Annotated in this window: 53 protein-coding genes; 18 read left to right on the plus strand and 35 right to left on the minus strand. The window is 43.1% G+C overall.

Translation table 11 applies throughout. The features are described from left to right. Positions 1 to 128 precede the first annotated feature (128 nt). On the minus strand, positions 129 to 1568 hold the full coding sequence (locus NH462_RS13795; RefSeq protein ID WP_253106082.1) for a chitinase: 1440 nt from the start codon (positions 1566 to 1568) through the stop codon (positions 129 to 131). Between the two features lie 206 nt (positions 1569 to 1774). Between NH462_RS13795 and NH462_RS13800 the strand changes: the two genes are divergently transcribed. Together NH462_RS13800 and NH462_RS13805 are read left to right on the plus strand one after the other, a co-directional pair. Beyond that, on the plus strand, positions 1775 to 2332 hold the full coding sequence (locus NH462_RS13800) for a GNAT family N-acetyltransferase (protein ID WP_253106083.1): 558 nt from the start codon (positions 1775 to 1777) through the stop codon (positions 2330 to 2332). Position 2333: 1 nt separating this feature from the next. Beyond that, a complete protein-coding gene (locus tag NH462_RS13805) occupies positions 2334 to 3668 on the plus strand; it encodes an FAD-dependent oxidoreductase (protein WP_253106250.1) in 1335 nt (444 codons plus the stop codon). Positions 3669 to 3709: 41 nt separating this feature from the next. On the opposite strand, the gene NH462_RS13810 is transcribed toward NH462_RS13805, so the two are convergent. The 10 genes from NH462_RS13810 to NH462_RS13855 all read right to left on the minus strand — a co-directional run bounded on the left by NH462_RS13810 (position 3710) and on the right by NH462_RS13855 (position 16477). Further along, positions 3710 to 4396, minus strand: a complete 687-nt coding sequence (locus NH462_RS13810; RefSeq protein ID WP_253106085.1) for a porin — start codon at positions 4394 to 4396, stop codon at positions 3710 to 3712. A 348-nt stretch (positions 4397 to 4744) separates the two neighbouring features. Beyond that, positions 4745 to 5431, minus strand: a complete 687-nt coding sequence (locus NH462_RS13815) for a porin family protein (RefSeq protein WP_253106088.1) — start codon at positions 5429 to 5431, stop codon at positions 4745 to 4747. Between the two features lie 245 nt (positions 5432 to 5676). After that, complete coding sequence (locus NH462_RS13820; RefSeq protein WP_238322863.1) at positions 5677 to 6372, minus strand: hypothetical protein; 696 nt, start codon at positions 6370 to 6372, stop codon at positions 5677 to 5679. A gap of 163 nt (positions 6373 to 6535) precedes the next feature. Further along, positions 6536 to 7519: an HD domain-containing phosphohydrolase gene (locus NH462_RS13825; protein ID WP_017217673.1), complete on the minus strand. Its 984-nt coding sequence runs from the start codon at positions 7517 to 7519 to the stop codon at positions 6536 to 6538. Further along, positions 7519 to 10797 carry an MHYT domain-containing protein gene (locus NH462_RS13830; protein ID WP_253106090.1) on the minus strand — a complete coding sequence of 1093 codons (3279 nt, stop codon included), beginning with the start codon at positions 10795 to 10797 and terminating at the stop codon, positions 7519 to 7521. Before NH462_RS13830 ends, NH462_RS13825 begins: the two co-directional genes overlap by 1 nt. 178 nt (positions 10798 to 10975) lie before the next feature. Then, positions 10976 to 12043 (minus strand): lipocalin-like domain-containing protein, encoded by a 1068-nt coding sequence (locus tag NH462_RS13835; protein WP_253106093.1) that lies wholly within the window; start codon positions 12041 to 12043, stop codon positions 10976 to 10978. After that, a complete protein-coding gene (locus tag NH462_RS13840; RefSeq protein ID WP_253106095.1) occupies positions 12033 to 14486 on the minus strand; it encodes an ABC transporter permease in 2454 nt (817 codons plus the stop codon). Before NH462_RS13840 ends, NH462_RS13835 begins: the two co-directional genes overlap by 11 nt. 4 nt (positions 14487 to 14490) lie before the next feature. Further along, a complete protein-coding gene (locus NH462_RS13845; protein ID WP_253106097.1) occupies positions 14491 to 15147 on the minus strand; it encodes an ABC transporter ATP-binding protein in 657 nt (218 codons plus the stop codon). A 108-nt stretch (positions 15148 to 15255) separates the two neighbouring features. Beyond that, the gene (locus NH462_RS13850; RefSeq protein WP_253106099.1) at positions 15256 to 15948 is read right to left on the minus strand and encodes an SDR family oxidoreductase; all 693 of its coding nucleotides are present in this window, start codon (positions 15946 to 15948) and stop codon (positions 15256 to 15258) included. Positions 15949 to 16090: 142 nt separating this feature from the next. After that, on the minus strand, positions 16091 to 16477 hold the full coding sequence (locus NH462_RS13855; RefSeq protein WP_239360301.1) for an STAS/SEC14 domain-containing protein: 387 nt from the start codon (positions 16475 to 16477) through the stop codon (positions 16091 to 16093). 170 nt (positions 16478 to 16647) lie between these two features. Here NH462_RS13855 and NH462_RS13860 point away from each other — a divergent pair, with 170 nt between their 5' ends. Then, complete coding sequence (locus NH462_RS13860; RefSeq protein WP_010370000.1) at positions 16648 to 17451, plus strand: putative porin; 804 nt, start codon at positions 16648 to 16650, stop codon at positions 17449 to 17451. 144 nt (positions 17452 to 17595) lie between these two features. Then, positions 17596 to 20847 (plus strand): S41 family peptidase, encoded by a 3252-nt coding sequence (locus NH462_RS13865; RefSeq protein WP_253106101.1) that lies wholly within the window; start codon positions 17596 to 17598, stop codon positions 20845 to 20847. Positions 20848 to 21081: 234 nt separating this feature from the next. Here the strand turns inward: NH462_RS13865 and NH462_RS13870 are convergent, their stop codons facing one another. Continuing rightward, the gene (locus tag NH462_RS13870) at positions 21082 to 22092 is read right to left on the minus strand and encodes an alpha/beta hydrolase (protein WP_248694127.1); all 1011 of its coding nucleotides are present in this window, start codon (positions 22090 to 22092) and stop codon (positions 21082 to 21084) included. 51 nt (positions 22093 to 22143) lie between these two features. On the opposite strand from NH462_RS13870, the gene NH462_RS13875 reads away from it, so the two are divergent. From NH462_RS13875 to NH462_RS13895, 5 genes are all read left to right on the plus strand, one after another. Further along, positions 22144 to 22731: a hypothetical protein gene (locus NH462_RS13875; protein ID WP_010370008.1), complete on the plus strand. Its 588-nt coding sequence runs from the start codon at positions 22144 to 22146 to the stop codon at positions 22729 to 22731. A gap of 190 nt (positions 22732 to 22921) precedes the next feature. Beyond that, complete coding sequence (locus NH462_RS13880; protein ID WP_010370011.1) at positions 22922 to 25240, plus strand: ferritin-like domain-containing protein; 2319 nt, start codon at positions 22922 to 22924, stop codon at positions 25238 to 25240. 13 nt (positions 25241 to 25253) lie between these two features. Then, the gene (locus NH462_RS13885) at positions 25254 to 26204 is read left to right on the plus strand and encodes a DUF692 domain-containing protein (protein WP_010370012.1); all 951 of its coding nucleotides are present in this window, start codon (positions 25254 to 25256) and stop codon (positions 26202 to 26204) included. After that, positions 26204 to 27079, plus strand: coding sequence for a DNA-binding domain-containing protein (locus NH462_RS13890; protein ID WP_253106103.1), 876 nt, complete (start codon positions 26204 to 26206; stop codon positions 27077 to 27079). The genes NH462_RS13885 and NH462_RS13890 overlap by 1 nt, the downstream gene beginning before the upstream one ends. 111 nt (positions 27080 to 27190) lie before the next feature. Beyond that, positions 27191 to 29137 carry a winged helix-turn-helix domain-containing protein gene (locus NH462_RS13895; protein WP_253106105.1) on the plus strand — a complete coding sequence of 649 codons (1947 nt, stop codon included), beginning with the start codon at positions 27191 to 27193 and terminating at the stop codon, positions 29135 to 29137. A gap of 51 nt (positions 29138 to 29188) precedes the next feature. On the opposite strand, the gene NH462_RS13900 is transcribed toward NH462_RS13895, so the two are convergent. From NH462_RS13900 to NH462_RS13915, 4 genes are all read right to left on the minus strand, one after another. After that, complete coding sequence (locus NH462_RS13900; protein WP_253106108.1) at positions 29189 to 30298, minus strand: alpha/beta hydrolase-fold protein; 1110 nt, start codon at positions 30296 to 30298, stop codon at positions 29189 to 29191. Positions 30299 to 30502: 204 nt separating this feature from the next. Then, complete coding sequence (locus NH462_RS13905; protein ID WP_010370025.1) at positions 30503 to 30904, minus strand: hypothetical protein; 402 nt, start codon at positions 30902 to 30904, stop codon at positions 30503 to 30505. A 182-nt stretch (positions 30905 to 31086) separates the two neighbouring features. Next, on the minus strand, positions 31087 to 32991 hold the full coding sequence (locus NH462_RS13910; RefSeq protein WP_253106110.1) for a S9 family peptidase: 1905 nt from the start codon (positions 32989 to 32991) through the stop codon (positions 31087 to 31089). Positions 32992 to 33109: 118 nt separating this feature from the next. After that, entirely contained in the window at positions 33110 to 33901 is a 792-nt protein-coding gene (locus NH462_RS13915) for an AraC family transcriptional regulator (RefSeq protein WP_253106112.1), read from the minus strand. Between the two features lie 98 nt (positions 33902 to 33999). Here NH462_RS13915 and NH462_RS13920 point away from each other — a divergent pair, with 98 nt between their 5' ends. Both NH462_RS13920 and NH462_RS13925 read left to right on the plus strand, forming a co-directional pair. Next, complete coding sequence (locus NH462_RS13920) at positions 34000 to 34716, plus strand: type 1 glutamine amidotransferase (RefSeq protein WP_253106114.1); 717 nt, start codon at positions 34000 to 34002, stop codon at positions 34714 to 34716. Positions 34717 to 35037: 321 nt separating this feature from the next. Beyond that, entirely contained in the window at positions 35038 to 35529 is a 492-nt protein-coding gene (locus NH462_RS13925; RefSeq protein WP_253106117.1) for a hypothetical protein, read from the plus strand. Positions 35530 to 35742: 213 nt separating this feature from the next. Here NH462_RS13925 and NH462_RS13930 read toward each other — a convergent pair whose 3' ends face one another. From NH462_RS13930 to NH462_RS13975, 10 genes are all read right to left on the minus strand, one after another. Further along, positions 35743 to 36909 carry a heparan-alpha-glucosaminide N-acetyltransferase domain-containing protein gene (locus NH462_RS13930; RefSeq protein WP_253106119.1) on the minus strand — a complete coding sequence of 389 codons (1167 nt, stop codon included), beginning with the start codon at positions 36907 to 36909 and terminating at the stop codon, positions 35743 to 35745. A gap of 115 nt (positions 36910 to 37024) precedes the next feature. Further along, positions 37025 to 39136 (minus strand): TonB-dependent siderophore receptor, encoded by a 2112-nt coding sequence (locus NH462_RS13935; RefSeq protein WP_253106121.1) that lies wholly within the window; start codon positions 39134 to 39136, stop codon positions 37025 to 37027. 498 nt (positions 39137 to 39634) lie between these two features. Then, on the minus strand, positions 39635 to 39889 hold the full coding sequence (locus NH462_RS13940) for a HipA domain-containing protein (protein ID WP_366033862.1): 255 nt from the start codon (positions 39887 to 39889) through the stop codon (positions 39635 to 39637). Further along, positions 39890 to 40132 (minus strand): helix-turn-helix transcriptional regulator, encoded by a 243-nt coding sequence (locus NH462_RS13945; protein WP_253106125.1) that lies wholly within the window; start codon positions 40130 to 40132, stop codon positions 39890 to 39892. A 373-nt stretch (positions 40133 to 40505) separates the two neighbouring features. Further along, positions 40506 to 40967 carry an NUDIX domain-containing protein gene (locus NH462_RS13950; protein ID WP_010370051.1) on the minus strand — a complete coding sequence of 154 codons (462 nt, stop codon included), beginning with the start codon at positions 40965 to 40967 and terminating at the stop codon, positions 40506 to 40508. 77 nt (positions 40968 to 41044) lie between these two features. After that, complete coding sequence (locus NH462_RS13955; RefSeq protein WP_253106127.1) at positions 41045 to 42112, minus strand: ChuX/HutX family heme-like substrate-binding protein; 1068 nt, start codon at positions 42110 to 42112, stop codon at positions 41045 to 41047. Between the two features lie 9 nt (positions 42113 to 42121). Continuing rightward, complete coding sequence (locus NH462_RS13960; protein WP_253106129.1) at positions 42122 to 44239, minus strand: TonB-dependent receptor; 2118 nt, start codon at positions 44237 to 44239, stop codon at positions 42122 to 42124. A gap of 164 nt (positions 44240 to 44403) precedes the next feature. Beyond that, entirely contained in the window at positions 44404 to 44811 is a 408-nt protein-coding gene (locus tag NH462_RS13965; protein ID WP_045963681.1) for a biopolymer transporter ExbD, read from the minus strand. Further along, entirely contained in the window at positions 44804 to 45307 is a 504-nt protein-coding gene (locus tag NH462_RS13970; protein WP_253106131.1) for a MotA/TolQ/ExbB proton channel family protein, read from the minus strand. The genes NH462_RS13965 and NH462_RS13970 overlap by 8 nt, the downstream gene beginning before the upstream one ends. Positions 45308 to 45321: 14 nt before the next feature. Then, the gene (locus NH462_RS13975) at positions 45322 to 46062 is read right to left on the minus strand and encodes an energy transducer TonB (RefSeq protein WP_253106134.1); all 741 of its coding nucleotides are present in this window, start codon (positions 46060 to 46062) and stop codon (positions 45322 to 45324) included. A 63-nt stretch (positions 46063 to 46125) separates the two neighbouring features. On the opposite strand from NH462_RS13975, the gene NH462_RS13980 reads away from it, so the two are divergent. The 3 genes from NH462_RS13980 to NH462_RS13990 are packed head-to-tail and all read left to right on the plus strand — an operon-like array spanning position 46126 to position 48906. Beyond that, positions 46126 to 47043 carry an ABC transporter substrate-binding protein gene (locus NH462_RS13980; RefSeq protein ID WP_253106136.1) on the plus strand — a complete coding sequence of 306 codons (918 nt, stop codon included), beginning with the start codon at positions 46126 to 46128 and terminating at the stop codon, positions 47041 to 47043. Beyond that, on the plus strand, positions 47043 to 48098 hold the full coding sequence (locus NH462_RS13985; RefSeq protein WP_253106137.1) for an iron ABC transporter permease: 1056 nt from the start codon (positions 47043 to 47045) through the stop codon (positions 48096 to 48098). Before NH462_RS13980 ends, NH462_RS13985 begins: the two co-directional genes overlap by 1 nt. A gap of 1 nt (position 48099) precedes the next feature. After that, on the plus strand, positions 48100 to 48906 hold the full coding sequence (locus NH462_RS13990; protein WP_253106139.1) for a heme ABC transporter ATP-binding protein: 807 nt from the start codon (positions 48100 to 48102) through the stop codon (positions 48904 to 48906). 107 nt (positions 48907 to 49013) lie between these two features. Here the strand turns inward: NH462_RS13990 and NH462_RS13995 are convergent, their stop codons facing one another. After that, positions 49014 to 50144 (minus strand): MFS transporter, encoded by a 1131-nt coding sequence (locus NH462_RS13995; RefSeq protein WP_253106141.1) that lies wholly within the window; start codon positions 50142 to 50144, stop codon positions 49014 to 49016. A 207-nt stretch (positions 50145 to 50351) separates the two neighbouring features. On the opposite strand from NH462_RS13995, the gene NH462_RS14000 reads away from it, so the two are divergent. Then, positions 50352 to 50540 carry a hypothetical protein gene (locus NH462_RS14000; protein WP_253106144.1) on the plus strand — a complete coding sequence of 63 codons (189 nt, stop codon included), beginning with the start codon at positions 50352 to 50354 and terminating at the stop codon, positions 50538 to 50540. Between the two features lie 123 nt (positions 50541 to 50663). Here NH462_RS14000 and NH462_RS14005 read toward each other — a convergent pair whose 3' ends face one another. The 5 genes from NH462_RS14005 to NH462_RS14025 all read right to left on the minus strand — a co-directional run bounded on the left by NH462_RS14005 (position 50664) and on the right by NH462_RS14025 (position 54146). Next, positions 50664 to 51323 carry a YoaK family protein gene (locus tag NH462_RS14005; RefSeq protein ID WP_130165794.1) on the minus strand — a complete coding sequence of 220 codons (660 nt, stop codon included), beginning with the start codon at positions 51321 to 51323 and terminating at the stop codon, positions 50664 to 50666. Further along, the gene (locus tag NH462_RS14010; RefSeq protein ID WP_253106146.1) at positions 51320 to 51736 is read right to left on the minus strand and encodes a VOC family protein; all 417 of its coding nucleotides are present in this window, start codon (positions 51734 to 51736) and stop codon (positions 51320 to 51322) included. The genes NH462_RS14005 and NH462_RS14010 overlap by 4 nt, the downstream gene beginning before the upstream one ends. Continuing rightward, positions 51733 to 52173: a DUF2214 family protein gene (locus NH462_RS14015; protein WP_253106149.1), complete on the minus strand. Its 441-nt coding sequence runs from the start codon at positions 52171 to 52173 to the stop codon at positions 51733 to 51735. Before NH462_RS14015 ends, NH462_RS14010 begins: the two co-directional genes overlap by 4 nt. 20 nt (positions 52174 to 52193) lie before the next feature. Beyond that, on the minus strand, positions 52194 to 52604 hold the full coding sequence (locus tag NH462_RS14020; protein ID WP_010370086.1) for an NUDIX hydrolase: 411 nt from the start codon (positions 52602 to 52604) through the stop codon (positions 52194 to 52196). A gap of 549 nt (positions 52605 to 53153) precedes the next feature. After that, positions 53154 to 54146 (minus strand): LLM class flavin-dependent oxidoreductase, encoded by a 993-nt coding sequence (locus NH462_RS14025; protein WP_253106151.1) that lies wholly within the window; start codon positions 54144 to 54146, stop codon positions 53154 to 53156. Between the two features lie 288 nt (positions 54147 to 54434). Here NH462_RS14025 and NH462_RS14030 point away from each other — a divergent pair, with 288 nt between their 5' ends. The 3 genes from NH462_RS14030 to NH462_RS14040 are packed head-to-tail and all read left to right on the plus strand — an operon-like array spanning position 54435 to position 55789. Next, the gene (locus NH462_RS14030; protein WP_010370094.1) at positions 54435 to 54899 is read left to right on the plus strand and encodes a hypothetical protein; all 465 of its coding nucleotides are present in this window, start codon (positions 54435 to 54437) and stop codon (positions 54897 to 54899) included. Positions 54900 to 54926: 27 nt separating this feature from the next. Further along, positions 54927 to 55250 carry a LysR family transcriptional regulator gene (locus tag NH462_RS14035; RefSeq protein WP_253106153.1) on the plus strand — a complete coding sequence of 108 codons (324 nt, stop codon included), beginning with the start codon at positions 54927 to 54929 and terminating at the stop codon, positions 55248 to 55250. Continuing rightward, positions 55244 to 55789, plus strand: a complete 546-nt coding sequence (locus NH462_RS14040; RefSeq protein ID WP_253106155.1) for a LysR substrate-binding domain-containing protein — start codon at positions 55244 to 55246, stop codon at positions 55787 to 55789. The genes NH462_RS14035 and NH462_RS14040 overlap by 7 nt, the downstream gene beginning before the upstream one ends. A 32-nt stretch (positions 55790 to 55821) precedes the next feature. On the opposite strand, the gene NH462_RS14045 is transcribed toward NH462_RS14040, so the two are convergent. The 3 genes from NH462_RS14045 to NH462_RS23035 all read right to left on the minus strand — a co-directional run bounded on the left by NH462_RS14045 (position 55822) and on the right by NH462_RS23035 (position 57634). Next, positions 55822 to 56307, minus strand: a complete 486-nt coding sequence (locus NH462_RS14045; protein WP_017217713.1) for a GNAT family N-acetyltransferase — start codon at positions 56305 to 56307, stop codon at positions 55822 to 55824. A gap of 140 nt (positions 56308 to 56447) precedes the next feature. Continuing rightward, positions 56448 to 57128, minus strand: a complete 681-nt coding sequence (locus NH462_RS14050; protein WP_253106157.1) for an RDD family protein — start codon at positions 57126 to 57128, stop codon at positions 56448 to 56450. 356 nt (positions 57129 to 57484) lie between these two features. Further along, a complete protein-coding gene (locus NH462_RS23035; protein WP_017217715.1) occupies positions 57485 to 57634 on the minus strand; it encodes a hypothetical protein in 150 nt (49 codons plus the stop codon). Positions 57635 to 57671: the final 37 nt, after the last annotated feature.

The raw sequence follows: 57671 nt of genomic DNA on the forward strand, positions 1-57671 counted from the left end.
AAATATTTTTTGCGATGTCGATACTGATTGTTGTAATCTGCATTTGGTCTTCTCCCATTTTGATTGTTTGCAATTCAATCATGGCACACCGATGCCGAGTGTGGGAGGAGACCATTACATCAGGTTATTTAATTAACCGCTAACCAAGGACCCGAGCCATCGGCAGTTGGGATATTTCCTTTGGTCCACCACTTGGCTTCGTAGATCACACCATTGTAGCTCGCTCTATCACCTTTTAAGTAAACCTTGTCGGCATCCCAAGCAGGTACACCATCAACAGGCGGTTCAGTCGGGTTGGTTGGTAAGTCATCAACGACACGAACTTCAGGCCAGCTTGCGTGTGATTGATAAAAGTTTGTCACGCATTTCTCGTAGTCTCCCGGCACAAGTGCGGAATAAGCTGTTTGATACCCCACGAGTTTGCACTCAAATGAATAACCTCCTGGGCGGTCTGCATAATAAGCCCAATCACCTTCCCAGTTGGTGTAAAGGACATCAGTCGCGCCGTCGAGGTTTAAGCTGCCGTATGGTGTTTGCTGCCAACAGGTATTTTCTTCATCAGCTTCAATGGTGATGTTGTAATAATGCGAGAGTCCTTCCCAATAACGAATGCGGTTAACGGGCTGACCTTTGTCTTTATTTTGCGCGCCGCATTCAATCCCCCCATTGATAATATTAATCGTGGTGCCAAAGCCATAACCAATCCCCGCCTCACTTTCACGCAATGATGGCGTCCAAGTTCTATCAATAACGTGTAACATTGCAGGTTTTGGCGCTTGCGGCGTTAAGAAAAACCAAATTGCAGACGCTAAATTTAGCCAAGAGTCTGCTACTAAACCTGGGTTGTTTAAAAGCACCGTTGCATCACCATTAAACATAACTTCACTAAATGCGCCATAGTTGAAGTGATATGAAAGCTGCTTAGCGCCTCGGCCAAAATATCCTTGCCCTGTCCCGCATGGCCAGCGGCGGTTCTGCCAGTCATTTTGTCCACACCCCGTAGTATAGCCAGCCTGCCCTTCTGACCAACCCATTTCACGCACATGAACCAATGCTTGTTGCCACTCTTCTAACCCAAGAGGATTATCAGAAGTGTTGTCTTTGGCAATATGCCCCCCCGTTTCTTGGGCAAAATGCGCAAATGCAGTCACGATTGAGCGTTTACAGATTGCGTCGGCGTCTCTGCCATCAGTATAGTCGCCACAAAATGCGGGAAACTTACCAATAGCACGCAAAAAGCGCGTATAGGTGTATTCAGGCGCCGCCATTTGCGTCAGAAATTGCCACTGAGTTTGACCAAATACCCGCTCAGCTCTTTTTACATTATCTGGATTACTGGCAAGCCCAGGCGCAATGGCCTCTACAACGGCATTATCTCTTGTTTCCAGTGCTTTTGACCAAATCGCATACATAGGGTTATTGGTCTTCGCGCTCTGGGCATTATCCAACTCTATTCGAGAAACAATATAACCATTGGGGTTTTGTGGATCGGGTTGCGGACTCATGCCCATCACTTGACTTGCAGTTATGGCAAGCGAAACTGCGGTCGCTAATTTTAGACTGTTCATACTTTTCCTTTACATGTTGTTGTTAATAGTGGAACCCACCAATTCAACAATTATTAACAAAATGACATCGCTGTCAAATTTTGTTCACTTTTTATTCTTACAACACATGTAATAACGTTTACTCAAATCGATGAACCTTAGCGTTTTTGGTACATAATCTAAAGTGGTATGCTAGAACCTCACCGTAAATAACAACAGAGCAGCCTATGAAAATTATTCCTTTACAACCAGAACATTTCGAGCGCGTTATCGCACTTGGTAATCTCGTTCATGGTGATAATTATCTTGATAACGCAGGCATTGAACAAATGCGCCAAAAAGGCTGTAAAGACGGTATAAATGCTTCCTTTGTTGCCCTAAACGATGAAGATGAGTTACTCGGCTTCAGAACGTCATATAGTGCCGGACAATGGCCTATAGATAAGTGGAGTTCACCGTCTTTGTGGCCGGTTGATCAAAATGATATGGCATATTTTAAATGTATCGCGGTGTCACCGAACGCACAGGGCCAAGGTATTGGACCCCAATTACTAAAGCACGCAATTACAGCATTAAAACAACAAGGCGCGAGAGCTGGCGTTGCTCATCTTTGGAAACAAAGCCCAGGTAACGGTGCCGTTAAATACTTCACCAAAGCCGGTGGCAAACTGATCAAAGTCCATGATGATAAGTGGCTAGATGACTGTATCTATCACAGCTATGTTTGTACTATTTGTGGTACAGAATGTCACTGCCAAGCAGCAGAAATGGTATTGGAGTTTTAAGATGTCAGGGTTTGATCCTCTCACTCAGCCACATTGCCAAGGCCAAGCTTTTGCCAATAGCTACTGGGCTGCAACCTGCCCTTTAGGTACCCCCAACCCTTCGCTAGATAAACCACTACAAGTAGATATCGCAGTGATCGGTGGCGGCTTTACGGGCTTACTTACCGCCTACCATTTAGCTACCACTCATCATCAAAGCGTTGCCCTATTTGAAGCCAATCAAGTAGGCTTTGGCGCGAGCGCGAGAAATGCGGGATTTGTGCTACCAAGTACGGGACGGCTTGGTTATGCGCAACTGGCCAAAAAATATGGTTTGGATGTCAGTAAATCCATATATCAAGAGTATAACAACGCCGTTGCTTTAGTGCGAGAACATATCGACGGCAATCACATTGATTGCAACGTGCAAGCATCTGGGTATTTGAAAGTTGCACACAATCAGCAAGCATTTTCGCTACTAAAAGCGCAGTCCGAATTTCTCACTGCAACCTTGGGTAGCAAGAGCCATCAGTTACTGTCTCGGCAACAACTGACCGAAACCTATATGCACAACCAGCAAGGGTTTGGCGCATTGCGATTTGACAACGCGTTTGGTGTTCACCCGTTGAAACTGTTACTAGGTTACAAGGCATTAGCTCAGCAAGCTGGTGTGCAACTTTATGAAAACAGTCTGGTCACCCGCCACCAGAACCAAAATGGCAACCACCAGCTCGAAGTGAACGGCCACAAAGTCTCAGCAAATAAGGTAGTGATCGCAGCGAATGCCTATGCTCAGCGACAGTTTTCACCGTTAACTCAAGGGCGTTACTTGCCTATTTTAAGTAGTATTATCGTGACTGAACCACTTAGCGATGAGCAACTCGCTGCCAATGGCTTAATCACAGAGCAAGTCGTCATGGATACCAGACGGCTTAAATACTACTATCGTCGCCTGCCTGACAACCGTATTTTGTTTGGTGGGCGAGGCGCGGTGTTTGGCCATGATCAGGACAATGCAAAATATCAATACAACTTGCGCTCAGCACTTAACGATTGCTTTCCTAAACTCGATGTTAAAGTTGATTACTTTTGGAGTGGTTATATTGCCGCCGCGCTTGATGATCTTCCCCATATCTACAGCGAAAACAATACCGGGTATGTACTTGGATATTGCGGCTCAGGTGTAGCGTTTAGTGCTCAGGCAAGTATTCGACTTGCTGAAAAATTAATGGGTCTTAAAGTCCCTAATTTACCAATCTATACCAAGCCACTACCTAAGTTTCCGATGCCACGATTACGGAGAGTAGGTCAACTCGCGTATTACCAATATGCTCAGTTGATGGATAAATTCGCTTAGCAAATTAAGAAGGTGCGCCCATCACGCACCTTTTTCAACGACTAAAAGCTATAGCGCAGATTAAAACCAACGTTGTTGTACACATCAGCATTTCTATAGTTTAGATTTGCAGAAATATGATCAGTAAAATGGTAGCCAATCTCAGCAAGGTATACAAAACTACTTTCTCCTTCCTCACCATTGATGCGTTCAAACCCAATACCGGTCTTCGCATCGAATGAGTCTACCGAGAGCGCATAAGCCAATTCAAGATGATAAAGATCGGCATCGTTGTTAGCTGATACGTCAATTTCATTTCTATAACGGTATTCGCCGTTGATAATATATTCCACTTCCGCAGTTGCATCCATTTGCAACTTGAGCCGAGAATAACCACCATATAAATCCAGCGATGATTGTTCTGATAGTTGAAATTCATGACCCACTAGTACAGTAAATTGTTTCCAGTCTGTATCAACTTTTGTTTCGATTATTCGAGCGCCAACGCCACTAGCGATATCATTTTGCTGACTGTTTTTATCACTCGATATTATATAGGTACCCTGTAAGTAAAATTGGTCGAAGGATTTTTTTGCGCTCAGCGCCATCCCTGTTGGCTTTATTTCACTCAGCTCTTTAATTGAGATTTTCCCATAACCTATCTCAACGTAATCTTTTGATTGTGCGAAGCAACCTGAGCTTACCAAAGCTACTGAAAGGCAAGCAGCTAACTTAACTGTAGAATTCATGATCATCTCCTTATCTATCTACATAGTAAAGGTCGGAGCATAACAAGGTTTTGTTGCACGTTTAAGTGTTTCTAGAATAAAAACACTTTTAATATTAATTTATTTAACCTGAGGTTTGGATAAGGAATGAACTAACTAATTGGTATTACATGCTGGGTGCGATGCAAAAAGCTTAATTTGATAGGAAAATCCGAAGAGATGAACACGAATGTCAAAGAAATAATAGCTTGGTGTTAACAGGTATAGTAGCGAAAGTTTGGATTAGAACATGCATTTTGCTTTAGATGCAATTTCTACTAAAAGAAACCGCATCTTATCTAGGGTCTGCCGACCTTAATAACCGTAATATCAGAAACTATATCTTAGGTTTACACCAAAGTTATCGTATTCGTCTGCATTTCTGTAGCTAACATTAGCCGAGATGCTGTCGGTAAATTGGTAACTCAGCTTGGCAAAGTATACAAAGTTAGTTTCGCTTTCATCATCTTGAATACGTTCTAGACCAAGACCAACGCGTGCATTCAGATCTCCGAATGAATGCTCGTAGGCAGCTTCAATATGGTAATGATCGCTCGTGTCACTCTCTTTATCAGAGAAGCTGTCTTGATAACTGTAGCCATCGTTATAAGCAATATCTGCGATGCCTGAGTAATCCAGTTCTAATTTGTATCTAGAATAACCACCATATGCATCGACGAAGCCAGCATCTGTTACATCAAACTGATGACCAACTAAAAGAGTAAGATAGTTTAAATCTGTCTCAACTTTAACCGTTGTTTCTATATTTGCGTAATAATCGCTTTCGATTGAAGTACCTTTAAAGTCATCACTTAATGCAGCATAAGTACCTTGAAGATAAAAGCCGTCAAATGCCTTGTTTACCGTAACTGCGATACCCGTAGGCTTGAATTCATCAACGCCATCAAGCGTGATTTTTCCATAACCTAGTTCAACGAAGTCTGTTGAGTTTGCTAGGCTAGCTGTTGATGCAAATAATGCAGATACTAATGCCACTTGCTTTAAAATTGAATTCACGATCCACTCCATCATTCTCGTATTTAATTCGTGGCGCATGCTACGGCAATTACATATAAATACAACTAGAACCCAAAATAAATACAAAATGACTTTGTAACAAAGTTTGTTACTATTAATCAAACCGTTAACTTGCTCGAGTGCAACTCAGTGTCGTAAACCAAGCGGAAGAAAATTAGCTAGGCGCTTTAGGTTGGATATCATGCCGTTCACAAAAAGATTAACGGCATGACAGGGCATTGTCGTCAGAAGCTATACCTCAAATTCAGACTGAGGGTATTGTAGACCTCAGCATTTCTATAGCTCACGTTTGCGGAAATATTATTGGTAAAACGATATCCAACCTCTGCCAGATACACTAAATTATTCTCACTTACATCATCCTGGATCCGCTCAAAGCCAACACCTACCCTAAAATTAAGGTCTACATGTGTATAGTCATAAGCAGCTTCTAAATGATAATGATCACTTGACTCATTTTCCCCTTGGTCAAGAAATAATATAAGCTCTTTATTGGTGTAACCATCATAGTACGTCGTATTGACTAAGCCTGAATAAGCTACCTCCAATCTATGCCTAGAATAACCGCCATAAATATCAATAAGGCTATTATCATTCAAATCGAACTGCTTACCGGCCAATAAGGTATAAGTTCTAGAGTCAACATCGAAATCTAAAGTGGCTAATACGTCTTCTTCTGCACCATAAACTAATCCGGTAACCGCGACGTCATCAGCCATCAGAGCAGAAGAACCTTCTAGGTAAAGCCCACCGAACTCTATATTTGCTGTAATGACAAAGCCTTTAGGCTCAATCTCACTGACGTTATCGAACGCTAACCGACCAAATCCAAGCTCCATAAAATTTGTTGAGCTGGCGATGCTAGGTAGTGAAGCTAACATGGCGGTAAGACTTATTGCCATAGTTGAAACTGAATTCACAATCGTATCCTTGTTGATAGTTCCATGGTTAGAACCCAATATAGATACAAATTATTCGTATAGCAAATGCTTTACAATATGAGAACTTAAAAATGCCTTACTACTCCCTCTCTCTACGCTCACAAGCATTAATCTTCAATTAGCCAACGAAGATCAACTCCCCTCAGTCATACTGCGCTTTAATCTTTAGGATTTCTGGTAGGTTTTCATCGAGTAATTCAACTAATTTTGGGTCAAAGTGCTTACCACTTTCAGAATGAATGAAGGCTAATGCCTTTTCAATAGGCCAAGCCTCTTTGTATGGGCGCTTTGAAGTAAGTGCATCAAACACGTCCGCAAGCGCACAGATCCTCCCTTCAAGTGAGATTTCTTCCCCCTTTAATCCTTTTGGATAACCGCTTCCATCAAATTTTTCGTGGTGCTCCATGGCCATTAAATATGCAAGCTTGACGAGTTTTGAATCAGAGTCCGCGAGTATATTTGCACCCAGCTCAGCGTGTTGTTTCATCACCTCATACTCTTCGGCATCTAAACGTCCGGGTTTCAGCAAAATGCTGTCGGCAATACCAACCTTGCCAATATCGTGCATCGGGGCGGCGAGCATCAAATCTTCCGCATACGCTTCCGGTAAACCACAAGCTTTAGCAAGCACAAAGCAGTAGCGGCTCATTCTTGCAATATGTTGGCCTGTTTCATTGTCTTTGTATTCCGCTGCCTGACCGAGCCGCTGCATCAATTCAACGTATGCACTTTTAAGCTCAGTAGCACTAACTAAAGACAAGTGCGTCTTCACTCGCGCTCTAGTTATAGCAGGGCTGATAGGCTTTGTGATGTAATCAACACCACCTAACTCAAAGCCTCGAGCTTCGTCAAACTCTTCACTCAAGGCGGTCACAAAAATCACCGGGATCCTCGCCGTGGTAGGGTCTTCTTTTAATTTGGAGCAGACTTCAAAACCTGTCATTTCTGGCATCATAACATCGAGTAAAATTAAGTTAGGTAGTTCTTTATCTACTAGCTCCAGCGCCAACTTTCCTGACTTTGCAAACTTCATACGATATTGATTGCCCAGCGTTTGCTTTAGAATTTGCAAATTTGTCGCTTCATCGTCAACAGCTAGGATCAGAGGCTTGTGGTCATTTATCATTACACATCAGTACTCATTAATTGTGCGAGAATTTCCTCCGCACGTTCAAATTCAAAATCATCCAATGCATGTTTCAACGCCTCTACCTGGCTTCGGTAAGTAAGGGGCGCACTCTCTAACAATGCGTCAAGCACATCATCCTCGACTTGCGCCTCATCTATCATCTCTTTTACTTGTGGCAAGTTTTGCTTAAACAAAAAAACGTCGCCCTCACTCAACGCGTTGGTCACGACTTCTTCATCACTCAGACCAACCACGTCGTCTAGTTTTTCAATAATGAGCGCCATTTTGGCTCTCAAGCGCTCGTCAATTTCCTTTTTACGCTCTATTTGCTCTAGCAGAGCAAATAGCGTCTCCAAAGCCAGGTTTCCGGCAACGCCTTTGATGGTATGAATGCTCTGTAGCACATCATTCGTAAACTGACCTTCGTGCGCAAAGAGCGCTATCACTTCTTCTCTTTTACCTTCCCAAAAACGCGCCAGTTCTTTTAAAAACCGAGCCTCACTGCCCCACAGGTTTATTGCTCTAGCTCTATTTATAAGCTGTTTGTTGCTGGTTTGCCTTACTCCAATCGCCGTATGAGCGATATTGATATTGAGCGTCTCAGCAATAGTGCGAGTTAAATCTTCTATCACCACTGGTTTTGACGCAAATGCAGCCATACCAGCAGCTTTTGCAGCGGCTCTGTCCTCGCCCAACACACTCGCGGTCAGTGCAATTACCGGTGTCTCTTGTTGCCTATTTTCTCGTTCATATGCTTTGATAGCACGCGTCGCCTCAAGTCCATCACAACCCGGCATATGAATATCCATTAGAATAAGATCGTATTGTTGCGCTTTTGCTTTTTCGATGGCCTCAAGCCCATCTCCTGCGACCTCTATACTATGACCTTGCTTTTCAAGTAATAAGCTCAACAATTCGGTATTTTGTTGAATATCATCGGCAACCAAGATATTTAATGGGGGAAGTTCGACATGAACATCTTGCGCTATTGTGAATGCCGCGATTTTCTTAAGAGGCACTGTAAAGTAGAAAGTAGACCCTTTTCCAAGCTCACTATGAGCCCATATTTTTCCACCCATTAACTCGACTAGCTGACGGCTAATGGTCGTCCCAAGACCTGTGCCACCAAAGCGGCGACTCATGCTCTCGTCGGCCTGCTCAAAGGGGTTGAAAATAGAATCTAGTCTATCGTTGGCAATCCCTATACCTGTGTCTGCAATTTTAAACAGTACATAATCGTCATGGGATGACTCAACACTAAGCTCTACACTGCCCTGTGCAGTAAACTTAATGGCATTACCCAATAAATTAACCAGTACCTGCCGTAAGCGGTCTGAAGCACCATGATAAGTTTGATGCAAACTGTGACTCATCGTGAGCTCTAGTTTTAAGCCCTTTTTCTTTGCTTGATACCAAAACGTCGATACCACGTTGTCGAGTAGCTCAGAAATACAGAAATCATTCTCAATCAGGTCGAGCTTGCCTTGGTCCAGCTTAGCGGAGTCTAAAATGTCATTAAGTAAATGCAGCAGCGCCTTTGCACTGGTAAGTATCGTATTTACATGCTTACTTTGATCGGGCTTCAGCTCAGACTCTCTCAGTACTTCACTAAATCCTAAAATGGCGTTCATCGGCGTGCGAATTTCATGACTCATGTTCGCCAAAAATGCTTGCTTGGAAGCCGCTGCGCTTTCAGCGATGCTTTTCGCGGCACGTAGTTCGTCTTCCATGTTCTTGCGCTCGCTAATATCAAGTAATACGCCCGCAATGCCCTCAACTTTACCCGCTTGATCGTATTCAAATGAACCTTTATCCAGCACCCACTTGGTATGGCCTGACTTGTGTAATATTCGATATTCCTGCGAGTAACTCGCTTTGCCGCATTGCAGTGCTTGTTCAACCACATCGTGCGTTAAACTTTTGTCGTCTTCAATAATCAAGCCAGCAAAATGAACTTGCCCAGAAATAAACTCCTCTGCTCGATAACCTGTAAGCTGCTCGACAATGGGACTTACAAACGACATTGTCCATTCGCTATCTATCCGGCAGCGAAACGCCACGCCAGGCATGTTATTTAATAGTGTCCGATAACGCGTTTCCTGCTCAATCAGCGCTTTTTCCATTTGCTTTTGGGCTGTTAGATCAGTGATAAAACCCACATAAAATGCGCTTTGGTCTTTTAGCTCAACCTCTCCTATTCCCAATCGGATAGGCACCAGATGCCCTTGCTTGTGTAGCGCCTTGATTTCACGGCCAACCCCTTTAAATTGTTCAAGGTAAGTGCTGTCGAATGATACTTTCGTTTGCGCTTCTTTAGGTAAAAACACCGCAACATTGCGACCAAGCGTTTCTCCCTCAGACCATCCTAAAATTCGTTCAACTAACGGGTTACAGCTCTTAATGATACCGTCACCATTGATGGTGATGATCCCGTCAACGGCCGTTTCTAGGATCGCCGCAAGCCTAGATTCATTAGCGGCTTTGTCTGCAGCCACCGAACGGTACTTGCTCGCGGTATGAATAAGCGCAGATAAAGCACTAATGATCATACTGACAGCTGCAATAAACAATGCAAGTGACTGTGTGTGCTGATCTTGCATTTCTTGGCTAATTATTGGTGAATCAGATACAAATTTTGCCGCCTGCATGCCCGTGTAATGCATTCCCGACACCGATGCCCCAAGCGCCAAAGCACCTAAACACCTCACAATACTGATATTGTTGTCGCTGACATAATCGCGCAGCTTACTTCTCGTTTGAATAGCGATGAAAGCGAGTGACACCGCAACGATAATTGATAAGCCAAAAAGTGTAGGGTCATAACCCAACATAGGGCCAAGCTGCATGGCTTCCATACCGCTATAGTGCATGGTGCCAATTCCGGCTCCCAAAATGACAGCGGCGAGCCCCTTAACTGAAAGTGTGACATTTGGTCGAGTTATCAAATCAAACGAAACCCAACAGCCTAAGAAAGCGGGGAAGATAGACGCTGCAGTAAGCCAAGGATCGTAATCCACTTCTACACAGAGTGAGAACGCCAGCATCCCAATAAAGTGCATACTCCAAATACCACCTGCCATGGCAACAGCACCGCCAAATTTTGCGAGTCGATTTATACGGCTATTTTGGTTTTGCTCAGCAAAGTCGATCTGGATAAGCGTAAAAAATGAGGCAATAACAGCCACAAGCACAGATAACGCCACAAGCATAGCATCATAAGTTCCGTTGAGTAGCAACTCTGGTGCGGGATCGGTTACAAAAAACGTATTTAACATAGCAACACAGATAGTAAGATATTCTTAGAGTCTAGCTTTCTAGGACTGAGTTTGACAGAAAAAAGCGCTGTCAAAACAAGATTTCAGGATAAATTCATCTTTATTGTGAGCTAGTACTATCTCACTAGGAAATTTAACGACAATATAGGTACAAGTTAATCGATATAGCCAATGTGGGCTATTCGTATCCGACTAGCTCAGCGTACCCTTCACCGGTATAGCCGCCGGACACTTTTACTCTTCCTTCCCAATACGGGATCGTCAGCTGGTTTCTCGCATCACGATTGATACTTTCTATCAGAATAACAGGACTGTGCTTTAGTCGTAATTGCCATTTAAATGGATAGCTTACTCCATCTAACAAAACCTGCTCCAAAACACTTAATTGAATATCCTTATGCGCTATTTCTGTCGCGCTACCCTCAGCTGTAATTTCAGTGCCTCGGCAATCTTTGTAGACTTGTTGGCTATCACGAATACAAAATACCATTAGTGCACCATTCGATCTGTCTTGACTCCGAATGCTAAACCAGTCCCAGCCGCGTTGTGATTTACTGATAAATGAGGAAGACCATTCTCTATCGAGCCACGCGTCACCGCTGACTTGATGTGTTGCACCTTGAAAAGTAAGCTCACCCGAGACGCTTAAAAAAGGATAGCTGTAGTACATGGAGGCATGGCCGTCGGACGTTTTTTCACTGTAGCCATTCTTCCCATGTAGCACCATTGGGCTTGTGTTAAGTGTTAAACTAACACGGCTGTTTTCTTCCTCAGCATGAAGCGTTAACGGAAAAAATGTTTCCGTCTCACTGCGCAAATACCAATTATCTAATTGCGTGATAAATGGGTCTGCTTGAATTTTTACTTGTCCTGCTCTGCCATAACGTTCGAAGGCTTGGTGCCTTGTATTATCTTGAATTGCAAAATGCGCAAAGTATAACTCACCATCCCACCATGAACTGACATATTGACCGCTGACAACTGAGGTTCTAAATAACGTCCATTGAGCACCAAACTCTTGCCCTGAATCACTTTTTAAGTTTGCAGTAACATACCACCATTCAATGCCTTGGTCCGGATGACTGCCGTGATCAAGTGGAAAACTTAACTGATATGAGGGAGAGACCGGATCGCCTAACTCAAGATTGAAAAAATCATTTTTTGAATTAGAGACTTCTGATAATTCCGGTGTGCAGCCGACTCCCACGATTAACAGTAATAAAACGATAAGATAATTAGTCTTCATACAACAGATCCGCAGTATCGTAACGACTCAGTTTGAGTAGAGGTAGTACACTAACCAGCAAAGCTAAACCAAAAATTAGGGTGATCAAGACTACGATCTCAAGATAAGGTAATAGAAAAGGGATCGTCCAACCGAAGCCAAATGGCATCACAAATTTAAGCAAGATCCACCCGAGCATTCCCCCAAGTATTGTCGCCAGCACTAAACTCACAAGCAGAATAACGGCGCTTTGCCCTAATTTAATGGCAAATGCTTGCCAAGTTGTAACGCCTAATGTTTTTAAGATGGCCAATGGTTGAATTTGCTTGGCGCCGAGTGTCAGTAATGATACCCATAGCCCAAATAACGCGATAGCAACTATCATTAAATTTAACGCGTGTGTTGCATAAAACGTATGTTCAAACAAACGCGTAGCGTATTGTTTAAAACGCTGATTTTGAACCACTTGAGAGTCGTTTAAATGAAATCGCTGCATGACCTTTTGCTTAAATAAAGCGGTATCAATATCTGGCTTCAAAACAATTGAAAAACCATATGCTTCATAGTTAAGCCCAGCGTTTTCAATTGCGTCATTCACGACGACGAATACCGCACGCTGCTCGCCATAATCGTAATAAAAACCCGTTATCTCACAGTTAATATGCTTTTTGCCTTGCTGCAACCGAATACGCTGACCCAACTTTACGCCATACAATAATTTGCTTGGCTCGTTTGCAAGGCACCCAATCACGTTCTTATTCACATCATAGTAAAGCACTTCATTATTAGGAGGCGATCCCGAAAGTAGCGTAAGATTGTAGTGATGTTCTCCAGAGCGACCGAAGCTTATCAAACTCGCAGGTTGGGGATCTCGTTGATGTGTGCTCAGACCATAACTTATCTCTGCACGCCAAAATACACCGACCTTGTCGATATCCTGTTGACTTAAAAGCCATTGATATTGCACATCAGAGACTTCGCTAGGCCTCACATATAGATCTGCGCTAAGGCGGCCATCTAAATGGATCTGCAAAGCTGAACTAAAACTGCTCACCATAATTTGCAACCCTACGGAAGTGCCAACCGCAAGCAATACGGCATAAACACTGATTGCAAGCACTCTGATCTGCTCGTCACTGTCTGCTTTCATCCATTTTACTAATGGATGCTGAGTTGGAATACCTTTAAACGCGGCTCGTAGTACCAGCGGTGTTATCATAAAAAAGAGCAACAGTAAGCAAACGCACAACCCAAGCGCATGAAATGGCGCTTCGCTACCAAGATAAAAATACCCAGCGGCCACAGCCAGTAGACTTCCACTCACTATTTTACTCTGCCAAGATTTATAAAAAGTAAGAGGCTTTACTTGGCAATAGGCCACGCTAGCAAGTACCAAAAGGTTTAACACAAATGCTTGCAGCACGACTAACCAACTGAAATTAACCGGTAAACGTCTATCTAACGCGAATAAGCTCTCTAACGCCATTGAGATCTCACTCACCAATAAGTTCGCCCCCAAGAAAGCCACACCTGCGCCCACCAGTGCAGCAATTAAACTTAAGACGAGCACTTCAATGACTACCGCTGCGACTACATTTGCTTGAATACATCCGAGTAGTGTGAGTTGCTGATGTAGTGTTTTTCTTGCGTGCAGACAAAGCTTTATGGCGTTAAAACTTAAAAAAGCGCCAACTACGTAGCCTAGGAATGCAAGTGCTTGCAGGTTGAAGAAAAATGCCTTCGACAACGAGTCGAATGACTGTGCTTGTGCATTTTGCAGCTGAGCTTTGTCACCAATAATCTGCCTAACCTTTGTCTCATCCAATACTGCATTTGAGATCTCTATATAACTTATTCGACCCGCTGAATTCAGTAAATGGTCAACTAATGCAATATCGGCTAATGCGGTATCACCAGTCAGTTCCGATAAAACAACGAAGTGTACATCCGTATCAAGAAGCTTGATCACTTCATGCCTACTGAGCGACAACTGTTGAGCCATCGTGCCAGATACGTAAATTGTATTAAATCCAAATTGTAACGGTGCGGTTTGATTGCCTGACGTACCTCCCTGTGATTGCGCTTTAGGCACAGATAACCATTGCAAAGTATTAACCCCTTTGATGCGAAGCCTATTCCCGCTCGGCAGGGTAAGCACGCCTTCCAAAACTGGCTCAGCAGATACGACTCCTGCGCTTCGAAGCGCCGTCCATACATCGGCAGTCAACATCTCGCGGCCTACGCTTGGCCGAACAAAGTGACTAATAGGATTGTTAATAAGTGCGCTGGTTTGCTGATAGCGATCTGTTGCTTCTTGATTTAGTCCTCGAATTGAGCCAAGCAAAGCACTACCCAAGGACAAGCCAAAAACGAATAGCAAAAACAACCAAAGATGCCTTTTGTAGAACTGGATAAAAACAGTAAGTATCAGCCTAATTTCTGATAACGCGCTCAGCCGTTCCATCACTTTAGCCATAAGCACGGTTATTTTGAATGGTGACTTTTCTATCGAGGCTGTCAGCAAGGTGTTGGCTGTGTGTAACCATAAGCAAGTTAACGCCTTGCTCTTCGCACAGCTCACGCAGAAGTGATACCACTTCTTCGCTTTTCGCAGCATCTAAGTTGCCCGTCGGCTCATCGGCCAGCAATAACTTAGGCTTGTTGATCATGGCACGTGCGATACCAACTCGCTGCTGCTCACCACCTGACAATTGCTGCGGCAAGGCTGTTAATTTATGCAAAATCCCTAAGCGCTCAGCCAACGCTTTAACATCGCTTTGCTTTGGGTTCAATTGATTGAGCTGTGCTTGAAAAACGATATTGTCGTAAACAGATAAAGGTGCAAGCAATTGATAGTGCTGAAATATCATCCCCAAACCACGACGGTAGAGCGCCAGCTCGGTATCATTAAATTGAGTAATATTTTGCCCATCAATAACAATGCTGCCGCTATCAGGCCTTAATAAACCACCAATCAGATGGATCAGGGTAGTTTTACCCGACCCGCTATCTCCAACAATCGCGACCTGTTCTTTAGCGGCAATACTGAGGCTAAGCTTATCTAATACAGCTCGATTCACGTCACCATCACGACGCGTGAAGACTAAATTTTGCACTTCTACCACTGTATGCACATTCCTTTACTACTATGTGGGCACTACTCAATGCATCTGTCTCGTCAAGTAGCCAGAATCTTTTATTTCTCGTGTAAGCACAGATTAGCTATCGTTTAACTACCAAGGAATAGCATCACCGCTATAGTCGTAAAAACCGCCGCTTTGTGCATCCACAAAATGAGATAACACCGAATAGATCCCATTTGCAGACTCGTCAGGGGTAATTAACGCATTAGGGCCACCCATTTCTGTTTGGACCCAGCCAGGATGAATAGCGACGGTGCGGATCCCTTCACCCAGTAAATCATTTGATAGGCTTTTTACCACTGAATTTAGTGCAGCCTTAGAGCTGCGATAGATATAGCCACCGCCTTTAGTATTCATGGTGTGACTACCTACCTTAGAAGAAATGGCCGCAAAAATCTTTTCATTGCCGTTGCAAAGATGGGTGTAAAATAGCTCTGCGAGTCGCATGGTGGAAAATACATTAACCTCCATCACTTCTCGCCACGCTTCTATATCTGTTTCACCAAATGCATAGTCTTTCGGCCCATAAATACCCGCATTGTTAATAACAATATCGATGGCAACAGGGGCTAGCTTCTCGCTTAATTCTTCCATCTGGTCGAAATTGGTCACATCTAAAGCAAATACTTGGAGCTCAGGAAAAGTAGGCGCGAGAGAATTGAGTTCTGAAGCAATAAGCGGGTCTCGACACGTTGCTAACACGTGCCAACCAGCCTGCAGATAGGTTTTAGTTAACGCAAGTCCAATACCGCGGTTTGCACCAGTGATCAGTATTTTTTTCACAGTTGAAGCTCCTAAGCCGTTATGACAAAAGCCAATGGTGTAAATTCACTATACTGATGATAGGTTGAATAATCCACTTTTTGCACACGTGACTAGCGTCTCGAGTCACAACATATAAATCATGAATTTAATTCAACTTCAATCATTCTCGTTCATTAAGCCAATTCAATGCATCTCCTTTATCATCAAAATACTTCACTTTACCAGTAACAAACCAGTTACCTATTGTTGCAGCAAGTCGATGCCAGTTTTTGCCGCCATATATTGCTACTTTGGCAAATTCAGTGCTATGCTCAAAGGCGAGTCGGAAGTCATCCCACATGGCCCTTGGCTCCCAGCCCTCAAAATCAGTCGCATCAAGAAATGCATAGATCTTAGGCGTTGTTACTGCTTTAAGTGCACTCTCGATTATTGGTGTAATAACAACATAATCTTCATGAGTGAGTTTACCTGTAGGCTTAAGTGTGAGATAAATATCATCTCCAAAGCGCTCAGTGCCTATTGATATACCATGGAATGAATTCGTCATGTTCTCTTCCTTTATGTTTATCTCATAGATAAAAAGCATAATTAAGTCTCAGTTTTTTTGCCAATATCCAAACTTTTTTCATTATTGTCAGCTTCCGTTCAGATTTCTAATACTACCATGCGCGCCGTTGAGTCGATGTAGCTCAATATATGGAAATTAAAGGGATGACTATGAAAAAACTACTATCTATCGCAGCTGTTTCACTACTTGTTTCAGCAGCAGCTCAGGCTAACACTGGTAACGTACAAAAAGAGTGGTTCAACACCGCTAGTTACACAGATTATGACTATGATGGCTCTGACAACCGCGCACTGATGCTTTCTTCTCGCTATTTCTTCGCACCTCAAGAATCAGTAGGCGTATGGGATGACTTTGGCTACCTTGATACGGACAGCAATGTAGGCGTAAGTTACTTTAACGATGATTATTCAAATGCTTTCTCAGCTGGTGGTGAAGGCTTTATCACTAAAGAATGGTTTGTAACTGCTGGCATCGCAGATCTTGGCGAAGCTGACGACCATTACTTTTTCGGTTTTGGTTACCTTTACAACGACAACCTAAAGCTAAGCATTCGCCAAGAAGAGTTTGAAAACGGTGATACTACTTGGTTCAAAGCTGAGTACAACCACGAACTAAATTCTACAGATTACATCGGTTTCACAGTTGAAACTGAAGACGAATTTGATTACCTAAACCTAAGTGCACGTTACTTCATGCACGTTGGTGGTGACAGCTACTTCACAATCGATGTAGAGCACAACCGTATTGATACTGATGGTTTTGACGACAACGTAACAAACGTGCTCGCAAACTACTACTTCACTCGCAACTTTGCGCTTGGTCTAGGTTCATATGATTCAGACTTAGCGGTAGAAGCTAAATACTTCTTCAACGACACTTACTACCTTAAAGGCAGTGTAGTTGACACAGACGGCGGTGAAACAAGCAACCTAACTTTTGTTGCTCAGTTCTAAATCAACACATGATTGAGGTACATCTGTACCTCCCCCAACTACTCAACACCTCTTCGCGACCACACTCCGCGTTGGGGTGTTTTTTCACATTTTGAAACAAGCTACTCATCTAAATTGGGTGCATTTCGCTTATCAATCGTTATTATGTATCAAAATAATAACGGAAATGCCTATATTATGATGAAGATAAAAACACTCGTGCTCGCCATTGCTGCGGCAGCCGCGCCTTTTGTTTCAGCGTATCAGACCAAAGATACCCGCCTACTCCGCTTTCCAGATATTCACAAAGATAAAGTCACTTTTGTGTACGCTGGCGACATTTATATTGCCAATACCAACACAGGTAAAAGCCAACGTCTGACTGACCATATTGGTTTTGAGACTTTCCCTAAGTTTTCTCCTGATGGCAGTAAAATCGCTTTTGCCGCTGAGTATAATGGCAGCCGTCAAATCTACGTGATCAATGCTGACGGTTCAGGATTAAAGCAACTGACTTATTACAACGATGTTGGGCAAATGCCACCTCGTGGTGGGTTCGATTACCGTGTAATGGATTGGACGCCCGACGGCAAACATATCGTCTTTAGAGCAAACCGTACTCCATGGGGCAAACGTATGGGTCGCCCTTATATGGTACCGGTAGAGGGTGGACTCGAGCAGCCGCTGGCTATTCCGGAAACCGGCGGTGGCATGCTTTCTCCAGATGGTAGCAAGTATGTTTACACACCAATCGACAGAGAGTTTAGAACCTGGAAGCGCTCTCGTGGTGGTCGAGCACAGGATGTTTGGATTTATGACCTTGAAAACAATACATCTAAACAACTCACAACCGACAAAGCAACCGATCAGCAACCAACTTGGGTGAATGACAGTATCTACTTTGTGTCTGATCGTGACTACACGCTCAACCTTTATAAATATCGAGATGGCAAGTCACCGGTTAAAATGACTGACCACAAAGACTTTGACGTGCTGTGGCCATCAGCCGGACCAGATGCCATTGTCTACGAAAATGGCGGTTACTTATATCGCTTTGACGAAGCGACAAAGACAACTAAAAAGCTAAAAATCGATGTTGCTGGTGTGCGTCAATATGCCATGCCATATAGTAAAAACGTTAGCGACTTTATTGATTCTATGGATATATCACACGATGGTAAGCGCGCATTGTTTACTGCCCGTGGTGAGCTATTCTCAGTCCCAGTAAAGCAGGGGCCGACTCGTAACCTCTCTTACACGCCAGAGGGCCGTGAAATTGAAGCAAGCTGGTCACCGAATGGCCGTTATATTGCCTACATGAGCGATAAAACAGGTGAATATGAAATCTATCTAAAAGATAGAGCAAATAACAACAAAACCATTCAGTTAACCGACAATGGTACCATCTGGCGCTTTACGCCAATTTGGTCGGCTGATAATAGCAAACTGCTCTTTGCAGATAAAAACCACACGCTATGGTGGGTCGATGCGAAATCTGGCGATATGCATAAAATTGACACCGCCAAATACGACGAAGATGGTCTAACCGAATATACTTGGTCACCAAACAGTGAAGATATTGTTTTTGTTAAAAACAACGAGAACCGCTACGCTTCACTTTGGCACTATAATATCAAGGATAAAAAGGTCACTCGACTGACTGACAACATGACCAGTGAGCGTAACCCGACTTTTTCACCTGACGGAAACTACATTTATTTCACTTCTGAGCGCGACTATAACCTTACCTTTAGCAGCTATGAATTTGATTATATGTTTAATAATGCCACGCGCATTTATAGCGTTGCGGTGAATAGTCAGATCAAGCCGCTTAATGCCTTTGAAAGTGATGAGTTAAGCATTCAATCAGACGAAGAAACGAAAAAGGACAGCGACAAACAAGAAAATCACATTGAGGCCAACGGCTTTATGTCACGGGTTATATCACTCTCAGCCCCAGCTGGTAACTACAGTGCACTCACAGGTGTGGAAGGGGGCGTACTGACCTTAACAGGCGGTGCGTTAAAGTTACTCGGCACCGAGCCGGATAGCAAACTAGAAACCGTCGCCGAAGGCGTAAGCAGCTATAAAGTTGCCGCTGGTGGTAAACACCTGATCGCTCGCGCTGGTAACAACTTCAGTGTAATTGCACCAAAGCCAAAACAAGATTTAAAAGCCAGTCAGCTTGATTTATCTAAGATGGCACTGAAAATCGACCCGCAAGTTGAGTGGCAACAAATGTATGTAGAAGGCTGGCGTACCTTACGCGACTGGTTCTACGACGAGCATCACCACGGTCAAGATTGGGATACTATCTTGGAGAAGTATCAACCACTTGCCAGCGCTGTCGCACACCGTAGCGACTTAGACTATGTACTTAGCGAAATTGCGGGTGAAATCAACGCAGGTCACATTTACGTACAATCTGGTGATGCCCCAACAGCCGAGCGCAAAAAGCATGGTTTACTTGGCGCAGAAATAAGCGCTCATCAGTCTGGCTACGTAAAAATTGAGCGTATCTACAAAGGTGAGAACTGGCATGAAGACTACCGTTCACCACTCGATGAAACTGGCGTGAATGCCAATGTAGGTGATTACATCATCTCGGTAAATGGCCGCTCGGTAAAAGACGTGGTTAACTTTTACGAGCTACTTGAAAACACCCAAGGCGAGCAAGTTGAGCTGGTATTGAGTAAATCACCAAACGCTGATGATAGCTGGAAAACCACGGTAAAACCTGTCGCCAGCGAGCAAGGCTTACGTTACATGGCATGGGTTCAATCACGTGCTGACTACGTGGATAAACTATCAAACGGTAAGATTGGCTACGTTCACCTGCCAAATACTCACTATGATGGTAATCGCTCGTTATTTAAAAACTTTATGCCACAAACGAGCAAAGATGCGCTGATCATCGACGACCGTTATAACGGCGGCGGCTTTATCCCTGAGCACATGATCACTTGGCTTGCTCGTAAGCCACTTAACTATTGGAAACGCCGTGGTGTTGAACCAACAAAAACACCTTCGTTTGCACACGATGGTCCAAAAGCCATGCTTATCAATGGTTATTCAAGTTCGGGCGGTGATGCTCTACCTTACTACTTCCGTCAGGCGGGCCTTGGCAAACTGATTGGTACTCGCACTTGGGGTGGTCTTATCGGGATCTCAGGCAATCCAAGTCTTGTTGACGGAGGTCAGGTTATCGCTGCAACCTTCCGAATACTAGATAACCATGGTAATTGGATCATCGAAAATGAGGGCGTAAGCCCTGATATCGAAGTGATCGATAGACCTGAACTTGTTCATGCAGGTAAAGATCCTTCTGTCGAACGTGCGGTGAAAGAGCTACTACAAGAGTTAAAAGATAGCCCGAAGAAAACACTGACAGTGCCTCCTGCACCATCTAAGTTCTAATTATTGTAGAAATATAAAAGGCTGGACTCTCAGCCCTTTATATTTTCGAACAATCTCAATATCTGTCTTTATGCGATTGTCAGGGTAAGAGCTTACTTCGTTAACGACCATTAACCAAAGATAAGTTCTGCCCTGAATTCATCGTCAAAGCTGGTCCGAACACACTTGCCCCAACCAGCGCCTCTGACAGTCTTTTGTAAGACCTAGACTTACATTTTTCTGTAGCAGATCCCATCAGTTAAGCTCTTTTTTCACCTCAGCTTCACGATGAGTGGTGTACTTTTTATCTGAATTAGAGACTGAATCTGTACCTATAGAGTTATTGAAAAATTCAATAACAGCACCTGTAGTTTCTGGAGTTGGCATTGATGCAAGAATGTAATGATTATAACCTGATAAAACTAAGTTATTCACTTTATCACCTTCAAAAAATACAAGGCTTGACGCGGGTAAAACTTTGTCGTTTTCAGCTTGAATAATTAGCATTTTATTGTGCGAATCTATACCATTTAGTGCACCATAAAAGTAATCATTAATTTTATTTTCACTCATATACTCATCAATAACATTTTCAATGATGCTATTTGGGAGAAGCTCAACATAAGAGGAGGCTTCACTTGCAGCAAGATTCAAATCTTCTCGACTCAGTAATGGAACCACACCAATTAATGAATTTACTCTATACTTATTAGCAATATCTAAAACAGGTAAAAAACCCATTGAAAATCCAACAATATTGACTTTATCATAACCATTCGCTATTTCTGAGTAATAGTCAGTCAGTTTACTTCCAAACGTAAAACTATCTTCCTTTACCCCATCAAGATCCATCACAACAACATCAGAACCCATTGACGAGAACCAAACTGCATAAGATATTAAAAAAGATTTATCTATAGCAAAGCCTGGGATCAATATTGTGAGTTGTTGACTCAAATCCAATGGACGATCCTCACTATTTCGGATAACACTGAACTCATGATCTAAATCTCCAGCCTTAAAAGATAGGCTAAAATCTCCTTTCACAGAACGATCAGCTGGATAAAAATCATATATCAAAGAGCTTGACTCGCTCTTAATTATCTTCTCTAACCGTACTACCTCCAAATAATCAAAATCATAGTTAATTACAAACTTAGCTCTATTATTCAAAGAGCTGTGCATTATACTTCTACCTATTGAAGTGCAACTAGAAACCATTGAAACAAGAAAAATACAGATAAAAATTGATCTAATAAAATCCATAAACTAACATCCTCCTTGAAGTACTAACTTTCATATTAAAAAGGATATTTTATGAATTGTAAAATTAGATGTTCATTAATTGCTACGGCTTTAATTATTTCATTATCAGGTTGTGAAACAACTATCGAGCACAGATCGGAAAACGTTGAATTAGTTTGTAAAGTCCAAACAAATATGGACTCTCATCGATATTCTCTATTGCGGTCATTCGCACCTGAACTTTTCGACTCACGAGGTAATTTCACGATAACTAATATGGATCCTGCGAAATTAGAGCTCGAGATAAATAATGCTTACAATTATAATGAAGTAGAAGATAATCGCATAAAAATCACTTTAAAGTCAGGTGATTATGCATTAGCTCATAGGTGGTTCGATGTGTATAAATTAGGTGGCAGTTACAAGCTGCGATCACCATCAGCATTTTCAAATTGGGCTAAGCCATATGAATCCCAAGCAGATGGCTTTAACATAAACTTTAATCCCTCACCAAGAACAATTACGTCACCAAGCCGTTTTTCAGTATCTGGTAAGTATCAGAGCATCTCTTTGTTTGAATCTGCTCATATCGCTTTTGAAGGATGTGAAGGATCACCAGAGTTTCCTGTACCCAACCCAGGTGACTATTGCGAAAGATAAGTGCAAGTTGAGCGGCAAACTCTTCATTTGTCGCTCATATTTGGCTTCCCCTTCTCTGTAATTTGATGTAATCGCCTTATCAACAATTTACAGCTACTTTTTATTTTACGGCCTTGGGTCTATGTACCTTTTGTCGTCAGCAAACTATATCTTACATCTTACACCATATACCGTCACAAAGGAGCAAACCATGAATGTACAGAACAAGACAGGCCCATCGGTAGAAGTAGATAAAGAAATTGATGCCAACATCCTCTTAAGCAGTACACAAAAACAACAAATTAAAGCACGCAGTAGCGAGTATAAGGCTGCTGATTTATCTTGCCTGAAAGCAATTGCACAAGCTGCAATTAACGTGGAGTTATTCACAATCCCACTTTATATGACCGGCCTCTACTCGATTCAGGGCACACACCAGATTGCAGACTCATCAAACCTCTATCCCGGCCGTTACTGGCCAGGGCTTGGTCCGACTGCAGGATACATTCCTTCAGAACGATTGTCTCCTTACGACTACGACTTAAAAGACAGGTTTATTGGTTTTAGTGACTCTGAACTTAATGTCAATGAACAGGTTTTTAACGGCGTTTATAGTGTATTTATTGAAGAGATGCTGCATCTACAACTCGCTTCTAACATGGCGAGTAAAATAGGGCTCACACCGAGCTTTACCAGTCAGGCGTTAATTGACGATAAATTTGGTTGGAAGTGCTACAACAACCAAAGCGGTATTCCACATATTTTGGACTTTGCAGACTGTACTACAGACTTATCTAAGCTAAGCCCAGAAGTTCAGGCTTATTTCGAACAAATTTTTCCTGGTAAAACATTACAAGACCTGCGCGTTAATGCGACAGAGCTAAATAAAGAACAGACTTTACTCTTTATGCTAATAGAAGAGACTGAAGAAAACGCCAAAAAAATTATTCAGCCGCAGTTTTTAGAGCCAGACGCAAAAACAAAACAGCCAAAATATTTTGAACAAGCCCCATACGACTGGTGGAAACCGGATTACACAGAAAGTGATTTGCCACTATTCGGCTCAATTGGGCATATGTACTTGAGTTATTGGGACTATATTCAAATTGAATACGATGATAACACGAGTCTACTAGACTATGCGCTCTCAAAGGCTGAAGCAAACGACGCTAGAGCACAGAGAAACTACTTTAATGAACGTCCTGGTGATGCTTCATATCAAGCCCAATTCCCTGAAATAAAGGGCTCTCTTGATACAAATAATGAACATAATTTGTTAAAAGAAGCACTCATGAATAATGTCAATGCAATCACAGATCAAGGTGAAGGCGACGGCGTTGCAAAGATGATATGTTTACGCTGGGCAGAAGAGCCTTGGGCCCAAAGTGTCTTGGGTAAATTACAAAGTACGGCTAAGCCTGCTCACCCGAGCACTGTAGATGCACGTTTTCAACCAGATGAACCTGCCTTAGAGCATGACTATCCAAGCACAGATGGCAAACCGTTATCCGGTTCCGCCTGTGCCCGAATAGCCAACAAATATAAAGACCACTTTCAAATTTTCACCGATACGATGAAGCTCATTGTTAGTTATGAAAAACCAACAATGGCTCATAAAGAACGCTACCTGACTTGGCCAACTTGGTTTGCTGAGGGTAATAGTTGGACTGAGGCATTATTGGATCCCAACGGCGGTGATGAAGCACACGGACGTCACCCACAACTTCCACCAGTGGATAGCGTAGTGCGCGCACTCAATAATCTTAGGGAAACAGATAAAAAAACGCAGGAAACAAACAAGCTATTTAGTCAATCTGCGGTAGGCACAATTAAAGGTCTAACTTCAGCACTTGATCGTTATTGGTCGGGTAAAACCAGTGAATTTCCGGGCCCCGCAATGGGTGGCTCTGGCGATAGGATCTCGATTTGCTGGGCAACCACGGGAATTGCGCCAGATTTAGTAACGGGTATCGCCCCACAAAATCCGAACACCCTTTACCACGCCTGCCAAGGGATGAGTTACACCAACATTGGGGCGGATGACTTACCACCTCCTGAGGTCTATCACAGTTGTAAGGGTAGTAACGACTGTAAAGCACAGGGCGGCTGTGGTTTTGTTCATAGTACAACGCCCGGCGGTAGCTGTGGTGGTAGCGTATCAACAGGGCCAAAAAGTGCCCCTGCTGATAATAAGTGTAATAACTTGGGTGGGTGTGCTGTGCCTATCTCAGCCTCTCAACTCTTCCCAAAACTTTCCGGTGAAGACCAAGAATACGATATGCAGCTATTTAAGTTTAACCTAAAAGATAACAGCTTCTCTGCTATTGATTACACTTATCCGAAAGGCCAACAAGCTCCAACCGATCAATCTACAGATCATGTGCTAATGCCATATAAACAAGGGGATGCCGTATACGATATTGCTTGGCAAGCATACTGCAATGCCAATGGTTTATTGAACGAAGAAGGCAAACCTAAAGAGAAGCCAAAACCTTCAGATATTCGTCTAGCTCTTCCTCCATCAACTTGATAGGAAAGATAGCATGACAAATCCAATTCGGACGCAGCAGCTTGCTGCGTCCGCTATCGAAAAACTAACCGACTTGGGGTTTGGTGTTGGCCTGAGAAGCCAGCACTATCCCTTTATTATGTCCCATTTAGAGCGCGGTACATCTCTTAGCGTCGACTGGTTTGAAATCATCAGTGAAAACTATATAGATAATCACGGCTATGGCCGGCATGTCCTCGCTCAGTTAAAGGAACAATACCCGCTAGTGATGCATGGTGTGTCAATGAATATTGGTAGCAGCGACCCGCTTAACTTTGAATACTTAAGCAAGCTTAAGGAGTTAAGTGAATTCGTTAAGCCACAGCTTATTTCCGATCATTTGTGTTGGACAGGCATTGCTGGTTTGAATAGTCACGATCTCCTACCTATGCCATTGACTGACGAAAGCCTACAACACGTTATCAACCGTGTTGACCAAGTTCAGGATTTTTTAGAACGGCCTTTAGTGCTTGAGAACCCATCAACATATCTTGAATTTCAACATTCAACCCTCACTGAAAGCGAGTTTTTCAGTGAGTTAGTCACCGCAACAGGCTGCGGTATGCTGTTGGATGTAAACAATGTTTTTGTTAGTAGCTTTAATCATGGTTTTGACGCAGAAGCGTTTATTCGTCAACTCCCCCATGAGCACATCGTTCAAATCCATCTTGCCGGTCCTAGTGACTGCGGTGATTGTTTGATAGACACTCATGACCAGCCGGTGCCCGCCAAGGTTTGGCAGCTTTACCAACTGGCGCAGCACTTAACGGGTGGCGTGTCTACCCTACTAGAATGGGATGCCAATATCCCCAACTTTCCAGAGCTCGTTGATGAGTTAAGCAAAGCAAAACTGGTCCTGACAGGGCATATTCCAAAGCAAGATACAGTTACTAACACCAACGCACTGTCAACTCCAATCGTCAAAGAGCGAGCAGAATTAACATAATGAAAACGCCAGACTTAACGCAAACTCAGCAGTGGTTTAGCACCGTTTTAATGGTGCGAGGCGACCTACCACAAAAGCTCAATACCGCTGCAAATCCGCATGGTTTAACGCTGCATGACTGTGTAAAAAGTAACAAAACACTGGGAGCCATGAGAAGAGTAGACATCTATGCTGCGGGCTATGTGATGCGTTTAGTAGAATGTCTTCGGGGGGAGTTTGCTCTACTTTGCCAGCTTATGGGCGACGAAGTATTCGACACCTTCGCCAAAGCCTTTATTGTCACCTTACCCTCAGAGTCTTGGACACTACATCAACTAGGCTCACGCTTCGCTGATTTTTTAGCACATACTAAACCTACCGGTGATTTTAATGCCCACCAGCAAGCTATGTTTAGCTTGCCTTCAGAGCTGGCTAAGTTTGAAAGAGCCAAAGCCCTTGCACTGTTAAAACCAGGACCGGAAACCGAGCAATCAACAGCGCTAATAAACGAGATTGAACTCCTTTGCGGCATTGCCGAAGACTTTGTCATATCGGTGCCAGAATCCGTACAACTTATTCAAACCGATTACCCTTTGCTTTCTCTTATAACCCAGCTTGAGCAAGCAAAACCGTGCACCTTGCCAACGCCTGAGCAAACGCATATTGCAATATCGCGCCAACAATATCGCATCAAAATGAATGTATTAAATGACTGGCAAGCGAATTTATTACTGCACTTGAGAGAAAAACCGCTGCGCTATCAAGAAGCAATAACCTACTGTGCTAAGTGCATGAATATGGAGACTCAAGTATTGAGAGCGCAGTTAGCAGTTTGGCTGCCAAGCGCGATTAATAGGGGGCTGTTTATAATTCAAAATGAACCAGCACCCTGCTGATCCAATTTTCTAATAAAGGTTCGGTTGCTAAAGTTAAATAACTCTTGATGGGTTATTTTTATAGGCAATACAAGATAGACTAGCTGTATCGACTGCTGTTCCCAAATAATAATGATAACAATCAATAACCGTAAGCTAGACTTAGCCACGGGTGAACTTATCTACCTTGATGAGACAATCAAATTAGAGGCAAAGGTGCTGGCAGTATTTGAAATACTGTATCAGCATCGCGGAACGCTTGTTACGCAAGAGCATTTACTTAATTCTGTATGGCAAAATACCGTCGTCGCCCCAAATGCCCTTCAACGATGTATTGCTCAGCTTAGAAAACTACTTGGGGATAGTGATAAACGTATTATCCAGACTTTTCATAAAAAGGGCTATCGTTTACAAGTTGGGGATCAGCATACTGATTTAAGCCAAAAGCTGAGAGCCTATATTCTCTATTTCGCAGCTTTCATCACCCTCTTCGGTATGTTGTTTATCTATTCAACGATGCCAAAAGCTAATTTCCAACTTTCAGAGGTTACACCCGTAAGTTACGGATTGGAGTTGGAAAGCACTGCGACACTCACCTCAGGTAGAAGGTTGTTATATGTGGCCAGAACGCCGCAAGCAGCGGAACTAAAAGTAAAGGATTTGGATTTCCAAACAACTAAGTTAGTTACCCGTGCATTGGATTTTGTTGGCAAACCTCAGCTAAACAAAGATGGTAAAAAAGCAGTACTCATTGAAACACGCAAAACAAAATCACAAGCTAAGTGTCATCAAGCTATCGTCGTGTTACCAAGGTTTGCTGCTAGAAAAGTGATCTCTCCTTGCTTGAATAGCGAAGTACAGCAAGCCTACTGGGTTGGTCATCAAGTGTTACTTATCGCCAATAACGAGTATGCCCTTTTTACTCCGCACTCAGATTCAGTCACATTTACTTCTTTACCTATAACTGCAACAATTTTAGCGTCCTCATTTAATGAGGGTCAACTTACTTTACTCACCCAAGATCCAGATAAAGAGGCTTATCTCTCTAGTTATATGATTAGCAGAGAAAACGAGCTTTCTCTTCTTCAACAAGAAAAATTGTCTGGTGTAGAATTGGATCGTTCGCTAGTGCTAGTAGATGGGCCAGATACAACACATATACTTTCAACCGCATCTGCGCTCTACATTTTCCAAAACCTCCAGCTTGTACAAACCATTCCTGCAATCGGCTCAGAATCGTTCTACATTACTGAATATCTTAAAGATAACAACTATTTAGCGACACAAATCCGAGAACAAAAGCAGATTAATATTCAAGACAACCACTCTACAAGCCGACTTACAATCAGCCACTACGACGAGCTTTCAGGGCAATTTCAACCAAGTGGAAATGCCATTGCATTTCTCTCTAATCGTACAGGTACCAGTGAAGTTTGGTTAAAGCAAGAACAGCAAGAGATCCCGCTCACCCATAACAAACATATTTCGTCTTTTGTTTGGACAGCCGATGGTAAACAATTGTGGGCAGCATCAAAACAAAGCTTATTGAAAATTAATTTAGTCACTGGCGTTGAAGCTTTTCCTGCTTTATTTGAAAAGCAAATTATAATGCAATCAATTGAAATAAAAGGAAGTAACTACCTTCTCATCAATGATCTTGGCAATAAACAGCTAGTACTTTTCGACCCTGTAACCAACCATAAACAGCCACTTTATCAGGGGCAGGTTCACTGGGCACAAATACAGCAAAACGGTACTGTCTATATAGCCACACCAGATGAGCCAAACTTAAAAGTACTCATCAACAATTCGCTCAAACCACAGCCAATAACAAACAAAATCACATTGCATTGGCGTTTTTACCTACGTGGGAATGAGCTGATTATTCCCGACAAACAGGCGACTATCTGGCGCTATAACATCAACACGCAAGTTTTGGACATATTGGGCAAATCCGACGAGCAGACTCGCTTGATCACAGATGTTCAACTACATCCTTTTAAGGTTTTAGCTGACTCACCAAAAACACTTAGCGCAAACCAAGTTAAAGTAAAAATAGCAGAGCCAGAAAACCACTAATATAAAGGTGGCTCACACATGTGCGCCACCTTTATATTACTCTTAATAACGCTAAAGCCGAGACAATACTTGTTCAATATACTGCTTGGCTTCTTCATTTTTTTGCTCTGTTGCTAGCAACAAGGCACGCTTTAGCTGAAGTGTAGCTTGTGTTGTATCGCCCGCATTCAAAAGAGTCTGCCCATAACGTAAAGTGTAAATTACAGAGTTAGGCATAATCGCAAGTAGTTCATCAAACACGTTTTTTCCAAGTGTAATATTGCCTTGCGCGAATAAATATTGCCCTAGAGCAAGCTGATTGGCCTTAATATCAATCGAGTACCCATAGCGCTGTTCTAGTTTTTGGTGATATTCTCGCAACCCATTTAGGCCTGACTTGTCAAATTGAGCATAATCTTGAAGCTTTATTGCGCCAAGAATATGTTGTAATCCATGTCTTAGCGCTAGCTGTGCGCCTACATGATAATGATGTTGACTTAAGTCCTCCAACATCAAGTGTTGGTGTCGTTTTAAAACGGCGAGTGCAGCAAAAAACGGCCTATTTTCGTCAAAGCTGCCAAGACTGATATATAGGTTATTGGTGAGTTTGCCCTTGGCGATGTTGTCACTAATATCTTCTATTAGTTGCTTGGGAAGTTGACTCCAAACTGGCGCAGACAATATCGCGCCTTGGAAATAACCGGGCATCTTTCCTAATAAATTCAAAGCAATCTCCGCCCTGCTTGAGTACCCTTCAATGACTTTAAACGGCGAAAGATTAAATTGCCGTATCAATGTTGGTTCAACTTCACTTGCTAACACGCGAGCTAGCAAGGCAAAATACGCTTGGTCAGATAACTTGTCAGCCCCAGCAAAATTCAATTTGGGCACTCGCACAATCACAAGTTGCGGGATAGGTGAAAAACTAGTGTGACTCAACCAGTCCACTTCAGCTTTCAGTACATCAAAACGGCTCTCTCCCGCAGTTGTATAAAGCGTTGAGTATGGCTCCTTTCGGTTAACATCAAAATCAAAAGGCAGATATATTTGTACATCAACAGGCCCTCCCACTAACTTTGAACTCACAGTGATATGCTGTAACTTTGAGGCTATCTGAGCGTGACCAACTAACGCAAACAACGCGCAATTTAGCCACATCAAACTTTTTAAAAGTATTTTCATGCTTTTCTCCATTTTTGGGTAAGCTTATGAAATAAAAACTTTTAAAACTTGATGCATTGCTTATTTTTAATTGATGAATTGCTGATGTGGATCTATCGGAGTTTGTCAGAGGCTAAATATCAGGTGCCTAACAAACATGGTTACCTAAGTCGCAACGTTTAGCACAGTGACTATGGTTGTAAAAAGTGATGCTACTAAGGCTTATTAATTTCGCGTATACACGTTAAGCAACGGAAACTTATTCTCACCGAAAGCCAATGTGAGTGAAAGCGTTTCACCGCCGTCAAAACTTTCAGAAAGCTTCATCGGCGCGATCCTTTGACCGTTCGCTGTTAGTGCTAGCAGATGTTTTTGTGTTAATGTGCGGCGGCCACTCGATTCGTTTTTAATCGTGATCATTGCCCAACGCTCACCGTTTTCGTTACTCATCAGTACCGCGTTAAGTACCTTGAAGTCACTGATATCTGGGTAAATATTGGCATCATTCGGAAAAGCCAGTTCCATATTGTTAGACACTACGCTATCAATCGTTAATGCTTCTTCAGCGGCCTGTGCATTCACAGCCAACATAAGTAACCAAAAACCGCTTATTATCCTTTTAATCATTTAATTTTCCTTCTATTTTCCTTTGACTAATTCAGTATGGCGCCAATTTTCGGGTACAACAATACTTGCGAAGCACCAGCGTAAACTACAAAACAAAAATGCCAGACAACACACTGTGTGATCTGGCATTTTCTTAACTACTCAACTAGTCAACTACTCATTGCTGATAGTAGTGACATCAATTATAGAGTTTCTTCTAACCACTTGAAGAATTCACGCTGCCATACTATCCCGTTTTGCGGTGTCAGTACCCAGTGGTTTTCTTCAGGGAAATAAAGGAAACGGCTCTTTAAGCCACGTAATTTAGCGGCTTGAAAAGCTTGCATCCCTTGGCTCAGTGGTACACGGTAGTCTTTACCACCATGGATCACGAACATCGGGGCATCCCACTTATCCACATAGCTGATTGGGTTGAACTGATTGTATGCCTTGCTGATGGCCGCATTGTTTTGCTCCCAGTACGCGCCACCCAATTCGTTGTTCACAAAGAACATTTCTTCGGTTGTGCCGTACATACTGCGCAAATCAAAAATGCCACAGTGCGCGATAAAGGTTTTGAAGCGGCCATCGTGATTGCCAGCTAAGTAGAACGCAGAGTAACCACCAAAGCTCGCCCCAACTGCCGCGATACGTTTGTTGTCAACGTATGACTCTTTCGCAACATCGTCGATTGCGTCTAGGTAATCTTGCATTACCTTACCACCCCAATCTTGGCTGATATCTTTGTTCCATTTCACACCGTGCCCTGGCATACCGCGACGGTTTGGCGCAACCACAATGTAGCCTTGTGATGCCATCACTTGGAAGTTCCAGCGGAAGGAATAGAACTGTGATAATGGCGACTGTGGGCCTCCTTGAAGGTATAGCAGCGTGGGGTATTGCTTACGCTTATCAAAATTAGGTGGATAGATAACCCAAGTTAGCATGTCTTCGCCGTCTTTTGTCTTCACCATTCGTTTTTCAACGTTCGGTAAATCCAAACCAGCATAAAACGCCTCGTTCACATTTGTCAGCGCAACAAGCTTTTTACTATTCAGATCAAAGCGGAAAATCTCTTTTGCTTGATTCATGCTATTACGAGTAACAACTAACTGATCATCTAAGGCAGCGACAATGCTATTAACATCAAACATGCCCTTAGTTAGCTGCTGAATTTTTGGATTAGCTTTGGTTTTGGTGTTCACCGCTACTTGAAATAGCTGGATTGTTCCGTCAACTGGTGCAATAAAATAAATATGCTTACCATCATAACTCCACTCAAAACTGCTTACCGTGCCGTCCCAATGCGCAGTTAGATTGATTTCTCTGTCACCCAACTTAACGATGATGTCATTTTTATCCGCCTCGTTACCGGGCTCATCCATACGTAAGAAAGCCAGTTGCCCTGTCGACGAGAACTCAGGGCTTTTATCATACCCCAAGTTTTGTTCAGTTAGATTGGTGGTTTTCTTGCTCGCTAAGTTATAACGATAAATATCTGTGTTGGTACTGCTCGCATATTCTGCGCCAGTCAGCTTTTTACTGACATAGTAGATATTTTCACCTTTTGGACCCCAAACATAGTCGCTTGAACCACCAAATGGTGACGTCGGGCTATCAAAAGGCATGCCTTTCATGATGTCGACTTTTTCTTCTGTGATTAGGTCCTGATAGAACACATGTTTAACACTGCCGTCTTTCCAGGTATCCCAATGGCGGTAGTTTAAGTCGTCAAACACGTAGGCATCTGCTTGCGTAAGCGCTTTATGCCTATCCGTGGCCAGCACAGCTTCAACATTGACGGTGTCATGAAATAGTTTTTTGCTACCATCTGGCGAAATATTGTCGTCTGACAATATCCCTTGATACGCGCTTAAAAGCTGAGATGCCCCCCCCTTTAACGGCACTTGATAAACTTTGCTATCAAAGTCATTGTTCTCAACACTAGGCGTTGTAACTCGATAAATTACATGGGTTTTGTCTTTAGATAACCCAAGCGCACTCACGCGCTTTACTTGCCAAAGCTTGTCTGGGGTCATTACCTCTTTGGCAACTAACCCAAAACTTGGTGCTAATCCTAAGCTAGCACATAAAAGAATTCGCAACATCGCGAAATGCCTCCAATAATCAAAACTAGAATAGACTACATAAAGCGAGAAGAACTTAAAAGCATTCGCGATAAGATACTTTCGTCTCTAGTGCAAGTCACGAGCAAGCAGAAGTTGCTCAAAATAAATTTACGTTGTGCTGTAAGTTGGCAATTCGGTATTTTCTCGGTGTTTGATTGAACAATTTCTTAAACGCTTGAACAAACGCAGAGTCAGAAGCGTACCCCAACTCGATAGCAATTTCCTGTATGCTCTTTTGCGACTCTAACAATTGCAAAGATAAAACTAACCTCACATTTTGTCTCCACCGTGAAAATGATTGAGAAAACTCCCTCGAGCACAATCGCGACAAAGTACGCTCAGAAGCGCCCACTTTTGTTGCCCATTCCTTTAACGTAAATGGTAAATCCGGTTGCTCTTTAAGCTGTAAGAAAATGGATAAAAGGCGTTTATCGGTAGGTATGAGCAAGGGTATTTCATAACGGTTTGCGATCTCAATTTGATCTCGCAATACAGTTAGCAAATGTGTGATATTGGACTCTGCTTGAGTGAGCGTCTCGTTTTCAAATAGAAGCAGTATTAACGCTTTAATAAATGGCGTTACCAGACAGGATTTTGGTTGGTCTCCATACTGAACATATTTGTCGGGATTAAGGTAAATCGCCAAAAACTGTGTGTCTGTAATCGCTATGGATTTATGCACTGTATTTGCGGGTATGAAGAGCATGCCATTGTGAGGTACGATCCCGCTTTTATCGCCGATACTCGATTGCAGCAGCCCCTGCAAAGGAAACACAATTTGATGCCACAAATGTGAGTGAAAGTCATCAACATAGCCAGAAGCCATATTCGTCGTTTTAGTTATGATTTGTTTATTAGGAGAACCTTTGATGAGGTCATTAGCTTGCATCTTGGCGACTTATCAACATTAAACGTCTGTTAGTATAAATTACGCCATCCAAATTTAATATACCATCTACAGCCTATCGTTAATTAAAAGGCACAAAGATGCATATTCACTTTATCGTTCATGAACATTTTGAAGCGCCCGGTGCCTATGAATCGTGGGCAAATAAACGCGGTCATACCGTTACCTATTCGCGAGTTTATCAAGGCGAACCGCTCCCAAAAAATATCGAAGGCTTAGATTTTTTGATTGTAATGGGAGGACCTCAAGATCCGTCAACAACTATTGAGCAATGCCCGCACTTCGATGCAACAGGTGAGCAAGAAGTCATCTTGAACTCGATTACCGCCGGAAAAGTTGTGCTTGGTATATGCCTTGGGTCGCAACTAATCGGTGAAGCGTTAGGTGCAGCATTTCAACCTAGCCCTGAACGTGAAATAGGAAAATACCCGATAACCTTGACGGAAGCTGGGATGACACATCCACTATTTAGTCATTTTGGAAAAGTGTTGGATGTCGGTCATTGGCATAATGATATGCCAGGGCTCACCAGTGGATCACAAGTGATTGCATATAGTGCGGGGTGCCCAAGGCAAATTGTCGCCTATCAAGACTTGGTCTATGGTTTTCAGTGCCATATGGAATTTACCAAAGATATTGTCGCATCACTGATTGAAAATGACGACCTCAGTGACGCTTTACAGTATCGATTTGTTAATGAGCCAGAGGTTTTACTGAATCATAACTATGACGAAATGAACCAAAAACTGTACGACTTTTTAGATAAGTTAGAAAGCTTTTATAAATCACAGTCCTGAGTGTTAATCATATTATTTAACCTGCCTAATTGCTCAGTCTAGCGGCCTCTGTACGTCTAAAAAATGTAATTGCTTATTAAGGCAAATTTAGGTGTAATGAATAAATAATAAGCGCTGAGCAATGCAGGGAAAGCTTACATAACACTAGCTAGGAAAGTGAGAGCCTCCAAAAAGCCTATTTTTCTAAGTAAGCCATAGCATAAACGACACCAGCTCTGACACACCAAGCAGGTGATGGCTCAGTCCAACAAGCGATTATGCAACACAAACTGCATGTCGCATAAGTACTAAACTGTTATACAACTACGGATAGCTCAGAGTATGCCCAATCCATTTATTCCTGAATCGTTCAAGCCTCCGACGTTTTTTGATAGTGAAAATTTTCACTTCAGAGTGCTTGAAGAAGAAGTTGCTGAGTTAGACTTTGAAGCAGTAATGTCCAGTCAAAAAAGGCTACAAGGAATATTTGGCCCTGAAACTGAGTGGCCTAAAGTTAATATGACCCTAGAGGAAAATATAGAAAGCTTAAAAATTCATAAACAAGAATTTGAATCAAGGGATGCTTTTGCATATTCCATATTTAACAATTCAATGGAAAAATGCCTAGGCTCTGTTTATATAGATCCAAGCCGATCACTAAATTATGACTGCGAAGTCTACTTGTGGATTCGAGATGATAGTATTGCGTTAGAAAAAATACTTTATCAGACTGTCTTAAATTGGCTTCAATCAGCGTGGCCTTTCTCAAAAATAGCATTACCGGGCAAGTCGATTTCATGGAAAGATTGGACTCATGAGTTAAAAGCTGTATAACAACGTCATGTTTAACCGTGACACCCGTCCTTATGCGTCCTTACTCCTTAAACAAAAGTGAAGGCATAAACTCTAAAAATGTTTGGGAATGTAAGATGAGGCTAAGACACCCACCACAATTCGCATCTATATTATGATGGGTGTCTGCTACCCGCCCGTCTGTTATCCACTTCGTTTATTTTTAAAACAACAACTTAAACAGTATTTTGATATTTAAAAATACTTTACCCATCGCGCTGATGTTTTCCGTTTATAACCTGCAAACCATTTACATAACGGGTATAAAAGCACGCTTAAAAACATTGCGAATAGCCATATCTGCCAAACATGATAAAAGCCAAAATATGCAGTTTGACTGCTACCATAGTGCTGATTCGCACCAAATAGCCATTGTGCCAATATACTAAGGACAAGTAGCGCGTATAGGTGCGTAATGTAGAAAAACATCGGTGCTGACCCTAGTACTCGAACCGGCTCTAATACTCTGAGCGCATTAGTCTCTAAAACCGCTAATACGAATGCACCAACTCCCAAGGTAAGTAAAATAAAATCGAGAGACGGCGGGTATTTAGTAAAGTTAAAAAAGTCCATCGTGGTAAGAAGTGTTGTCGCCTGTTGAGACCAATCAAGCGTTTCTCCGTATAGATTTAATCCTCTTAAAATCACTAAACCAATTAACAGAGCTGTCCCACTTTGCAATAAAATGGTTTTACGTACTTGCGATGACACTGAGCCTGAAAATAAAGGCCCTACCGCATAGCCGCACAAGATAACGCCAATCCAAGGTAAAACCGGATAAGACGCTTTTACGTTAACTACAGCATCTGCGACTAAATAACCTCGGTCATGCAGAATCGTCCAAACGGTATAACCTATTTCATTCGGTGCAAACTCGATGGGCGACAATAAATTATGACCAGCCACAATACTTACACCCAATATTGCTATCACACTGCGGGGTAAAGCGACCATCAGTGCCAATATCACCATACTAACGCCAATCGCCCAAATAACTTGTAAGTACAGTGTTTGATACGCACCAAACCAAGAAAAATTAACCAGTGTCATTTCAAGTAAAATTAAAAATAGGCCACGCTTTAAAAGAAATGGCAGGGCCGACCGCTTCGAGCCGTTTGCAGGGTTTTCATACAACCAAGCCGATAAACCTGTCAAAAAGACAAAAATAGGCGCACAAAAATGGGCACTTAAGCGGGTAAAATACAGATCTGGACTCGTGGTATGAATGTCCATTGGATCAAGAACTGGTACATGCAAGAAAAACCGCTCTCTCACATGGTCAACCAACATAAATAACATCACGATGCCACGCAGTATATCGATAGAAGACAACCGTGTTTTACTATTTTGCAGATTATTCATTACACTCTTTCTCGTGTTAAAAACGAAAAAACAGTCCAAGTAAAATGACTCAGACTGTTACTCTCGACAAGCAGATGTCTTAGAATAGGCTAAGACTTTACGCTCGCATTAGGGATCAAAACTGATACTTCACACTTGCGCTGTATGTTGTAGGTGATCCCGGCATGGTCCATAGTTTGTGATAGGAGTTTTCAAAATAGGTCTTATCAAACAGGTTGTTGATGTCTAGTTTCACACTTACCTTGTCATTTAATTCGACCGATGCCGATAAATTAACTAGCGTATAGGATGGCAAAATGAAGTTTGCGTCTGTTGTTTCGCCCAGACGCTCACCCACATAATTCACAGTTGCTCCAAGATAAGATTCTTTTCCTAAAAAAGTGGTGTAATGCTTTAGTGAAACATGACCAATATGATCTGCAATATTGATCAAACGTGAGCCTTTGGGGATAGGCACGCCCCAGTCCGCATTAATCACATCATTTGCGGTTTTTGCGTCGGTATAAGTATAAGCAAGCGCGAGTACAGTCTCGTCTGTTAACTCAGTCGTTAATTGAAATTCAATACCTTGGCTTTCTACTTCGCCCAAGGTTGCCGATAAGCCGGTGTCAGGTTCAGCGGTAAGCATATTGGTTTTTTGCGCATCAAAAAGTGCAATGCTACCCGAGAAACGATCCGCAATACCTTGCCATTTAGCGCCGATTTCAAAGGATTTAGTTTCCTCTGGTTCAAACGCATTACGATTAGAATCTAAACCTGGATTTGGCCTAAACCCTTCTGCGTAACTTGTGTACAGATTAACTTTGTCATTCGCGTTATAAATAAAACCCAAGCGTGGCGTAAACTCGGTTTGCTCTTGGCTTTGCGCTTCATCACTACGAAGGTTTAGAATGTCTTGCTCAAATTTATCAACACGGACACCCACTAATACTTTCGATTTTTCAGTCAGTTCGATCAAGTTTTGAGCATAAATACCTAGACCTTTTTGGCTTTCTTCGGTCAACGTTTTTAATACAGGTTCTGGTTGTGTTTGCGTGTAGTCTGGGTTATTTGGGTTAATGCTATAGGTGGTATCGCCCGACCCCCATGCCGTACGCCATACTTTATAGTCAGTATCAATGTCAAAATTATAGTGATCAACGCCCACTAGAATGTTGTGCTTTACACTGCCAAATTCAATTTCACCACTGAGCTCAATACGCGCAGAAACATCCAAAGCTTGGTAGTCTCGAGCACGTCTTTGACGAGAAAGTAGGCTCGCGTCTGTGTATATCAACTGTCGACCATCTGATAATTCGGTATCTGAAGATACACCTTCAAATGAAGAGTCTCGATAAGCAAATCCAGTGAGTATGTGCCAATCATCGCTTAACCTATGGTTTAACACTAACTGATGACCTAGGGCTTCAACTTGGTGCGCACCATCACGAATATCACCGTAAAAAGCGTCCGTGTTAACGTCATCAAAGTCATTATTTAGAATATACACCCCTCTATCCAACGGCTTTTTCTGATCGAGTACTTCCATTTCATAGCTCAGACTCGTGTCATCAGAAATATTCCACAGTACCGACGGCGATAAGTGCAAGCTTTTGATTGAAACATGATCTCTATGTGTGTCTGAATCTTCATATGCGCCATTTAGTCGATAAGCAGTTTCTTTGGTAGCTGAGTTTGTGTAATCAAATTCAAACTGTTTTTTACTGTAATTACCAAACGTTGCTTGAATATAACCTTGCTCTTCGAACTGAGGCTTTTTGGTAATGATATTGATAGTGCCACCGGGCTCCCCTTGCCCATATAACGCAGAGCCTGGACCTTTCATGACTTCAATGCTTTCGATATTGGCTGTACTTCTATTGCCGTTGTAGCCTCGAGAATTAAAGCCATTGACAAGATAGCCTGATGGATTATTTTCATCGCCCGAGAAACCACGGATAGCAAAGCTATCAAACATGCCTCCAGAGTTATTTTGCCTAACAACACTCGGTGTGAGTTCTAACGCTTCCATAAAGCGAGTAATACTTTCGCTTTCAAGCAGTTCTGAACTAATGGTATCGACTGCTTGAGGCGTTTGAACTAAAGGTACATTACCACGATAGGGCTGCCGAAACTGTTTAATCTCTATACGTTCGATTTCCCGGCTTGGGCTATGATTTGAAGCTGATTCTTGCGCAGTAGTGCCATTAGCCACCAAAATGAGGGAGAGTAGTAATTTTTTGTTCACTGGTATCTCTATTTTCTGGAATTCAAAATTTGATACAATATAACATACTGCATCGTATTATTGTTATTTGATAAATTGTCAATCGACGCTTTTTTTGTGTATTTGGTCGAAAGCTCTCTCTTGTTTGAGATTGTTTGCTTCTGAAGCTGAGCTGTATTTATCTGAATTAGCTCTGAGCGGTGTGATTAACGAGGGATATTAACGCTATAAGTGCCTAGCAGTTTTGCACATTCATACTCGTTCTGAGTATTTATTCTCCAGTACACATGAACTTTATACGTTAATTTAGTCGGATAGGTTAAAAAATTACAGTTTTCTCGGGCCACATTACCCTGTCAAAATAGTAAACTTTTCGACTATATCCTTATCAATCTCCTTGAGCAGGGTATGTGACAAACCTAAATTTTTGGCTTGATTGCGAAACGAGCGAGTTATTTCGAAGATTTCTTCAACCATCACCATAATTGCCTTCTTTGAAGATAACCCAGACTGAGCAGCTTACTGGTCTAGCGCGCGCTTTGGCGTTCGGCCATTCCCGCCAAATGCCGTCATATGCTCTTTGTAAGGGCTGGGGCTATAAACAATGTCGTAGAAAGGTGATAGTGTCCAGTTATCGGTGTCACTGGCAAGAAAGCTAAAGTTCTTACTGTGATCATCTTGGTTAACCGTTAGGTAATTAAAAATGTAGCGCTTAATAAGCTTTTGAGACTCAGTAACACTGCACATGATACGCGTAGCTTTAACTAGGCTGATTTAAGCATGTCGAAGCACATCCTCTATAGTTTTATATTCAGGCTCAGATAACTTTGTCAGCTCTTTCACTTTTTTCAAGTCACCGACAGTCTCATAAAGCATAAGAAACTGCCGCAATGAGATGTTACCAGATGACTCAAACTTTCGGATCGTAGCATAAGGCACACCAGAGAGATCGGCCATCTTCTGAACACTGAGTTTATCTTTTTTCCGAGCGGATTTGATAAACTCTTTGAGTTCCATCTGCATATCATAAGCGGTATAAAGAGATAGCATAAACGCCCAAAAAAACTGTCACTATAGTATCAATTATAGCATCCATGATGACTTTTTTGCTATTATGATAGCAAACATAAAGTATTTCACCGATATTTGCCATCATAGTAGCAGAAATTAAAGCAAGACTGACATCCTTCGGATATAGAAAAAGAGGTAGTGAGGCATGTTTCCCAATGTGCCAACTATTGAGAAAAAGGCGATTGAACTCTAGAGCATTAACATAAGTTAACAGTGACCTCCACCGTTATTTGTTCGCGTTAAAACCTATTCACGTAATGACTTAAACTGTACAAATACTTTAACCCACCTCTTGGTTAACACATTTTAAAAAAGCAAGTTAAGATAGTTTTTCAGGTTTTTTATCGGTTAGCTCTCGAAGCAATTGTGGCAACCACTCAGGCTTAAATTGCGCTGGATTTACCTGCGTCATTGCGTTAAGGCTCCACCACTGCCATTGTTGAATTGTATCTTTTTCTTCTTCAGTCCAACGTGCCGCAAAGACCTCGTCGTTACTTGAGCATCGAATAAGATAGTACTTCTCTTGCCAAACCGCAGGGATGGAGCGAGCAACTGCATAAATAGCTTCACGCTCTTTCACTACGGGGCCTATTTCTTGCTCCAACCCTGTTTCTTCATAGAGCTCTCTAGCAGCGGCATCTAGGTAAGTCTCATTGCCTTGTAATTCGCCACCAGGCGTTGCCCAGAATGCTTCATGGTGATGTTCATCCTGATACTGAAATAGCAATAACTCTTGCTTTTCATTGACGATAATTAGTCTTGCACATTGTCTTTCTTTCATTATGTCTTCCTAGTACCTAGCGAGTAAAAATAAAAAAGCCCTGTGAGCAGGGCTTTGCTACTAACACGGTAAACTTATTACGCTGCAGCTTGTCCTTTATGGATCAATCGCTCACAGAGGGCTTGCCACTCGCTAGTTTGCTTTTTGCCTTCAATGCGGCGGCCAAATAGCGTTAATACCGTTTCGCGATTGGCATCAAAAAACTCAATAGAGGTGACCACCGTATTGCCGTTATCCGTAGGTTTTCTGACCACGAACGCGCGGGTCAAATCGTCTGCTTTTATATGTAGGTTAAACTCAGGATCTAAGACGTTAAACCAAGGGCCAACTTGCTTGAGGTTTTCAACCTTTCCAGAGAAGATCTGTACCGCACCTGGGTTGCCAACGAATACCATGATCTCTTGCTTAAACGTTTTTGCTTGTTGAAAAATATCAGCAAGGTCAAAGCTCTGTAGCTCAAAGCTCCATGGTGAACCGACGAGCTCAAGGGCCTGCAAGCGTTCAAAGTTGTATGTCTCTAAAAGCTTTGGAAAATGATGGACATCTTCAAGCTCACTCCACTGACTCCTAAAGTTATCTAGTTGCTCAGCGCTCGGCGAGGTAATTACAGGCTCCACAAGTTCAAATGGCTTAACGCTAAAAGAGCGCTGTGATGTTAGTTGATAGCGCGCTTTAATATTCACCAGTTCATTAAAGTCCGACTCAGTCGTGGTGTAAACCTTATGTACCGCACGGCCATTTTCATCAAAAAACTGCAAGCTCGTATGACTTTCGGTTTCAACTAAGAATATGCTTTGCCAACGATACAAAAATAACCGCAAGTCGATACCGCCGGGATTGATTGCAATACCACTAAGCTTGCCATTATTGTTTGAAACATAGAGCTTTTCGTATAACCCTTTAATTTCATTTACCACGCTGCCGTTACGCGTCAGCGCCATCACTTTACCCAGCTTTTTCAGGCTTTTGAGGATATCGGCAAGTTGCGTTTCGTCTAATCGTGTTACCGTGGCTGTCACTGCTTCTTCCAGTTGGGCATTCAATAATTCGGCTTCACTCACGCCCAGTTGCATTGCTGCATCAACGGGCCGTGTCCTTGGCTCACCCGCTAACAAGGTTTTATAGTCTTGAATTAATTGCTTCATGATCTCTCCTTAAAAACGCCAGCTGATCTGGGTTTTAATGTTGCGGCCAAAACCGTAATCGCCTATTCCACCACCGGTACCAGCCATCAGTTTGTATTCTTTGTTAAAGACATTATCGACAGCAACTCTTAGATTAAAGGCTGTATTAATATCCCAACTCGCATATAAATCAGTCAGGGTGTAGCTTTTTTGTGTTTGCGTTGAGTATTGCCTTGTTGCACTGTCCATCACCTGCACATCACGATCGCCACGCCTGACTATTTGCGCACCAACTTGAACGGCTTGATCAAATAACGAGGCGCCTAAATCCAAAGCCATTTTGTCTGCAGGCAAATACCATAAAGGCTTGTTGTCTTGATCTTTGCCGTCTATGTCACTGTAAGAAAAGTTGCTGTAAAAGCGTGGTGTTGCAAAGTTTACTTCCAGCTCAATGCCATCTCTATCATTGCTAGCGCGATTAGCATAACGTGGTGCAGGTACGGGGTTGGTCACATTACTGGTGACCGACGTGATTTCATCGTCTACCGAGATATCAAAGTAGATAAAACGCGCAGTTAATGTGTCATTGTCAGTGAGTATGTTATTTGCCTGATAGGTCACGCCAACTTCGGTGTTATTGCTATATTCTACGTCTAACGCTAATCCTGGCTGTCTGCCACCGTATTGATCGTATAACTCGTCAATGAGTGGCGCACGGAAACCTTCTTGGCGGTTTGCAAACACAGCCCACTGTGGTGTCAGTTGGTAATTTACACTCAAAGCACCCGCCCAATCACTGTGTGTCACTTTACTATCTAATGCTGCAAACGCCTGTTGAAATTTAGCTGTTGGTGAGGTGCTATAGCGTTCATAGCGAAGCCCTGCGATCACAGTAAGTTGCTGCCAAGTAAATTCATCTTGGATATACACACCGGAGCGCTTTTGCGTACCACCCGGTTGGGATGTCATCTCAGCGGTGGTTGGAGTCGGACCGTATTGCTCACAAGCATAGGTCTCGTAGTTAAGTTTTAAGCATGGTAATGCTGTCTTTTCACCAATACGCTCTTTGTCGGTATATTGCACACCATAGGTCAAAGTATGTGAGTCCAATACGCTGGTATTCATTACATCCAGAGTGGTGATGTTGTATTCATAGTTTGATTCAATACCGATGTAGTCCTCAAGCATGCCGACACCATCAGATTCAGCCACTTGACTGCTGGTATAACCAGCCTTAGCGCTGAGGTTCAGGTAGGGATTATTTGCAGGGTTTAGTTCATAACTCAGATTAGTAACGGACTGCTCTACCTCACGGTACACCGTCCCCCATGCGCCCGGATCTGTTGTATTAAACTCGGTTCGCTGGTTATCTGTGGTCTCGGTGTAACTTGCCCCCACAATGGCATCATCACTTAAGAAGTATTCCCCTTTTAACAGAACAGAGCTGTTTTCAATTGCCGAGTTATCCAAAGTTTCATCGTTAGACAACTCCCAATCATCGCTATCGCGCTTTACAACACCAGCAAGTAGGTCAAGCGAATCATTCGGCCTTGCAAACGCGATCACTGAGGCATTCTTTTGAGCGTTGTTGCTGTCATAACCAAGTTTAATTTTAGCACCAGCGACTTCACCATCCTGTAAAAAATCAGCGGCGTCTTTTAGCTCAAACTGAACAACACCGCCGAGCGCACCACCGCCATGAAGCACAGTGCTCGTGCCTCGTTTAATGCTTATTGAGCGATATAATTCAGGATCAGTGAACAGGCTACCCATGCGATATTTTTCAAATGTTTGCAGCATACCATCAATCGTCACCATCACGTCTTCCGCGTCGCTAAAGCCACGAATATTGAACTTATGCCCAGCCGCTCTTGGCCCACCACTGGCAGAAACATTGGGAATGGTATCTAAAGTCTCAAATACACTGCTATCTAATTTGCGCTCTATTTGCTCCGACGAAATAACATTCACCGCTTGTGATGATTGCAATGCGGTTTTTGCTGTACGCGTTGCCGTTACAGTCACTGCATCTAAGTCTGTTTTTACCACTGTCGACTGAGAGCCATCGTTATTTGAAGAAGATGCGGCTTGTACCCAGGTGGCAGAAGTGGCAAGCGCGATAAAAAGAGTTAATTTAGATAAACGCATAAGAATACTCCGAGTGTCGTTATTTTTTACACGCACTTCAACTTTGCCCCTGATCTTCCCTAGTGTTCTAACATAGAGCCGGCCTTTAGTAGACAGGCTCCCCAAGATGAAATGCGATTGTCGTGGCGCAATATAACACACATAAATCTAAATGGTAATTGTTTTTATTCGCCTTTAACAATTAAATTTGCTACTTGAATATTGAGCGTACTAAGCTGTGCAAAAAGTGATACCAGTGCTTCACTGGGTACTTGTTTATCCACGGCGATATAAATCACCTCTGACTTGTCTAAATGGCCAAGCGCTTGTATCAGCGTGTTTTCCGCGCTAAACGGCTGCTCGTCTAAGGCATAGGCTATTTGACCATGATTGAACATGACACTTACAACCTTAGGTGTTTTTTCCAGCACAACCTCGCCATTTTTTCCCGCTGTTGGTAAGTTGACCTCCAAGACGTTGAGTTTTACGGCCACACTGAGCAGCAAAAATACAAGGACGATAAAAAGTACATCGAGTAACGCGGTTAAATCAGCGCCTAGGTGCTGAGGTTTGGGTGTTGGCAGCTCAAGCATTATCCGCCTCCACCAAGATAAATTGGGTATTCATATAAAGCACAAGCTCGCTTTGAAAACGCTCAACCATCGCTTGCAAAACGCCATAAATAAGTAAACATGGCATGGCTATCGCCAGTCCCGCCATGGTTGAATACATGGCTTCCCATAATCCATCCGCTAATAACGCGGGTGTCACCGCTTGCTGAGTTTCGGCAATGGTTTTAAACATCAAGACCAACCCCCAGACGGTGCCAAAGAGTCCCATTAATGGGCTTAGCGTGCCGATAATGCTTAAGATCACTAACCGCTTACGCCACTCAAAAACATACCCTTGTAACCGCAAAGCGCCAACTGCTTTGCTACGAAAAAAATGGGGTTTACGCTTGATTTCATGAACGGTAAACCAAGCGCGGCTAAGCACCCAAAGCCGCTCAATGATCACCGCAAGCGCAATAACCGACAAACATAAAAATGGCCATTGCATTGGGCCAAGTTGGGAAAACCAAGACTGCATCGTAGTATTACTCTCTAAGAAAGGGAAAATTTAATGGGTACGGTAAATAAGGCTTTTACAGCATTACCATCACGAAAAACTGGATGAAACTGCCATTGCTCAACGTTCTTGCGAGCAGCCACGTCCAAAGATTGATGACCGCTACTTTTAACCAAAGTTAAATTCACGATTTCACCTTTTTGATCCAGCTCAATTTCAAAAATTGTCACGCCTTCAAGTCCTCTTCGCTTGGCACGCAGTGGGTAGCTAAGCGCAGGTCTTGGTGCTTTGAATAAAGGTAAAGCATCTAATTTAACAGGAGAGTCATCGGTACTATTTACTTCACTGAGATGCCTCGCTGAGGCCATTTTCGTCGCTTCTTGCTGCGACGTATTTTCTCGTGTTGAGGTAGGCGCTGTCACTTCGATAGCTTTTTTGTTCTCAGTCACTATGGCTTCGTTAAGCTTTTTAGGTTGTGGCCGCTCATTGGCCTGTTGCTTGGGTTTAGGTACAGGCTTGGCTTCCTGTTCTTGCCTTTGTGGTTTTTTAAGTAAGTGCGTAGTGCCGTTAAAATCAGATGGCACTTGCTCTGCTACCACTTTTGAAGCTGGCTCTTGGGAAGGTTGTGCCGTAAACGAAATCATGAGTGGTTTGGTGACTTTACTCACTTCATTTGCAGCAACGCCTGAGTGCCACACCAGTGCTGAGCTTGCAGGAAATAACCACCACAAGCCATGCAGCAGAGCGGAGACTGTGATGCAGATAATTAATTTCATATTGATAAAAGCAAATGATAACTGTTATTATTCGCAATAAATACTAACAAGTTTGGATTTGTAATGAAAGCTCAAATTACGACACTGCTAACTTCTAGTTTGCTACTACTCACTTCTGTTCTTCAACCTACCTATGCTAATCAAGGTGCCAAAAATATCGTGGTTTCTGGTGGCTCTATCACAGAGATTATTTATGCACTTGGCGAGGAAAATCGTATTGTTGGCGTAGACAGTACTAGCGTCTTCCCTGTTGCTGCGACCGATAAACCACAAATCGGTTACGTAAGAAAAATCAACGTTGAAGGGATCCTTTCCTTGAATCCAGACTTGTTACTCGGCGAGGCCGACACCGGCCCTGACAAGGTATTAAAACAACTTCAGGAGACCGGACTCCCCACCTATATTTTCAGTGATAACGATGATCTTGCTGGTGTCGAAGAAAAAATAACAACAATCGCCGAATTACTGGCAGTTAAAGATAAAGGCCAAGCGCTAGTCGAATATATTCAAGCCGACAGAAAAGCCTTAACTCATGTCCTGAAACAAGTGAACAACAAACCTAAAGTATTATTTGTTTTGAGCCTGCGTAGTGGCCAACCAATTGTTGCGGGTGCTGGAAATTCTGCAGATGAGGTTATCAACGCAGCTGGCGGCGTTAATGTTGCAGCACAGCATTTTGACGGTTGGAAGCCGCTCGCAACCGAAGCGGCCATCGCCATGGATCCTGATGTCATCATTAGTATGGGCCGCCATGGCGAGCAAAAAGCGATGGATTTAAGCCAAGTCCCCCACTTTAAGTTCTCAAACGCCGTTAAAAACAACAGGGTTATACTTATCGATGGAACGTATTTACTTGGCATGGGCCCACGCACGCCACAAGCCGTGGTTGAGCTGGCGACCTTACTCCACCCAGACGCCACACTGCCCAAGGGTTACCGATTTCGAGCAGCCCAGTCTGCACCAAAAAATGAGTCTCTATAATGCTAGCACTCGAGCAATCTTTAATTCCCGCTGAAGTTGCAAGAAAATGGATGTTGTTGGGACTGATTATTGGCTGTATCGTGGTGAGTTTTATTGGCCTTAGCAGCGGCGGGGTGAGCATTAGCTACAGTCGTCTGATGGATATTCTCTTTGCAGGTCAATCAAGTAACTTAGAGCACGCGGTGATCTGGCAAATTAGATTACCAAGATTGGTGCTCGCAATTGTGGTGGGTGCTGGACTTGGCGCATGCGGCGCAGCAATGCAAGCGATCTTTAGAAACCCGCTGGCAGATCCAGGGTTAATTGGGATCTCTAGTGGTGCCGCACTTGGCGCAATTAGTACCATCGTATTAGGCTCTACGTTACTCAGTGGATTTGCTGATTATCATGGAATTTACGCCGTGCCAATCGGTGCTTTTCTGGGCTGTCTTGGCGTGTGTAGTTTAATCTACCGTTTATCCAGCCAAGGTAATCGCTTCACAATTGTCAGTTTGTTGTTAGCGGGTATTGCAGTAAACGCCATTGTTGGTGCGGTCATCGGAATACTGACGTTGATCAGCTCAGATCAACAGTTACGCGACCTAACCTTTTGGAGTATGGGATCACTTGCAGGTAATAGTTTCACAACTATCATCCCATCGCTGTGTTTAATGTTGGCTTGCTGCTTTGGTTTTAGCCGCTTAGCTCAACCGCTCAACCTCTATTTACTTGGCGAGCAACAAGCTAGACACCTCGGGGTCGATGTCGTGCGCCTGAAAAAGAAAGTGTTTGCTTATACCGCATTGTGCACCGGTGCAGCGGTTGCACTAACAGGTATTATTGGTTTCGTTGGCTTTATTGTTCCTCATATAGTGCGCTTATTAATCGGCCCAGATCACCGCTATTTGTTACCTGCTTCGATGTTGGGTGGGGCAATTTTACTGTGTTTGGCGGACTTACTCGCGCGCACACTCATTCTCCCATCAGAATTACCGATAGGCCTTATCACCAGTGCTTTAGGTGGCCCTTTTTTCCTGATCATGCTGGTGAAAACGTATCGTATAAAGGAGCTTTAGCATGCTAAAAGCGAATAGTGTCAATGTCCAAGTGGGGCAAAAATTGTTGATCAAAGACATTGATTTTTCAATCAACCCGGGGGAGTTTGCCGTTGTTCTTGGCCCCAACGGTGCAGGCAAGTCTACCCTACTCAAGGCGCTGTGCGGCGATATCTCGCTCACACAGGGCGATGTCACCTATCATCAACAACGAGTGCAAGACTTAAGTGCCTTGGCACTGTCTCATATCCGCGCCGTACTCACGCAGCAATATGATTGTGAGTTTCCATTTAGCGTGCAAGAGATAGTGGATATGTCGCACTATGTACATCAGCACAATTGTACACCAGACTCGCTTCGCGAATATTCACAGCAAGCGATGCAAACTTTATCAGTCGAGCATTTAGCAAAGCGCTGCTTTACTCAGCTATCAGGGGGAGAAAAGCAAAGGGTTCAGTTTGCGCGAGTACTTTGCCAGCTGCTACCCACCTTAGATGCGAACAACCCCTGCTACCTGATGATTGACGAGCCTACCGCAAGCCTAGATTTATATCATCAGTATCAAGTCATGAAGCTGGCTCAGCAAATAGCTAAACAGGGAGCGGGCGTGGTCGCAGTGGTACATGACTTGGCCCTCGCTGCAAGCTTTGCCGATAAGGTATATCTGCTACAACAGGGCGAGTTGGTTGCCACCGGTTCCCCAGAGGAAGTACTCAGTAACGCACAATTAATGAGTACCTATGGGATTGATGCAGAGATCACGCTTTCAGATATGTTTTTACCAACCCTGGGGGTTGCAAAGGCATTTGGACTTTCGGCAGAAAAATAACCTGCACTTAAACAGGCTAGCATACACCAGCCTGTTTAATCAGCTCGCTTAACTCAGCTCCCAACTTTGAAGCTAACATTAAGCAAGTTGCTAGTTACCTCCTAAATTCATGCGCCTTTTACGGGGCGCAAACACAAAATGGCAAGACTAAACAAAATAATAGCAAGCAGCGCCATCGCAGCTACACCAAGGCTGTAAGCAAAACCTGCGACGGCAGACCAAATCGCTACACCAATGTGCATCATGCTCATAGCCAGTGAGATGAGCACACCGCGATGTGCAGGCGAGAGCTCTGAAATATATGCCTGTAATGCCGGAGCACCAATGCCGCCAGCCAATGCCCAAAGTGTCATCAAAAAGTATAACGGTATAAGAGAGATACCTTGATACCAATAAAGACCGCTACTGGCGATGAGGCAAACGACCAATGACGCACGCATAACCTGCCGCCCACTTTCAAAGTGGGTTGCGAGTTTTGGCATCATCAGGTTTCCAGCAACACTCACTAAGCCTAATAAGGCATACAGTACACCAATAAACCACACTGACAGTGCTTGTGTATCTCGTAAATGCTGCCCAACCAAATTGAATAAACCAATACCACCACCTAAACCAATACACATGGTAAGTAACGCGCCAACAACCCCGGGGATTTGCCATAGCCTGTCAGACATTTTGGTGCCTTCTACAGCTTTGTCATTTGGGATCGCACGGCGGTTTACAGTAAGTAATAACGCCACAACCCAAGTGGCGATCCCGAGTGCAACAAAAGCCGCTCGCCACGACATTAAATGCGTTAAAAATGCGCCAAACGCAGGACTTGAGATCATGCCAAGAGTTAAGCCTGCTTGCACCCAACCGATCCGCTTTAGCGCATCTCCACCAGAGCTTGCCGCGATGGCAAATGCGATCGGTAGCATGCCAGCACTGGCAATACCTGTGATCACACGAGCAACCAACCCCCACTCAAATGAAGTGACAAGCCCTGTCGCGATAGAGGCACCACCAAAAACCACGATTGCAGGCAAGATAATAACGCGACGTCCTACTTTATCCGAGAGCGCCCCAAATAGCGGAGCCACAATCGCTAGGGCAACGCTGTAAGTGGTAATAAACAGTGTAACTCGCTCAGGCTTTACACCTAATTCGAGTCCAATAGGTTCAAGAATAGGCCCAAGCATCAGCTCATCGGCGCCAACTAAAAATGCAATAAAGGCGAGTAATAAAGTCAATAACATCTCATTACCCCTTTTTTGCGCAGCAAACGTTTACCTTGCAAGTGTTCAGCAAAGCAAAAGAAGTAAAGCCAATATTAAGTTGGTCTTTGTTTAGGTTACTGCCTGACATTATCAGGCCTTTTAAAATCAAGTTCATTAAATTACATCCATAAAAACGGGAGATCGACTGTGATACCGACCTCCCGTTTCAAAAAATTTCGAAAACGTGTGCCACTGAATTTCGGGCACAAAAAAGCCGGCGATGAAGTATCATCGCCGGCTTCGTCTTTCCAATCATCAGATACACTGACGCCGTCCACCTTTATTCAGGTAGTCGCCAATGTCTCTGATGAAGATTTAGAAAGTAAGCTCCGAGCAACACTTCATCGTGTTAATGCGCGGAGCAAAGCCTTCTAACAAAATTCTTAAATAGGATGTAAAACATCGTGGAAAGATCCAAATTAAAATCGCGCGCTAATCTATACGATGTTGATTAAGTAGTCAATAATCCAAACTAAGATACATCAACACAACGGTGTGCTACCCCTTATCCCTAAGCGCAAAGCGGTAAACACCTGCGATCAGCAAACAAATGGTTATAGGCAACCACAGCGCCTGAAAGTAAAACTTGTTATAAAGCCAAGCGCCTAACACGCCACCAGCCACAAACCCTGAGATTATCAACACAAACAGTTTTGCTTTTCTGGTATCCAGTGGCTCGCCTCTACATAGCGCCCCAATCATTAGTCCTAGGTCGGTGAATATTCCTGTTACATGGGTTGTCCTCACCACGGCTCCACTGTACGTGGTGGCTAATGCGTTTTGTAGTCCACAAGCTGCAGAGGCAAAAAAGTGACCATAAAAAGAGCCTTGCATCAGTAAGACGAGAGACACGGTAAGCAAAATAGCTTCAAGTATCAGCGCGGTATCGTAATGTTTGCCAAGCCTTAACGTGGTGCCATGCAGCAAAAACCCCGCAAGTGCAGAGCCAAGCAAGAACGCGAGTAACACTCCAAATAAGTGCAGGGTTTCTTTAAGATTGTCACCTAAAAAACTGGTTCCGAGCATAGTCGCAGTGCCGGATAAGTGAGAAACGGATTGATGCTCGAAGCTAAGTAGGCCGATTGCATTCACAAATCCTGCGACGAGCGCCAATATAAAAGCGCCGATCTCAACCCATTTTGGTAACTTTGAGATCATCTCTTCGCCATGGGATGATCAAGGTTTAGCTGCAATAAGTCCCAGCGGTTGCCATAGAGATCTTCAAATACAGCAACCGTGCCATAATCTTGCTCTTGTGGCTCGCGAATAAACTGGATACCAATAGACTTCATGCGCTCATAATCACGCCAGAAATCATCGGTATTTAAAAATAAAAATACCCGTCCACCAGCTTGATCACCAATAAACTTCTGCTGCTCTGGTGTAGAAGCTCTGGCAAGTAGTAACGCCGTACCATGAGAGTTAGGCGGTGCCACCACCACCCAGCGTTTATCTTGCTCAGGTTGATAGGTGTCTTCTATTAATTCAAAACCTAGTTTATTGACGTAGAAGTCGATGGCCTCATCGTAGTCTTTAACAACGAGCGCAATATTGACAATATTTTGTTTCATGATGAGGGCAACCCATAGCCTCTTGCCATAAGTGCAGCAAGTAGCGGTAAAACTAAAAGTAACAGCATTTCTAGCCTTTTAATGACGATGATGCGCTGGGGCACAGACAAATTAGCTGCTGTTGTCTTACGATGCTTCAATAAAAACACAGTCGGAATGATAGATAGTAAAGCGATTAACAAAAATAGTCCGACTTTGGCATGGAAAATCGGATTTTTAGTGTAGAACTCAGTGGGCTTGCCAACTGCAAACCATAGCGTTAACCCTGCGCCAAGGGTTACAAGCGCACTGACACCATACAAACCATCAATTACTGCTAATCGCTTAATGCTCTGACTACTCATTGATTTGGAGAGTAGTATGTTTTCAATCGCGAGCGTTGATGCCAAAAATAAAATACCGATAAAGTGAATATATCTAACGACTATCTCTTCCATGCTATGCCCCAATTGTTATTTTAGTTCTGATAAAGTGTGTTGTTTTCTTCTAAAAAGTTCACCAAAGGTAAAAACAGAGGCTGCGGCAATTTATCAAGCGAAAACCACTGCCATTGTTTGCATTTATTTGGCTCTTTAACTTCTGCATTATGAGTATCGCACCTTGCCATGACAAACAGAGTGACATAATGTTTCTGCTCATCGGAAAAATAATCATTAGTAAAACCCAGCTTTTCAACGTTTACAACATCTAGCCCCGTTTCTTCATGCACCTCTCTTATTGCGCATGCCTCAATGTCCTCTCCATACTCTAAATGGCCACCCGGCGTTGCCCAAGTATGTGCGCCATGAGCACCGATGCGCTCACCAAGCAAAATTTTATTATCGTGCATTATGACCACGCCAACCCCGACGCGTACAACTTGATCCATCATTTTTCCTTTAGGGCCTGTTTACCTTTCAAGTTTGTTTTTGCAGCAGTTTGATTGGTATTTGTACAAGGCAGAGCCTGCGTAGCATAGTTATTCTATGTGAGTCAGGCGAGAACACAGTAGAAATGCTAATCAAGCGCTGCCCTTTGGGTTCACCTGAGTGCGCTCTGTTCATTGTTGCTCAACTTTTGCCTAGATTACTAGGCGGCAAGTCGAGCGTCGCGACCAAAACACACTCAGAAGAACAAAAATCAAACAGAAAAGTTCAACAGGCCCTAGTTGTTACTGCAAATATTGTCTCGCTAAACTTATTATTCAGGGTGATTTAAACACCTCTAGCTCAGCAAGTTTAGCTTCTAGTACCTTAGTGTTTTCATTTTCATGACGGAGCGTTATTTCTTTCGCCCCGACATAAAAGGCAGAATAAGTAGAGAAAGGATACGCAACCAAATCGTTTTCAACTTTCGTTCCTTGTAAATTTTTAACTCACAGTGTACCGCAAACCTTCTCTTAAGTACTCTCTTAAGTACTACCTTCACACTCCAACTTTTACGTTAAGCTCGCCAAGATTTCAAGCGCATGTTTTCTATCACTTAGCTCGTATAAATCGTTGGTAAAAATAAACTCATCGACCGCTAACTCACGTTTAATCATGCTGAGTTTATGGTGGACAGTCGCGGGACTACCAACAACAGATAGCCCTAAAAAGCTTTCGACTTGCATTTGCTCCTGGGCATTCCATAGACCCTCCATCGAGTCAACGGGGGGTTTCAACCATAACGCCTGACCTCGCATCAATGCTAGGATACGTTGCTTTGACGTGGTAGCTAAATACTGCGCTTGCTCGTCGGTATCGGCTGCAACTACCGGTAAACCAAGCATTACATAAGGTTTATCTAACACCTTTGATGGTTGGAAATCGCGGCGATAAAGCGCGATAGCATCATGCACGAATCGTGGCGCAAAATGACCCGCAAATGCATAAGGTAGACCTCGCTTTGCGGCGAGCTGGGCACTATAAAGGCTCGAACCAAGCAACCAAATCGGTACATTGGTATTTTCGCCCGGAATGGCACGCACCGAGGATTTACCATCATAAGGCCCGAGCAAGGTTTGTAATTCAGCGACTTCATCGTCAAATTGCTCCGCACGTCTGTCATCGCGACGCAATGCTCGGCTGGTAATCGGATCGCTACCAGGCGCGCGCCCTAATCCCAAATCAATACGCCCTGGATAGAGGCTTTCTAAGGTGCCAAACTGCTCAGCGACAACTAACGGTGGATGATTTGGCAACATCACGCCACCCGCGCCCACCCGAATATTGTGAGTGTGTCCGGCAATATGCCCTATCAATACAGAGGTTGCTGCGCAGACAATGCCACGCATATTATGATGTTCAGCCATCCAAAAGCGTTTAAAACCGAGTTCATCCGCTTTTTGCGCATAAGCTACGCTGTTAGCGAGGGTTTGTGAAACGGTATCTTGCTCTTTCATCGGGCTTAATTCGAGCAAAGAAAATGGCATGTTAGCAAGTGAAGTCATAACAATCCTTAACGGTTTGAGTTACACCATAGAGTAAGGGTTGCAGCATCCATTTCAATCCGAAATCCCGCACTACATTGTTGCTGATTTTCGACTATCGCTATGTTGCAGATAAGAAGCCTGCTTCACCTGTAATTTGATGACTAGGCAATTAGGCTAACCCTGTATTTGAGGTAAAATTCTTTAGTTTCGCGGTGCGTAAGCGCAACATAGCAATCACATAATAATCCACATAAAACCAGATTTTGCCTGCTAGACTCATTAAAAACTGACTTGGAGCAACATCTTATGAGAACCGCAATCCTGTTTATTTTATTTACTTTTAGTAGCCAGTTATTAGCAGAAACGGACACAACTAAAATCAATAAACTGTTCGACAGCTACATGAGTAAATACAACCATTATCTGCAAACTGGTGATTTACCAACCAGCCCTCAACTGTACACAGATACGCTTATGTTAATGTCATCACGTTCAAAGCCGAGCGTGATCACGCAAACGCAAATGAATAAACAGGTGCAAGTATTCTTAACACGCCTAAAAGAACAAGGTGTCAGTCACGTAAAATGGAGCAAGGTCAGTATTCATTTTCTTGATAAAAATATTGCGTTGGTGAGCAACATCGCTGAGCGATACACCCAATCAGGCGCACTTTTTAATAAAGTAGGCGCAAGCTATTACGTCTATTTAGTTGATGGTGAATGGAAAATATCTGCGTTCGCTGTACATGATGCGAAAAACACTTTACTTTAATTGCATCTAAACTTTGGTGTTGTAGGCATGGAAAACTGGGATGACTTTCAATTACTGCTTGCCTTAAAGCGCGCCAATACACTCAGAGGTGCAGCCAAAGTTCTCGGCGTAAACCACACGACGGTATCTCGCAGGCTACATGTTTTAAATCAACGCTTTAGTCTTGATATATGCATGCTTTCGCAAGGCAAAGTCACGTTTTCTGAATTGGGACTGCAGCTGCTCAGTGCCGCTGAAAATATGGAAGCCTGCCTTGCCCCTCACTTAAGCCAAATTAACACTTCGGTTAAGCAGTTAAAGCAACAAATAAACCTACTATCCCCCCAGCGATTTTGCAGTTTGTCTTGTTAGACGAATTACATGAATTTCAGCAAAACAATCCTTACCTCACGCTGTCGATAAATACTACTTATGCACTTTCCGAGCTAGAGAAATCAGAGGCCGACGTTGTGATCCGAGCTTCTCACGTTCCGGATGAGCACTTAGTTGGTCACCGGCTATTTCCGATTTCACTTGGCTACTTCATGCATAAAGACTATCTCGATAAACGCACGAGTGAAAACGTTTCTTGGATAACCGCCAGCGTAACAGAAAGACCGACTTGGCTACTTGATACGCCCTATCCAAACGCCCCAATTTCTCTATCAATCGAAGATTTAGTGCTGCGTCATCAGGCTGCATCCAAAGGGCTTGGTATGATCAGAGGGGCGCATTATATTGCAAGGCATTTTCCTAATTTAATCGAATTTGCACCAGCGAGTGAACACTATGCAGATTTATGGATCTTAACCCATCCAACAAAAAAATCCTTACCCAACGTCAAGCGGCTTATCAGCTTTTTACTTAAGGCTATGCGCAGTAAACAAATACTGATCGACTGCGCAAAATAACATTCGCCACGTTAGTTTAGAGCCTGTCCACTTTAATCAGCCAACCATTTGTACATAACATAGCTATCGACCAAACCCAGCCTAGGATGCTTGTAAGCCTTGGGAATAGTGCCCACAATGGTAAAACCAAGCTTTTGCCAAAGTTTAATCGCCAGTTCATTGGTCGATACCACGCTATTAAATTGCATGGCTTCGAACCCCAACGCTAACGCTTGTTGCTGGGAATGTTCACACATCAGCCGTGCAATTCCTTTACCACGAGCCAAACTCGACACCATGTAACCACAGTTACATATATGACTGCTCGGGCCCTGTGCATTTTGTTTTAAGTAGTAAGTGCCAAGTACCTCACCGTGTTCAACAAATACATAGGCTTTGAGCGGCGTTTCGCACCAAAGTAAAAATGCCTGCTCCATACTCATGGTTGAGTCAAATGCATACGTTTCTTGCGCTTGGATCACTTCTGAAAATGTTGGCCAAAATGACTCAAAATCATCCCGAGTTATCTCTCTTATCATATTGTGCCCTCAAATTTGCTCGTCTTGTTAAGTTCTGTAAACCAAACAAAGAGTAGTATTGAATCAAACCTCATCGCGGAATATTGCAAAGGTGAGGCGAAGTTTGGTTTTGCCTGCTTTCGTTATTATTTTTAGAACATTTAATCGACTCGCACCACCACTGTCTTACCTATGTAATCATGAAGCGCTCTAGACTTATCATTTAATATTACGCTGCCAAGTTCCGCTAAGAACCAACATAACAGTACCGCCTCAATACCTGACAAAAGATGCAACATGGCAGGTGGAACAGTATTGTTCATTAATAATACAACACTCAAAGCCATGACGAGTGCCAAAAACAACATATAAAGCACCAGCTCAACGGATTCGCGACGAAGCGACTGCTTAATACTGATTTTTTGTTCTGTATCGTGATCTACTACCTTAATTCTTGTAATCATCTTACCAAGCGTTTGACCATAACAACCGTGCATAAATAGGTTATAAAGCGACATTTGAATGCAACCAACCGTCGTGAGTAACAAGTTACTGCCGTGGTAATTGAATCCAAAAATTAAACACTCAATATAGATGACAACAGAAAGAATGAGACCATCAATAAATATAGCCCCAACTCTTGGCCAAAATGTCGCATATTTACAAGGTTTGATATACGCTTCGGTGCGCGTCTCACCTTGTCTGTTGTGACCATTGAACTTGTCGTTAAGTAACGTTACCACAGTTTCGTAACGCTCAGGGTACTTATCCCTATCGATATGTTTTTTTACTTCTAGTAGTTCTTCGTACGAATACTCTGAAAAGGGTGGTACTTCAAACACTTTTGATTTTTCCTAAATTGACAAACAGGTATGCAGACAAAGCAAGCCGTGTAAAACGTGCCCACGGCCTTTACCCAACTGTGACCAGTAATTTAAATTCGAGCCGTTTATACCAAATAATGGTACATACCTAAAGTACATAAGATAGAAATTGGTAACCATGCACCAATTGCGTATTTGCTATGTTGTAGGGTAATGACACTTCGCAGTTAAGAAATTGGCATCGGTTTTGAGCCATGAAAGTCAAGATAAAGCTGTTTTAAGTTGGTTGGGAGCTTCGGCCACCCTAAATCTATACCTCGTTGTGTTGCACGCCAAAAGAGATGCTCCACATAATACGCATCAATAAAATTGCGCTATGGCGGACTTGCGTTAGTTAGCTTGTTGTTTATATAGTCTAGATATGCCGCTGCGGCCTCTAACTCACCTTTGTTAAAGGCGTAAATAGTCAGGTTTGCAAATGCTTCCATGCGAAAGCTTGTTGCGTACTTTTCATGCTCAGCCATCAAAGGAACAACTTTACCAAAAAAGAACGCATTAACA

This window comes from Pseudoalteromonas sp. OANN1 (assembly GCF_024124685.1).
In the GTDB taxonomy this organism is placed as follows: domain Bacteria; phylum Pseudomonadota; class Gammaproteobacteria; order Enterobacterales; family Alteromonadaceae; genus Pseudoalteromonas; species Pseudoalteromonas piscicida.

What these genes read in the sequence shown, in the direction of transcription:
- NH462_RS14035 (WP_253106153.1), top strand. Translation starts at nt 54,927, where the DNA reads ATGGAAAACTGGGATGACTTTCAATTACTGCTTGCCTTAAAGCGCGCC.
- NH462_RS23035 (WP_017217715.1), bottom strand. Translation starts at nt 57,634, where the DNA reads ATGGCTGAGCATGAAAAGTACGCAACAAGCTTTCGCATGGAAGCATTT.
- NH462_RS13795 (WP_253106082.1), bottom strand. Translation starts at nt 1,568, where the DNA reads ATGAACAGTCTAAAATTAGCGACCGCAGTTTCGCTTGCCATAACTGCA.
- NH462_RS13800 (WP_253106083.1), top strand. Translation starts at nt 1,775, where the DNA reads ATGAAAATTATTCCTTTACAACCAGAACATTTCGAGCGCGTTATCGCA.
- NH462_RS13990 (WP_253106139.1), top strand. Translation starts at nt 48,100, where the DNA reads ATGCTAAAAGCGAATAGTGTCAATGTCCAAGTGGGGCAAAAATTGTTG.
- NH462_RS13975 (WP_253106134.1), bottom strand. Translation starts at nt 46,062, where the DNA reads ATGAAATTAATTATCTGCATCACAGTCTCCGCTCTGCTGCATGGCTTG.
- NH462_RS14005 (WP_130165794.1), bottom strand. Translation starts at nt 51,323, where the DNA reads ATGATCTCAAAGTTACCAAAATGGGTTGAGATCGGCGCTTTTATATTG.
- NH462_RS14010 (WP_253106146.1), bottom strand. Translation starts at nt 51,736, where the DNA reads ATGAAACAAAATATTGTCAATATTGCGCTCGTTGTTAAAGACTACGAT.
- NH462_RS13910 (WP_253106110.1), bottom strand. Translation starts at nt 32,991, where the DNA reads ATGTTGCGAATTCTTTTATGTGCTAGCTTAGGATTAGCACCAAGTTTT.
- NH462_RS13890 (WP_253106103.1), top strand. Translation starts at nt 26,204, where the DNA reads ATGAAAACGCCAGACTTAACGCAAACTCAGCAGTGGTTTAGCACCGTT.
- NH462_RS13920 (WP_253106114.1), top strand. Translation starts at nt 34,000, where the DNA reads ATGCATATTCACTTTATCGTTCATGAACATTTTGAAGCGCCCGGTGCC.
- NH462_RS14030 (WP_010370094.1), top strand. Translation starts at nt 54,435, where the DNA reads ATGAGAACCGCAATCCTGTTTATTTTATTTACTTTTAGTAGCCAGTTA.
- NH462_RS13960 (WP_253106129.1), bottom strand. Translation starts at nt 44,239, where the DNA reads ATGCGTTTATCTAAATTAACTCTTTTTATCGCGCTTGCCACTTCTGCC.
- NH462_RS13880 (WP_010370011.1), top strand. Translation starts at nt 22,922, where the DNA reads ATGAATGTACAGAACAAGACAGGCCCATCGGTAGAAGTAGATAAAGAA.
- NH462_RS13885 (WP_010370012.1), top strand. Translation starts at nt 25,254, where the DNA reads ATGACAAATCCAATTCGGACGCAGCAGCTTGCTGCGTCCGCTATCGAA.
- NH462_RS13995 (WP_253106141.1), bottom strand. Translation starts at nt 50,144, where the DNA reads ATGTTATTGACTTTATTACTCGCCTTTATTGCATTTTTAGTTGGCGCC.
- NH462_RS14020 (WP_010370086.1), bottom strand. Translation starts at nt 52,604, where the DNA reads ATGGATCAAGTTGTACGCGTCGGGGTTGGCGTGGTCATAATGCACGAT.
- NH462_RS13950 (WP_010370051.1), bottom strand. Translation starts at nt 40,967, where the DNA reads ATGAAAGAAAGACAATGTGCAAGACTAATTATCGTCAATGAAAAGCAA.
- NH462_RS13825 (WP_017217673.1), bottom strand. Translation starts at nt 7,519, where the DNA reads ATGATAAATGACCACAAGCCTCTGATCCTAGCTGTTGACGATGAAGCG.
- NH462_RS13855 (WP_239360301.1), bottom strand. Translation starts at nt 16,477, where the DNA reads ATGACGAATTCATTCCATGGTATATCAATAGGCACTGAGCGCTTTGGA.
- NH462_RS13840 (WP_253106095.1), bottom strand. Translation starts at nt 14,486, where the DNA reads ATGGAACGGCTGAGCGCGTTATCAGAAATTAGGCTGATACTTACTGTT.
- NH462_RS13810 (WP_253106085.1), bottom strand. Translation starts at nt 4,396, where the DNA reads ATGAATTCTACAGTTAAGTTAGCTGCTTGCCTTTCAGTAGCTTTGGTA.
- NH462_RS13875 (WP_010370008.1), top strand. Translation starts at nt 22,144, where the DNA reads ATGAATTGTAAAATTAGATGTTCATTAATTGCTACGGCTTTAATTATT.
- NH462_RS14025 (WP_253106151.1), bottom strand. Translation starts at nt 54,146, where the DNA reads ATGACTTCACTTGCTAACATGCCATTTTCTTTGCTCGAATTAAGCCCG.
- NH462_RS13805 (WP_253106250.1), top strand. Translation starts at nt 2,334, where the DNA reads ATGTCAGGGTTTGATCCTCTCACTCAGCCACATTGCCAAGGCCAAGCT.
- NH462_RS13955 (WP_253106127.1), bottom strand. Translation starts at nt 42,112, where the DNA reads ATGAAGCAATTAATTCAAGACTATAAAACCTTGTTAGCGGGTGAGCCA.
- NH462_RS13860 (WP_010370000.1), top strand. Translation starts at nt 16,648, where the DNA reads ATGAAAAAACTACTATCTATCGCAGCTGTTTCACTACTTGTTTCAGCA.
- NH462_RS13905 (WP_010370025.1), bottom strand. Translation starts at nt 30,904, where the DNA reads ATGATTAAAAGGATAATAAGCGGTTTTTGGTTACTTATGTTGGCTGTG.
- NH462_RS13925 (WP_253106117.1), top strand. Translation starts at nt 35,038, where the DNA reads ATGCCCAATCCATTTATTCCTGAATCGTTCAAGCCTCCGACGTTTTTT.
- NH462_RS13965 (WP_045963681.1), bottom strand. Translation starts at nt 44,811, where the DNA reads ATGCTTGAGCTGCCAACACCCAAACCTCAGCACCTAGGCGCTGATTTA.
- NH462_RS13985 (WP_253106137.1), top strand. Translation starts at nt 47,043, where the DNA reads ATGCTAGCACTCGAGCAATCTTTAATTCCCGCTGAAGTTGCAAGAAAA.
- NH462_RS14015 (WP_253106149.1), bottom strand. Translation starts at nt 52,173, where the DNA reads ATGGAAGAGATAGTCGTTAGATATATTCACTTTATCGGTATTTTATTT.
- NH462_RS13870 (WP_248694127.1), bottom strand. Translation starts at nt 22,092, where the DNA reads ATGGATTTTATTAGATCAATTTTTATCTGTATTTTTCTTGTTTCAATG.
- NH462_RS13830 (WP_253106090.1), bottom strand. Translation starts at nt 10,797, where the DNA reads ATGTTAAATACGTTTTTTGTAACCGATCCCGCACCAGAGTTGCTACTC.
- NH462_RS13980 (WP_253106136.1), top strand. Translation starts at nt 46,126, where the DNA reads ATGAAAGCTCAAATTACGACACTGCTAACTTCTAGTTTGCTACTACTC.
- NH462_RS13970 (WP_253106131.1), bottom strand. Translation starts at nt 45,307, where the DNA reads ATGCAGTCTTGGTTTTCCCAACTTGGCCCAATGCAATGGCCATTTTTA.
- NH462_RS13835 (WP_253106093.1), bottom strand. Translation starts at nt 12,043, where the DNA reads ATGAAGACTAATTATCTTATCGTTTTATTACTGTTAATCGTGGGAGTC.
- NH462_RS13895 (WP_253106105.1), top strand. Translation starts at nt 27,191, where the DNA reads ATGATAACAATCAATAACCGTAAGCTAGACTTAGCCACGGGTGAACTT.
- NH462_RS13900 (WP_253106108.1), bottom strand. Translation starts at nt 30,298, where the DNA reads ATGAAAATACTTTTAAAAAGTTTGATGTGGCTAAATTGCGCGTTGTTT.
- NH462_RS13945 (WP_253106125.1), bottom strand. Translation starts at nt 40,132, where the DNA reads ATGGAACTCAAAGAGTTTATCAAATCCGCTCGGAAAAAAGATAAACTC.
- NH462_RS14045 (WP_017217713.1), bottom strand. Translation starts at nt 56,307, where the DNA reads ATGATAAGAGAGATAACTCGGGATGATTTTGAGTCATTTTGGCCAACA.
- NH462_RS13930 (WP_253106119.1), bottom strand. Translation starts at nt 36,909, where the DNA reads ATGAATAATCTGCAAAATAGTAAAACACGGTTGTCTTCTATCGATATA.
- NH462_RS13865 (WP_253106101.1), top strand. Translation starts at nt 17,596, where the DNA reads ATGTATCAAAATAATAACGGAAATGCCTATATTATGATGAAGATAAAA.
- NH462_RS13915 (WP_253106112.1), bottom strand. Translation starts at nt 33,901, where the DNA reads ATGCAAGCTAATGACCTCATCAAAGGTTCTCCTAATAAACAAATCATA.